Origin of the sequence: Micromonospora sp. NBRC 110038 (assembly GCF_020884815.1) — a bacterium.
GTDB classification, from domain to species: Bacteria; Actinomycetota; Actinomycetes; order Mycobacteriales; family Micromonosporaceae; genus Micromonospora; species Micromonospora haikouensis.
Genome location: NZ_BBOL01000001.1, coordinates 1 through 57385, shown reverse-complemented (window position 1 = coordinate 57385; position 57385 = coordinate 1). Strand labels below are relative to the sequence as shown.

The window sequence follows — 57385 nt, the reverse complement described above, 5'->3', positions numbered from 1 at the left end:
CAAGTACCTGGTCATGGTCAACGAGACCGTCGGCGGCGACTGGCTGGACCCGGACTGGTTCCGGTTCGGCGCGTCCAGCCTGCTCAACGACCTGCTCATGCAGCGCACCAAGCTGACGACCGGCGTCTACTCCGGTCCCGACTACTTCACCCTGGACTGAGCGTGATCTTCGAATACGCCCCTGCGCCCGAGTCGCGCGCGATCGTCGACCTCAGGCCGTCCTACGGCCTGTTCATCGACGGCGAGTTCGTCGCCGGCGAGGATCTCCACAAGACGGTCAACCCGGCCACCGAGGAGGTGCTCGCCGAGGTCGTCTGGGCCGGCGGGGCCGAGGTGGACCGCGCGGTCCGCGCCGCCCGCACCGCGTACGAGAAGGTGTGGGGCCCGATGCCGGGCCGGGACCGGGCCAAGTACCTGTTCCGGATCGCCCGGATCATCCAGGAGCGCTCCCGCGAGCTGGCCGTGCTGGAGTCCCTCGACAACGGCAAGCCGATCCGGGAGTCCCGGGACGTCGACCTGCCGCTGGTCGCCGCGCACTTCTTCTACTACGCGGGCTGGGCCGACAAGCTGTCCCACGCCGGGTTCGGCCCCGACCCGAAGCCGCTGGGCGTGGCCGCGCAGGTCATCCCGTGGAACTTCCCGCTGCTCATGCTGGCGTGGAAGATCGCCCCGGCGCTGGCCGCCGGCAACACGGTGGTGCTCAAGCCGGCGGAGACCACCCCGCTGACCGCGCTGCTGTTCGCCGAGATCTGCCAGCAGGCCGACCTGCCGGCCGGCGTGGTCAACATCGTCACCGGCGCGGGCGACACCGGCCGGGCGCTGGTGGAGCACCCGGGCGTGGACAAGGTCGCGTTCACCGGCTCGACCGAGGTGGGCAAGGCCATCGCCCGGTCGGTCGCGGGCACCCGCAAGAAGGTGACGCTGGAGCTGGGCGGCAAGGCCGCCAACATCGTCTTCGACGACGCCCCGGTCGACCAGGCGGTCGAGGGGATCGTCAACGGCATCTTCTTCAACCAGGGGCACGTGTGCTGCGCCGGGTCGCGGCTGCTGGTGCAGGAGTCGGTCGCCGAGCAGGTGCTGGAGTCGCTGAAGCGCCGGATGGCGCTGCTGCGGGTCGGCGACCCGCTGGACAAGAACACCGACATCGGCGCGATCAACTCGGCCGAGCAGCTCGCCCGCATCCGCGAGCTGTCCGACGCGGGCGCGGCCGAGGGGGCGCAGCGCTGGTCGCCGCCGTGTGAGCTGCCCGAGCGCGGGTTCTGGTTCGCGCCGACGATCTTCACGGGGGTCACCCAGGCGCACCGGGTCGCCCGGGAGGAGATCTTCGGCCCGGTGCTGTCCGTGCTGACGTTCCGCACCCCGGCCGAGGCCGTCGAGAAGGCCAACAACACGCCGTACGGGCTGTCGGCCGGGATCTGGACCGACAAGGGTTCCCGGATCCTGTGGATGGCCGACCGGCTGCGCGCCGGGGTGGTGTGGGCCAACACGTTCAACAAGTTCGACCCGACCTCGCCGTTCGGGGGCTACAAGGAGTCGGGCTACGGTCGCGAGGGCGGCCGGCACGGGCTGGAGGGGTACCTCGATGTCTGAGCGGGTCGCGGTGCGCAAGACGTACAAGCTCTTCATCGGCGGGAAGTTCCCGCGCAGCGAGTCGGGACGGTCGTATCTCGTGCAATCCGCGAACGTGTCGCTGGCCTCCCGCAAGGACGCGCGGGACGCCGTCGTCGCCGCCCGCGCCGCCGTGAAGGGGTGGGCCGGGGCGACCGCGTACAACCGGGGTCAGATCCTCTACCGGGTCGCCGAGATGCTGGAGGGCCGCCGCGAGCAGTTCGTGGCCCTGGGCGTGCCGGGCGACGAGGTCGATGCGGCGATCGACCGCTGGGTCTGGTACGCGGGCTGGTCCGACAAGCTCCCCCAGGTGTACGGCGGCGCGAACCCCGTCGCCGGGCCGTACTTCAACCTGTCGGCGCCCGAGCCGACCGGGGTGGTGGCCGTGGTGGCCCCCGAGTCCCCGGCGCTGCTCGGCCTGGTCAGCGTGATCGCCCCGGCGATCGTCACCGGCAACACGGTGGTGGTGGCCGCCTCCCCGACCCAGCCGCTGGCGGCGGTGACCCTGGCCGAGGTGCTGGCCACCTCCGACCTGCCGGGCGGGGTGGTGAACATCCTCACCGGCGCGCTCACCGAGACCGTGCCGACGCTGGCCGCGCACATGGACGTCAACGCGATCGACCTGACCGGGGTGAGCGACGCCGCGCTCGCCGCCGACCTGGAGGTCAGGGCGGCGGAGAACCTGAAGCGGGTGCTCCGGCCGGCCCCGGCCGACCACGACTGGCACGCCGACCCGGGCGTCACGCGGATGACGACGCTGCTGGAGACGAAGACGGTCTGGCACCCCAAGGGGGTCTAGCGTTCCGGCCTTGGGGTTTTCGGGGGGAGCCCGCCCGCTCCGGGCGGTCAGGCTTGATCCCTCCGCGGGCGGGCTCCCCCCGAAAACCTGACCTCGGCCGAGCCGCGGGTGAGTTCCGGCTCAGGGGCGCTGCCGTGGGAGGGGTCTACTACGGGGGGTAGGATTCATGTCGTGACGCGGTTGGGTGATCTTGAGCGAGCGGTGATGGACGTGCTGTGGGACACCGTCCCGGGCACGTCGGACGGGGTGACCGTGCGCGAGGTCGCCGAGGCCCTCGACGGCCGCGAGCTGGCGTACACGACGGTGATGACCGTGCTGGACCGGCTCGCCGGCAAGGGCATGGTGCGCCGCCAGCGGGAGGGGCGGGCCTGGCGCTACCAGGCCGCGGCCAGCCGCGAGGCGCACATCGCCCAGCTCATGCTCGACGCGTTGGACCTCGGCGGCAGCCGGGACGCCGCGCTGGTGCGCTTCGCCCGGTCGGTGACCGGCACCGAGGCCGAGGTGCTGCGCGCCGCCCTCGGCGCCGAGGCGGACGCCCCGCCGACCGGGCGTACCGGGGCGGAGCCGCTGACCGGCCGGGTCGAGGGACCGCGTGCCGACCTGGCCGGGCGGCCCGCCCTCGCCGACGAGGCGACGGACCGGTAGGGCCGGCGTCATGGCGTACGCCGTGCACTTCGCCGCGACGGTCCTGGCCTGCTACCTGACCGCGCAGGTCCTGGCGGCGTCGACCTGGACGTGGCGGGCCCCCCGGGTGGCGATCGTCTGCTGGCAGGCGGTCGGGCTGGCGCTGGGGCTCTCCGCGATGGGCCTGCCGATGGCGCTCGGCGTGGCCCCGTACGACCGGCCGACCGGGAGCGCGCTGCTCGCCCTCGCCGACGACCTTGCCCACGGCACCCTGCCGGTCGGCGTGGGGGCGGTGCACCTCGGCCTCGTCGGGGTCGGGTTCGGCATCGGGGCGGTGCTGCTCGGCACGACCGTGCGCAGCGTGCACGCCACCGTCCGGGCGCAGCGGCGGCACCGGGACCTGCTCGCCCTGGTGGCCCGGCGGGACCCGGAGGTGCCGGGGGCGCTGGTGCTGGACCATCCGAGCGCGGCGGCGTACTGCCTGCCGGGGGTCAAGCCCCGCGTGGTGGTGAGCGCCGGGGCGCTCAGCATGCTCGACCGGGCCGAGTTGGCGGCGGTGCTGACCCACGAGCGGGCGCACGCCCAGGAGCGCCACGACCTGGTGCTGCTGCCGTTCACCGCGCTGTGCCGGGCGCTGCCCTGGTTCCGGTGGGTACGCGACGCGCACGAGCGGGTCGCCCTGCTGGTCGAGATGCGCGCCGACGACAAGGCCCGCGAGCTGCACGCCGAGGCTCCCCTGGCGGGGGCGCTGCGCCGGTTCGCGGCGGCCGGCCACCGCATCGCCCCGGCCGGCACGCTCGGCCTCGGCGACCGGGACCTGGACGTGCGGGTCCAGCGGCTGCTGGTCGCCGACCGGCCGCCCCGGCTGCTCGGGGCCGCCGCGCTGGCGGTGGCGGCCACCCTGGTCTCACTGCCGGTCTCCCTCTTCCTGAGCTGACTCCTCGCCGCCCGCCGGACTGACGCCCGCCTGCCGGCCTCGCCCGCCCCGGCCCCGCCCCGGCCCCGCCCGACCCGGACCCGGCCTCGCCCTGCCCGGCCCGCGGCCCGACCCTGATCGACTCCAGGTCGGCGACATGGGGGTATCTGGCTCTCGGGATACCCCCATGTCGCCGACATCGCCAGCGCGCGCCCGGCGCGCCGACATCGCCGGCGCGCGCCGGGCGCGGCGGCGCGGATCGGCCCGCGTCCCCCGTTGCCGAACGCCTCCCCTGGTGCCGGATCGCCGACATGCGGGCCGATATGTAGAGAGCCTATGTGTAGGCTCGCTACGACAAGACAGCCTACCCTCGGAGGGCGGTCATGGATCCTCTGCTCCTCGCCCGGCTCCAGTTCGCCACCACCACCTCGCTGCACTTCCTCTTCGTCGTCGTCACGCTCGGGCTGGTCACCCTGCTCGTCGGGCTCCAGACGGCCTGGGCGATCACCGGCAACCCCGCCTACGAGCGGCTGACCCGGTTCTGGGGCCAGCTCTATGTGATCAACTACGTGCTGGGCATCGGCACCGGCCTGCTCATGGAGTTCCAGTTCGGGCTGAACTGGAGCGGCCTGTCGCGCTACGTCGGCAACGTCTTCGGCGCCCCGCTGGCGATCGAGACCCTGGTCGCGTTCTTCCTGGAGTCCACGTTCCTCGGGATGTGGATCTTCGGCTGGCACCGGCTGCGCCGGGGCGTACACCTGGCGCTGCTGTGGGGCGTGGCCCTGACCGCGTACGCCTCCGCGTTCTGGATCATGGTGGCGAACGCCTGGCTCCAGCACCCGGTCGGCTACGAGGTACGCGACGGGGTGGCCCACCTGACCGACTTCGGCGCGCTGCTGACCAACCCCACCCTCGGCCTGGCCTTCGGGCACGTGGTCGCCGCCGCCCTGCTCACCGGCGGGATGCTGATGGCGGCCGTGAGCGCCTGGCACCTCATCCGGCGCACCCCGGACCACGCGCTGTTCCGCGCCTCGCTGCGGATCGGCCTGGTCACCGCGGCCGTCTCGATCAGCCTCGTGCAGGGCTTCGGCTTCGCCCAGTTCGGGCCCGTCGGGCAGGCCCAGCCCACCAAGTTCGGCGGCGGCGCACAGCGCGACGCCCTGGTCGCCGAGTGGGCCGCCCGGTTCGGGCCCGGCGACTACACCCCGCCCGTGCTCGCCGACGTCGGGCTCGGCTTCATGATCCTGATCGGGTTCCTCCTCGGCGGCCTGTGGCTGCTGCTCCCCCTGCTCTGGCGGGACTGGCTCATCCGGCTCCGGTTCCCGCTCTGGCTGGTCCTGCTGGCGCTGCCGCTGCCCTTCGTCGCGGTGATCCTCGGCTGGATCGCCCGCGAGGTGGGCCGCCAGCCCTGGGTCGCGTACGGGCTGCTCTCCACCGAGCGCGCCGTCTCCCCGGTCGCGCCGGGGGTGATGCTCGCCTCGCTGATCGGCTTCACCCTGCTGCTCGGCGGGCTCGCCGTCGCCAACTGGGTGCTGTTCGCCCGGCACGCCGCCCGGGGCGCCGCCGACCCCGCCCTCGGCCGCCGGCCCGGCCCGGCCGCCGACGACCCCCGTCCCGTCCCCGTCCTCGGCTGAGGAGGCCACCCGTGGAACTCGCCTGGTATGCCCTGCTCGGGCTCTTCCTCGCCGGCTACCTCGTGCTCGCCGGCTACGACTACGGCGTCGGCCTGCTGCTGGCCCGAGGCGGGCCGCCGGCCCACCGGCGGGCGGCGCTCACCGCCGTCGGCCCGTTCTTCCTCGGCAACGAGGTCTGGCTGGCGGCGACCGCCGGCATCCTGTTCGGCGCGTTCCCCGCCCTGGAGGGGGAACTGCTGTCCGGCCTCTACCCCGTCGTGGCCGCCGCGCTGGGCGGGACGATCACGGTGACCGTCGGCGTGCAACTGCGCAGCCGCCCGACCGGCGAGCCGACCCGCGCCGCCTGGGACCGGGTGGTGGCCGCCGGGAGCCTGGCCGCCGCGTTCGGCTGGGGCGCGCTGCTCGCCGGGCTGCTCCAGGGCGTACCGCTGGCCGCCGACGGGCACGTCACGGGCGTCGGCCACGTGGCCACCCCGTTCGCGGCCCTCGCCGGGCTGGCGATGGCGGCCCTGATGGCGGCGCACGGTGCGACGTTCCTCACGCTCCGGCTGCCGGCCGAGGCCGCCGCGCCGCTGACCCGTACCGCCCGCCGGCTGGTCGCGGCGGCGCTCGCCGCGGTCGCCCTGGCCGCCGTCGCGGGCCTGCTCTCCGATCGGGTACGCGCCGCGACGCAGCGCCCGCTGCCGGCCGTACTGCTGCCGTTGGTGCTGGTGACGGCGCTGCTGGTGGCCCGGACGGCGCTCGGGCGGCGGCGGCCCGGGGTGGCCTTCGCCGCCACCTCGGCGGCGCTGGCGCTGCCGGTGGTGGGGGTCGGCGCGGCGCTGTGGCCCTACGCGCTGGTCTCCACCGGCGCACCGGGGGCGTCACTGAGCGTGGCGGACGCGGCGGCCAGCGGGCCGACGCTGACGCTGCTGGGTTGGCTGGTGCTGCCGCTCCTGCCGGCCCTACTAGGCTTCCAGGCGATGTGCTGGTGGGTGTTCCGGGGACGGACCGACGGCAGGACACCGGTGTACTGGTGAACCGCCGTCCCTTCGACCCGCGTCTGCTGCGCCGGGTCCCCGCGGCCCGGCGCGACCTCGCCGTGCTCGCGGTCCTCGGCGGGCTCACGGCGCTGCTGGTCGTAGGGCAGGCCACCGCCCTGGCCACGGTGCTGGCCAGCGCGCTCGACGGGCGGCTGGCCCGGCCGGCGCTCGCCGGGTTCCTGGCCGCCGTGGCGGGGCGGGCGCTGGTCGCCTGGGCGCAGGGCACGGTGGCGGCGCGGGCCGCCGCGACGGTCAAGGCGGCGCTGCGGGCCGACCTGCTCGCCGCCGTCGGTCGGCACGGGCCCGGCTGGGTCGCCGGGCAGCGGGCCGGGCAGCTCGCCACGCTGGCCGGGCGCGGGCTGGACGCCCTGGACGCGTACTTCACCGGCTACCTGCCGCAGCTCGTGCTCAGCGTCACCGTGCCGGTGGCCGTGCTGGCCCGGATCACGTTCGCCGACTGGGGCTCGGCCGTCATCATCGCGCTGACCCTGCCGCTGATCCCGGTCTTCGGTGCGCTGCTCGGCTGGCAGGCGCAGGCCGCCACCGAGCGGCAGTGGCGGCGGCTGTCCACGCTGGGCGGGCACTTCCTCGACATGGTCGCCGGGCTGCCCACGCTGCGCGCGTTCGGCCGGGCCCGCAGCCAGGTCGAGGTGGTCCGCCGGATGGCCGACGGGCACCGGGCCGCGACGATGCGGACGCTGCGGATCGCGTTCCTGTCCGCGCTGGTGCTGGAGCTGGTCGCCACGCTGTCGGTGGCGCTGGTCGCGGTGCCAGTCGGCATCCGGCTGCTCGGCGGCGGGATCACGCTCTCCACCGCGCTGCTGGTGCTGCTGCTCACCCCCGAGGCGTACCTCCCGCTGCGGGCCGCCGGCAGCCGGTTCCACGCCAGCATGGAGGGGCTCACCGCGCTGGACGAGGCGCTGACCCTCTCCGCCACCGACCCGACCGTCCCCGCCGTCCCCGCCGGGCCCACGGACGCCGCGACGCCCGCCGGGGCGCGGCCCGCCCCCGACGGGCGCGGCGAGATCCGGTTCGAGGGCGTGACCGTCGCGTACGAGCGGACCGTGGCGCTGCGGGACGTCACGCTGACGATCCGGCCCGGCGAGCGGATCGCCATCGTCGGGCCGAGCGGCGCGGGCAAGAGCACCCTGCTCAACCTGCTGCTCGGCTTCGTCGCCCCGACGTCCGGCCGGGTCACCGTCGGCGGTGTCGACCTGGCCGGCGCGGACCCCGACGGGTGGCGGCGTCAGGTCGCCTGGGTGCCGCAGCGGGCCCACCTCTTCGCCGCCCCGCTCGCCGACAACATCCGGCTCGGCGCACCCGGCACACCCGACGCCGCGCTCGCCGACGCGGTCACCGCCGCCGCGCTGGACGAGGTCGTCGCCGCCCTGCCCGACGGGCTCGACACCGTGCTCGGCGAGCGCGGGCACGGACTGTCCAGCGGCCAGCGGCAGCGGGTCGCGCTGGCGCGGGCGTTCCTGCGGGACGCGCCGGTGGTGCTGCTGGACGAGCCGACCGCGCGCCTGGACACCGCCAGCGAGGCCGGGGTGCTGGCCGCCACCCGCCGGCTCGTCGCCGGGCGGACCGCCCTGCTGGTGGCCCACCGTCCGGCGCTGCTCGCCGACGCCGACCGGATCCTGCGGATCGACGACGGCCGGGTCACCGAGCTGGCCCCCGCCCCGGCGACTCCCGCAGCAGGGGTGGCTGCCGCGTCGGCCGCTCCCGGCTCCGGTGCGGGAGTGGCCACCGCGCCGGCCGGAGAGGAGGGGGCCCGGTGAGCAGCGGGAGCAGCCGGGCTGGCGACGGGAGCGTCCGGGCCGCCGAGCGGACCGTGCTGCGGCTGGCCCGGCCGTACCTGGGCCGGCTGGTCGGCGCGGGGCTGCTCGCCGCCGCCACCGAGTTCGCCGGGCTGGCCCTGATGGCCACCGCCACCTGGCTGCTGATGAGCGCCGCCGGCCGGCCGCCGCTGGACCGGCTCACCGTGGCGATCGTCGCGGTGCGGGCGCTGGCGATCAGCCGAGGCGTGTTCCGCTACACCGAGCGCCTCGCCGGCCACGACGCCGTGCTGCGGATGATCACCGACGTGCGGGCCGGGGTCTTCGCCGCCCTGGCCGCCCGGCGCGACGCCGCCCGGCAACGCACCGGGGACGCCCTGAGCCGGCTCGTGTCCGACGTGGAGGCCGTGCAGGACCTGCTGCTGCGGGTGCTCGTCCCGGGGGCCGCCGCCGCGACGGTCAGCGTGCTGGCCGTGGCCGGGGCCGCCGCCGTGTCGCTGCCCGCCGCCGGGGTGCTGGCGCTGGGCCTGCTCGTCGCCGGGGTGGCCCTGCCGCTCGCGGCCACCGCGCTGACCCGGCACGCCGCCGACCAGGTGGCCCCGCTGCGCGGTGCCCTCGCCACGGACGCCGTGGACCTGACCCACGGCGCGGCCGACCTGGCCGCGTTCGGGGCCACCGGGCACGCGCTGGACGCCGCCGCCGACCGGGCCCGCCGGCTGGCCCGGCTGGAACGGCGGCTCGCCGCGACCGGCTTCGCCGTGGACGCCGCCGGGGTGCTGGTCGCCGGTGCGACCGCCGGCGCGGTGGTGGTCACCGCGCTGCGCGGCGGCGTCGGCGGGGTGCTGGTCGGCGTGCTGGCGGTGGGCTCCCTGGCCGCCGTCGAGGTGGCGCTCGCGCTGGTCGGGGCCGCCCGGCAGCGCACGCAGCTGCGGGCGGGGCTGGTCCGGGTGGCCGCCCTGCTGACCGCTGCGGAGACCGACGCGGCCGTTGCCGACAACGCTGCCGGGGCTGGGGCCGGGGTGGGGGCCGCTCGGGCCGCCGGTGTCGCCGCCGTCGTCCCGGGCTCGCACGACGTGCGCTTCGACGAGGTCACCGTGCGGTACCGGGCCGGTGCCGCCCCGGCCCTCGACCGGTTCACCCTGGACCTGCCGGCCGGTCGCCGGATCGCCGTGGTCGGGCCCAGCGGCGCCGGCAAGAGCACCCTCGCCGCCGTCCTCACCGGCTCGGTGGGCCCGGCGGAGGGCCGGGTCACCCTCGACGGGGTCGACCTGTCGGCGTACCCGGCCGAGGAGCTGCCCCGGGCGGTCGGTGGCCTGCTCGCCGAGGCGTACGTCTTCCACGCCACGGTCCGGGAGAACCTGCTGCTCGGCCGGCCCGCCGCCGACGAGGCGGAGCTGGCCGCCGCGACCCGGGCGGCCGGGCTGCTGGACTGGGTGCACGCCCAGCCGGCCGGCTGGGACACGGTGGTCGGCGAGGAGGGCGGTCAGCTCTCCGGCGGCCAGCGGCAGCGCCTCGCGCTGGCCCGGGCGCTGCTCGCCGCGCCCGGGGTGCTGGTGCTCGACGAGCCGACCGAGGGGCTCGACCCGGCCGCCGCCGACGCGGTGCTCGCCTCGGCGCTGGCGGCGACCCCCGCCGGGCACTCGGTGCTGCTGATCAGCCACCGGCTCAGCGGGCTCGCCGACCTCGACGAGATCGTGGTGCTCGACGCCGGCCGGGTGGTCCAGCGCGGCCGGCACGACGAGTTGGTCGCCGCGCCGGGCTGGTACCGGGACCAGTGGCTGCTCCAGGAGGCGGCCGAGCGCGGGTACCTGGCCCTGACGCCCCACCCCTGAGCCGGCCTCCGGGATTCCCCCGGACGCGCCGCCCGCCGCCGCGTGGCAGGCTCGGTCGCATGGCGCCCGGCGACGACGTACTCGTGGAGGAGCGGCTGCGCGAGCTGGGCGACCGGCTGTACGGCCCGGCGCGGCTGAAGGCCGACCTGCTCACCGAGGCCCGCCACGCGTTGCAGGACGCCGTCGAGGCGTACCGGGACGGGGGTCTGCCGGCGGCGGAGGCCGCGCAGCGGGCGGTGGCCGAGTTCGGCGAGCCGGCCCGGCTCGCCCCGGCGTACCAGGCGGAGCTGGCCACCGGGTCGCTGCGCGGCCTGTCCCTGCGGGTGCTCGCGGTCGCCGGCGTGCTGGTCGTCGCGGGCGACCTGACCTGGCAGGGGTCGAGCTGGAGCGGCGGGCCCGGCCCACCGGTGGCCTACCGCCTGCTGTCGGGCGCGGTGAACGGCATCTGGCTGGGAGCGGCCATTCTGGCGGTGGCGGGGCTGACGGTGGTCGCCGCGTCGGCCCGGTCGGCGCACCCGGCGCTGCCCCGCCTCGCCCGGTTGACCGGCTTGGCGCTCACCGTCGCGCTCGTCCTCGGCGCGGCCAGCGGCGCGGCCCTGTACGGCTGGTCCGTCGGGCTGTGGGAGGCGGCCCGCACCTGGCCACCGATGCTGGTCGGCGCGCTGGCCAGCGGCGCGGGGTTCCTGTGGATCGGCCGGGCGGCCCGGTCCTGGCTGCTCGCGACCCGCCGCCGGCCGGCCGGACCGGCATAGGGTGCGCCCGAGCCGGCTCGCCGGCTCGCCGACCCGCCGACCCGGCGTGGGTCCGGCGCTCCGCCGGAGTCGGCCGCGCCCGGACGCACCACGTCCCACGCACCCACGCACCCACGTTCGTCACTCCCCGCAACGGGCTCGCCCAGCACCACCACGCCCACTTCCCCCTTTGCTCTGCACCCACATACGCAACACCTGACGTAGGGTGACCGCACGTCGACCCGCCCGGCACCGCCGATTCCACATCCGAGCAGCCCAGCCGGGTGTTGCGCGGATGGGTGCAGAGCAAAGGGAAGACGAGTCGTCATGCCGGGCAGGCCGACCGCCACGCGGAGTGACGCACGCTCTCCCGCACCGACGATGACCGCCGCCATGACAGAAAGTGACATGAGTGCGGCGAACCCGAGGGCGGGCCGCAGGCCCGGGACGCGGGCGTAGGGGCCGCCGGCTGGCGCGGGCAGCCGGGCGGGCGCGGACAGCCGGGCGGGGTCAGGCCGGCGCGGGCGGGGTGTCGCCGAGGAACTGGCCGACGGTCGCGCTGAACTCTTGCCAGCCGGCCCGCTCACCGGCGAGGGCCCGACGACCCGAGTCGGTCAGCTCGTAGGTGCGGCGCTCCCGGCCGTTGACGGTGCTCCAGCTGCTGGCCACGTGCCCCGCCCGCTCCAGTCGGCGCAGCGCCGGGTAGATCGTCCCGGTGGGCAGGTCGAGGGCGCCCTCGCTGCGGGCGCGCAGCGCCTCGATGATGGCGTAGCCGTGCAGGGCCCCCCGCTCCAGCACCGCGAGCAGCAGCGCGTCGAGGTGTCCGTGCAGCGCCTGGGCCTTCATAGGTAGCAAGACTACGTGTGGGCCGCGCGGGCCGCCACCGGGGTGCGGGCATCGGCCTCCCGGAGTCGCCCACTAGGGTATGTGCCCAGAGTCACTCGACGGCCGGAGACGCCGCCGGGTGGGCAGCCCGAAGCACACGGAGGTCAGCGTGGCCCGCCAGTCGCCCCAACGGCCCGACGCCGACGAGCCCGAGCTCGACGAGACCGACGGCACCCTCGAAGAGATCGACGAGGACGCCGAGCGCCCGTCGGCGCGCGAAGCCGACCGCGCGCTCTGGGACGAGCTGCGGATCGACCCGGTCGAGATCGCCCTGCCCGCCGGCACCGGCTTCACGCTGCGGGCGTACCGGCCGGCGCGGGAGCTGACCCCGACCGACGTCGCCGAGCGCGACCAGGACGACCCGTTCCTGGCCCGCAGGCAGGCGGTCGAGACCGACGACGAGGACGACGACGAGGTCGTCATCCTCGACGAGGAACTGGCCGCCGAGTTCGCCGAGGCAGAGGCCGAGGAGGCCGAGAAGGCGGACGGGAAGTCCCGCCGCCGCAAGCCGACCGCCGACGCCGACGCGGCTGACGCCGACGCCGACACCGACGCGGACGCGACGGAGGAGTCGGACGCCGACGACGCCGAGGACGAGGCAGACGACGAGGAGGTGCCGGTCTTCCTCAGCCACCGGGGCAAGTTGCTGCTGTTCAAGACGCCGGAGTCCCTCGTCAGCTTCGTCAGGTCCGGCGCGCCCAACGACATGTCTCAACTGGACAGCTGGAATGAACTGTCCGAACGGGTGGAACCGGCCGACATCGTCCCGCTCGACGAGGACACCTACGAGCTCGACCTGGTCGTGGAGAACCTGCGGGGCGGGCACGACACCTGGGACTCGACCCTCCTGATCGAGGCCGGCGAGGTGGCTCGGGACATCGCGTACGCGCTGCGGCTGCCCGCGGTGCTGGACATGCTCTCCGCCGGCTCCAGCCTCGACGACCTGGACGAGGCGCTGCGTGCCACCGCCAACGGCGGGATCGGGGGCTTCCTCGGCCGGCGTCGGCTGAAGAAGATCGGCGCGCAGACGGCGAGTCTCGGGTGGCGCACCATTGTCGGCAAGATCTCTGCAGTCGTGGACTGGCGCGACTGACGCGTTCCAGGGAGCATCAGTCTCTGGCAGAGAAAGACCTCAGTCCCGGGAGGAGGACGACGCCGTGGCGCTCGTGCGCGTGTACTGCGGTCTGGCCTCGGCGGATCCGGCCGACCGACCGGCCTCGGCCGGTTCGACGCTGACGTCCGCTGTGGTCGACGACGCAGGTCGGCTGCTCCATGTCTGCGAGATCGGCGACGACCCGGCCGGCTATGCCCAGCTGGTCGCGCTGCTCGTGGAGCGGTCGGGCGGGCCGAGCGGGGCCGCGATCGCCGCCGACAGCGACGACCACACGGTCACCTCGCTGCTGAGCGCCGCCGGGCGTCCCCTGGCCATCGCGGACGACGACTCCGTCGACGACTTCGCCGAGCGGTTCGCCGACGACGACTCGCTGGAGGAGATGCAGTCCCCGCCGGCCGAGCGGCGGGCGGTCGGGCTGGCCCGGGCTCTCCAGGCCGGCGCGCTGTCGGCGGTCACCCTGCCGGCGCCCCGGGACCTCGCCGGTTACAAGCAGGTCCTCTCGGCGCACGCCGCGCTCGCCAGCGGCCGGCACTCCGCCGCCGTGGCGCTGCGCGAGGTGCTGCGGGAGCTCTACCCCGCCGCCCTGCGCGCGTACCCGGACCCGGCCGAGCCGGTCGCCCTGGCCGTGCTCGACGCCCTGCCGGAACCCGGCATGCTGGGCGGCACGATCGCCCGGGGCCGGGAGGTGTCGGTGGCGGCGGACGCCATCGCCGCCCACCTCGCGGCCGACGGGGTGGCCGACGAAGGCAAGATCAACGATGCGGTGACCGCGCTGCGGGTCGCCATCGCCGAGACCCCCCGCCGCGCGGCGGTGAGCCGGGCGCTCACCTCCGCCGTCGCGGAGACCGTCCGCCAGGCGGTGGCCTCGGTGCGGGCCTGCGATGCGGGCTGCGAGGCCCTGGTCGGCGCGCTCGACGCCCGGGTCACCACCCCCGTGCCAGCGTCTGGCCGCCGGGCCGCCGCCCGCCGGGGGGAGCCGATCGCCGAGCTTCCCGGCTCGGGTCTGCGCGCGCTGCGGCCCACCGAGCCCGAGCCGGTCGCCGGGCGGCGCAGCCGTCCCGAGCCGGTAGCCGGCGGCGGCCTGCCCGCCCAGCCCCGTCCACTCGGCCCGCCACCGGTCGCGCCGGAGCCCGTCGCCCCGCCGCCGGTCGCCCCGCGCCCGGTCGTCCCGGCCGCCTCGGCCACCCCGCCCGTCTCCGGCCCGCCGTCGCCCGACCCGCGCCGCCTGATGGACGGCCCTCCGCCGCCGGAGCCGCGCCGCCTGATGGACGGCCCGCCCGCGTCCGCGCCGGAGCCGCGCCGCCTGATCGACGGCCCGACCAACCGGCCGGTCTCCGCGCCGCCGCCCCCGCCGCCGGGCATCACGCCGATCGCGCCGAGCCAGCGCGAGCGCGGGTCCGTGCCGCCGGCCGAGGCCGGCGAGCCGTTCCGGCCCACGCTGACCACGGCCGCGATCCAGAACGCGCGGGCGGAGCGGCAGCGCACCATCATCCCGCCCCGGCCCAAGACGACGGGCGAGTCCGCGCCACCGCCCACCGGCGGCTTCAGCGCCACCGACCTGAGCGTCCCGGTGCCGGCCCCGCGCCCCGGCCAGGAGGCTGCTCCCCCCGGCTCGCGGGCGAACTGGCCGCTGGTCAACAACCCCGAGGACCCGGCGGACAGCTCCCCGAACAACCCGGTCGTCCGCCCCTTCGAGGAGCGGGCGAAGCGGCAGATCGACGCCCCGACCGAGGTCGTCCCGGCGACCGAGGGCCGGGTCACCCCGCCATGGCTCGCCGACGACCTGCCCCAGGAGCCGCCGATGCTGCGACTGGTCGAGCCGCCGCCGCTGGCCGACCGGGCGCTGCGGGAGGGGTCGGGCCCGACCGGGGACCCGCGTCTGGAGCCCCCGCCGCTGCGGCTGGTCGACCGGGGCGAGGCAGCCCGCGCCGAGCGTCCCGCCCCGGAGCCCCGGCCCGAACGGCCAGCGATGGAGCACCGCTCCCCGCTCGGGCAGCGGGTCCCTGCGGAGCAGCGGCCCACCATGGAGCACCGGTCGGCCCCACCCCAGCCACCGCGTCCCGCCCCCATGGAGCGGCGTACCCCGCCGATCTCCGACGAGGGGGACGGTGACCTGCTGATCTTCGCCGCCGCCAAGTCGGCCTGGTTCGTCGGCCACGGCGACGAGGCCGAGCTGGACTGGTCGAGCACCGCCGACACCGGGTGGCAGGCCGCCGAGCAGGCCGCCCGCCCGGCGGTGGGTGCCGAGACCAAGGCCGGGCTGCCCAAGCGGGTGCCGCAGGCCAACCTGGTGCCGGGCTCGCCCCTGCGCGAGGAGCGTCCCCTGCGGATAGTCCGCGACGCGGCCAGCCTCGCCGAGAACACGACCGGCTACTTCCGGGGCTGGCGTCGCGGGCAGGAGATCGGCGGTTTCGCCGTCGGCGGCCGACCGGGCCGCGAGGCGGCGGGCGGCTGGGACTTCACCCGGGACACCGGCGACCGCGACGACGACCGGGAGTACGAGTACCGCTCCGCCGGCTACCGCTCCTGACCACCGCGCCGGGGCGGCACCGCCGCCCCGGCTTCCCGTCCCGGACACCGGAGCGTCGCAGCCACCGGAGCGTTGCGGCATACGGCCGACACGGCGACGGGAAGCTCCCTGGTGGACTCGGGGACCGCGGAGACCGGACCCGGCCGCAGGCACCCCACGCCGACGGCTACGACTGCCTTGCGGCGGCCTGACGTCCCCTGGGGACGGACAACGTCGAGGGACCCACCCTGTCATTAAGGCGCAGGGCAGCGCGTCCCGGCGCGGGAGCAGGCGACCGCCAGCAACGGCGGCCAGTCGCCACCCGCGCCCGGACAGCAGGACGCGCCCGACGACCCCGGCGGAATGCCGATCGTCGGGCGCGTCCCGTCGTCGATCAGGCCGGCGCGACCGCGCGCGAGCGACGCATCGTGAGCACGTACTCGACCAGCGAGATCAGCACGTGCTTCGTCGACTCCCGGTTACGGGCGTCGCAGGCCACCACCGGCACCTCGTGCGAGATCGCGAGCGCGTCCCGGACGTCCTGCGGGTCGTGGTACTGCATCCCGTCGAAGCAGTTGATGGCCACCAGGTACGGCAGCCGCCGGTGCTCGAAGAAGTCGATGGCCGCGAAGCAGTCGGCCAGCCGCCGGGTGTCGACCAGGACCACCGCGCCGATGGCGCCCCGGACCAGCTCGTCCCACATGAACCAGAACCGGGTCTGGCCGGGGGTGCCGAACAGGTACAGGATCAGGTCCCGGTCGATCGAGATACGGCCGAAGTCCATCGCCACCGTGGTCGTCGTCTTGCCCGGCACCTGCCGGGTGTCGTCGACGCCCACGCCGGCGGAGGTCATGATCGCCTCGGTGGTCAGCGGCGTGATCTCCGAGACCGAGCCGACCAGCGTCGTCTTGCCGACGCCGAAACCACCGGCGATAACGATCTTCGCCGACGTCACGCGCCCGCTCGGGACGGGCGGGCGGTGCGACATGTCAGAGCCTGCGAAGTCCACTCAGCACCCTCTCCAGCAGTTCAGTGCCCACCGCGTCGTCGGAGTCGTCCAGGATGGTCGGCTCGTGGACCGCGACCAGGCCGTCGGTCGCCATGTCGGCGATGAGCACCCTAGCCACGCCGAGCGGGAGCTGCATCCGCGCCGCGATCTCGGCAAGCGACTGCACCCGTCCGTCGCACAGCGCGGCGATGTACTGGTGCTCCCGGCCCTGGCCGCCGTTGGAACCGGCAGCGGCCCGACCACGCACCGTCGTCTCGACGAGTGCCTCCAGCGCGATGTCCAGCCGGGGTCGGGTACGACCGCGGGTCACGGCGTACGGACGGACCAACGCTCCGGTCGGCTCGTCACGATCCATGTCGCCGCTCACCTCCTTCGTCCCCGACACCGGCTGGACCCGGTGGAACCCGTCGTTTCTGTCGTTGCCGCCCCGCCTGACCCACCGGCCAGCGCGCGGGTCAGCCCATCATCCCCACAGCCGTACGCGGCTGCGGGGTCAACGCGTCGCCCACCCGGTCGACCAGGAGGGCCATCTCGTATCCGACCTGCCCGACGTCGCAGCTGCGGGCGGCGAGCACGGCGAAGGACGAGCCGTCCGAGATGGACATCAGGAACAGGAAACCGTTGTCCATCTCGACCACGGTCTGCAGCACCGCGCCGCCCTCGAAGCAGCGGGCCGCCCCCTGCGTGAGGCTGACCAGGCCGGACGCGATCGCGGCGAGCTGGTCGGCCCGGTCACGCGGAAGGTCTCGTGACGACGCGAGGAGCAGACCGTCCGCGGAGACGGCGACCGCGTGCGCGACACCGGGCACCCGGTCGGCGAAGTTGGCCAGCAGCCAACCGAGATCCTGCGTAGTTGTCATCCTTGTTGCTCCTTCTGCCCGCTCCCGGCCACCGGGCCTGAGCCAGACTGCGAGGATTGCTGCCCACCCGAAGCTTCCTCCGGGTTGGTCGGGTTGCCGTCGGGCTGGGTGCGCCCGCGCTGCACGCCTCGATGGTATGCCGAGAGCAGACCGCGGACGCCCTCCGGTGTGCGGCGCTGGACCGACGTGGTGGGCTTCTCCACCCCGCCGGGCACGAGCTGGGCCATCGGCACCCGCTTCGGCAGGCCCTTGCGGGTGGTCTCCGCCACTGGGACCTCGGTCGCCGCCGAGGCGGCCCGCCAGCCGTCGTCCGCGGCCGTCTGCCAGGCGTTGCCCTGCGACGTGGGCCGCCGGCCGGTGAAGGCATCGGCGGGACCGGGGCGACCGCCGCCGTTGGTCGGCGATCCGTTGTCGCGGGGCACTCCTCCGGCCATCGGGGTGTCTGCCATCGGTGCGTTACCTGTCGTCCGGGGTGCTGGTGTCTGGACGGCCCGGCCGGTGACGTCGACCGCGGAGAACTGCTGGGTCACGGCGCTGTTCGCCGAGCTTCCGGCGCCGTTGGTCGCTGCGGGCTGGGTGGGGCCCGCCGCCTCCTCCGCGCCCGAGCGGCGGGTGCGGAACCAGGCCGACTCCAGCTCCCGGAAGATCGGCAGCTCCATCGTCTCGTCCGCGTACCGCTGCTGCCGGGTCTGGGCCTGCGGGGGCGTCGGCCGGGCCGGCGTCGGCGGAGTAGCCGGAGCGCTGGGCACCTCGGTGCGCGGCACCCGGGGCAGCTCCGTGGTCATGTCCAGGGCGGCCGCGAGGCGCTCCGGCACCGGCGGGGTGGCCGGCTCCGGGGCCGCCACCGGAGGCCAGGCCGGGGGTGCCACCGGCGCCTGGGCCGAGGGGACCGGCCTGCTGGGCAGTGGCTGCGCCGAGTACGGCTGACCGGAGACGGGCGTGCCGGCCGGCTGACCGGACACCGGTTGAGCGGAGACGGGCTGACCCGACACCGGTGCCGCCGAGACGGGCTGACCCGACACCGGTGCGGCCGAGACGGGCTGACCCGACACCGGGAAGGCGGAGGCGGGCGGTGCCGAGACCGGCGGAATCGGGGGCGCGGAGACCGGCGGCACCGAAACCGGCGGCGAGGTCCATCCGCGGGCCTCCGGGCTGCTCGGCAGCTGCCGGGGAATCGCCGGCTGCTGGCCGCTGCTGGCCGGGTCACCGTCACCGGGGGCCCGCCGCTGCGGCAGCGGGTCGATCTGCTGCCCGTTGGAGGTGCGGGGGGCCGGGGCGCCGCCTGCGGCACCACCGGCGCCGGTGAGGTCCGACCAGGCCGGCATCGACCGCATGGAACCGGCCGACGCGGGCGTGCCGTGGCCGTTGCGCGAGGCCGGGTCGAAGGAGCGGCCGCCCAGGGTGACCTGGTTGCCCGAGTGCCCCGGCCGCTGGCTGGGCGCGGGGGCGGCGGGGCCGTTGCCGAAGGCCGCGAAGGCGCCCAGGGTCGGGGTGGGCCCGCCCGACTGCGGGCCGGTGAGCTGCGCGGGCGGGGCCGGCAGCGCGCCGGGTTGCTGGACCCGGCCGGAGAGCGCACGGGGCACCAGCACGGTGGTGGGCAGGGTCACGTCGGCGACGGTGCCCCGGTCGTTGCCGGGCCGAAGCTCGACCTTCACCCCGTGCCGGGAGGCCAGGCGGGCGACCACGACCAGACCCATCATCCGGGAGACGGCCACGTCCACCTGCGGCGGCGTGGCGAGGCGCTCGTTGAGCTCGTGGAGCTGCTCGACGCTGATGCCGATGCCCCGGTCCTCGACGTAGAGGCTGGCCCGGTCGCCGACCCGGCGGGCCTCCACCATCACCTGCGAGTCGGGCGGCGAGAAGGCGGTCGCGTTGTCGAACAGCTCGGCGACCAGGTGGACCAGGTCGTTGACCGCGTGCGCGGCGACCTCGATGTCGCGGTCGATCACCCCGAACTCGATGCGGGTGTAGTGCTCGACCTCGGACTGGGCGGCCCGCAGCACGTCGATCAGCGCCGCCGGCTCGCGCTGCACGCGGGTGGAGTCGGCGCCGGCGAGCACCAGCAGGTTCTCGTCGTTACGGCGCATCCGGGTCGCCAGGTGGTCGAGCTGGAACAGCTCGGCCAGCCGGTCCGGGTCCTCCTCGCCGCGCTCCAGCCGGTCGAGGTGGCCGATCAGCCGGTCGACCAGGATCTGCGAGCGGCGGGCCAGGTTGACGAACATTGTCGCGACGGAGGCGCGCAGCGCGGCCTGCTCGGCCGCCGTCCGCACGGCCTCCAGGTGGACCGCGTTGAACGCCTCGGTCACCTGACCGAACTCGTCCTTGCTGCGCACCGGCAGCGGCTCGGCGATCTGGTTGGCCGCCTGGACCGGGGAGAGCTGGCTGGACAGCTGCGGGTCGCGCAGCCGGGCGACGGCCTGGGGCAGGCCGTACTGGGCGATGTTGAGCGCGCCCTGCCGCAGGTCGCGCAGCGACCGGGCCATCGACCGGGCGACGAGGTACGCGAACAGGATGGCCAGCAGCAGCATGCCGAGCAGCAGGCCGGTCTGGAGGAACACCGTGCGCTGCACGTCGGAGCGGAGCGCGTCGGCCTGCTTGACGACGTCGCCGTCCAGCTTGGCCTCGACCGTACGGATCAGCTTGGCGTTGGCGACCATGGCCGCGTCCCACTGGTCCGGCCCGAACGGCGCGTCGGCCATGCTGCCGTTGATGTTGCCGTCGAGCCAGCCGGTGTAGTTCTGCGCCTCGCGCCGGTCGCCGCCCGCGACGGTCTGGTCGTGCAGGTCCGCCTCGGCCTGGCTGGCCACCGCCTTGAAGCTCTGCAGCGCCTGCTGCTGACCGGTGCCGCTGGCGATGTAGTCGGTGCGCAGGATGGGGGTCAGCTCGCGCTGGATGAGCGCCCGGTGCACCACGACCCGGCGGACCGAGAGGTATTCCTTCTCCCGGGCGACGGCGGCCGCGGCGCGCATCCGGTCGCTCAGGTCGTTGTCACCGGCGAGCTGGGTGGCGGAGTCGCGGATGGAGAGCAGGTCGTTGATCAGACCCTCGTACGCCTGCATGGCGTCGATGATCTTGAGCTTGCCGTTGAAGACCTGACTGCGGGTGCCGGGCAGGTCCTTCAGGTTCTGGTCGATGCCGTCGAGCAGGTTCTCCAGGCTGTTCGGCAGGTCCTCGACCTTGGCCCGCTGGCTCAGGTACGGCGCCTTGGCCTGATCGACCCGGCTGTTGACCCGGTTGTACGCCTCCTGGTATTGCGCCTTGGCCTGGTCGCCGTTCGCGCCGAGCAGCAGCACTGCGGAGGTGCGCTCGTCCTGCAGGCTGTTGACCAGGTCGCCCGAGTAGCCCACCAGGTTTGCCAGGTCACCGGAGCGGTTGGCGTTGTTCAGCGTCTCCAGGTTGTCGACGAGGCCACTGGTGCCGACGACGACCGTGGCGATGGTCGGCACGATCATGATGAGACCGAGCTTGGACCAGATCGGCATGTCGCGGAGCCGGCCGGCCGGCCGACGCAGTCGCGACAGGAAGGAACCCGCCGTCTTCGGTCGTTTGCTCACGTCACCGCCCTCGCGATCACAGCGCCCGCGCGTTGCCCCGGGCAACGCCCAGCGACCGACCCGGCGGGTCGGACCTCCGAGATTCCATCACGCCGTGTTCCAAAGAGAAAGCCCAGGCTGGCCGTCGCCGAAGGTGTGATGAGATGTTGATGCAATTTGCTCGCAATCCGTCTGGCCGGAGTGACTGAGAGTAATGAAACACCCCCGTCGCGTCATCCTTCTCGCCGGCCCCTCTGGCTCCGGAAAGTCGTACATAGCCCAACGAACCGGGCTTCCCGTCCTCTGTCTCGACGACTTCTACAAGGACGGTGATGACCCTACGTTGCCGCGCCACGACGGCCTTGTGGACTGGGACTCACCCCGTTCGTGGGACGCCGGGGCGGCCGTGGAAACGATTGCCCGACTGGCCCGCGACGGCAAGGCCGAAGTGCCGGTTTATGCGATCGGCGCGGACCGGCAAGTGGCCACCCGGCCATTCGAGGTGACCGGATCGCCACTTTTCGTCGCCGAAGGGATATTCGCCGCCGAGATCGTCGAGGAATGCCGACGGCAGGGGCTGCTCGCCGGGGCGTACGCGCTGCGCCGGCCGCGCGGCACCACCTTCCTCCGGCGGCTCGCCCGCGACCTGGCCGAGCAGCGCAAGGCCCCCCGGGTGCTGCTGCGGCGCGGCCTGGCCCTGCTGCGGGCGGAGCCGGCGGTGCTGCGCCGCCAGGCGGGGCTCGGCGCCCGTCCGGCCCCCGCCCGTGAGGTGCTGCGCCGGGTGGCCGACCTGCTCGCCGGCCACCCGCACCACCCCTGATCAGCCCAGCAGCTTCGCGTACGCCGGCTTGATCACCTCGTCGATGATGACCAGTCGCTCGTCGAACGGGATGAACGCGCTCTTCATCGCGTTGATCGTGAACCACTGGAGTTCTTTCCAGCCGTAGCCGAAGGCCTCCACCAGCAACGCCATCTCCCGGGACATCGAGGTGCCGCTCATCAGCCGGTTGTCGGTGTTCACCGTGACCCGGAACCGCAGGTCACGCAGCAGCCCGATCGGGTGCTCGGCGATCGACGCCGCCGCGCCGGTCTGCACGTTCGACGAGGGGCACAGCTCCAGCGGGATCCGCTTGTCCCGCACGTACGCGGCCAGCCGGCCCAGCGTCGGCCGGTCGTCGCCGGGGGTGATGTCGTCGACGATCCGCACCCCGTGGCCGAGGCGGTCCGCGCCGCACCACTGGATGGCCTGCCAGATCGACGGCAACCCGAACGCCTCGCCGGCGTGGATGGTGAAGTGGAAGTTCTCCCGCTGGAGGTACTCGAACGCGTCGAGGTGCCGGGTGGGCGGGAAGCCCGCCTCCGCCCCGGCGATGTCGAAGCCCACCACCCCGGCGTCGCGGTGCCGTACGGCCAGCTCGGCGATCTCCTGCGACCGGGCGGCGTGCCGCATCGCGGTGAGCAGGGTGCCCACGCGGATCTGGTGGCCGGCGTCGGCGGCGAGCGCCGTGCCCTCGGCGAACCCGGCGACGACCGCCTCGACCACCTCGTCCAGGGTCAGGTCCCGCTCCAGGTGCTGCTCGGGGGCGAACCGCACCTCCGCGTAGACGACGCCGTCGGCGGCCAGGTCCTGGGCGCACTCCCGGGCCACCCGGCGCAGCGCGGGCGCGGTCTGCATGACGGCCACGGTGTGGGCGAACGTCTCCAGGTAGCGCTCCAGCGAACCGGAGTCCGCCGCCTCGACGAACCAGCGGCCGAGCGCCCCGGGGTCGGTGGTGGGCAACTCGTGGCCGACCTCGGCGGCCAGCTCGACGATCGTCGCCGGCCGCAGGCCGCCGTCGAGGTGGTCGTGCAGCAGCGCCTTGGGAGCCTTGACGATGTCCTCGTATGAGATTGCGACCATGCTGAGACCCTAGTGGCCACCGGACGGGCCGCCGACGCGACCGGCTGGGAGGATGGCGCGGTGATGGACCCCCGCATCGTCGGCCGGCTGCGCTGCCCGGTCTGCGCGGAACCGCTCACCGAGGCCGCCACCGGGACCGCCCGGGCGCTGCGCTGCCCGCGCCGGCACAGCTTCGACGTCGCCCGTCAGGGCTACGTCGACCTGCTCGCCGGCCGGGCCCCGCACGCGGGCGACACCGCCGAGATGGTGGCCGCCCGGGCCGACTTCCTCGCCGCCGGGCACTACGACCCGGTCTCGGCCGCGCTCGCCGCCGCCGCGCTCGCGGCGCTGGGTGCCGCGCCCGTGGCCGACGAGGGGCAGGACGCCCCGGCGGCGGACCCCCCGGCGGCGGACCCTCCGGCGGTCGGCCACCCGGTGATGGACGCCCCGGCGGCTGTTGCCCCCGCCGCGACGGGCCGGTTGGCTGACGCCCCCGCGACAGGCCGCCCGGCGGCTGACGCACCCATCCCGCAGGCCCTTTGCTCTGCACCCACGGGCGCAGCGGTGACGGTGGGTGACCGCTGCGTATGCGGGTGCAGAGCAAAGGGGGCACACGCAGTCGGTCGCCCCGGCCCGCGACACGCCGGGCCCGCAACACCCGGCGGGCCCGCAACGTCCGGCGGGCCCGCAACGTCCGGCGGGCCCGCAACACCCAGCGGAACCGGCCGGGCCGTCGGGGCGTACCCGCTGGTGGTGGACGCCGGGGCGGGCACGGGCCGGCACCTCGCCGCGGTGCTGGCGGCGCTGCCCGACGCCGTGGGCCTGGCCCTGGACGTCTCCAAGCCGGCGCTGCGCCGGGCGGCGCGGGCCCACCCGCGCGCGGCGGCGGCGCTCGCCGACACCTGGCGGCGGCTTCCGCTGGCCGACGGCAGCGTCGCGGTGCTGCTCGACGTCTTCGCCCCGCGCAACGGCGCGGAGTTCCGCCGGGTGCTCCACCCGGCGGGCGTGCTGCTCGTGGTCACCCCGGCCGAGGACCACCTCGCCGAACTGGTCGACGCGCTCGGCCTGCTGAAGGTCGATCCCGACAAGGCGGACCGGGTCGCCGGGAGCCTGGCCGACCACTTCGACCAGGCCGCCGAGAGCGTGCTGCGGGCCCGGCTGGAGCTGACCGCGCCGGAGGTCGCCACGCTGGTCGGGATGGGGCCCAGCGCCCGGCACACGGACCCGGCCGTCCTCGCCGCCCGGATCGCCGCCCTGCCCGAGCCGGTCGGGGTGACCCTCGCGGTCCGGCTCGGCGTATACCGTCCCCGCTGAGCCGGGTGCCGGCCCCGCCGACCGCGGCGCCGCCGCCTCAGGTGGACAGGTCGACCTCTTCCCAGCCCGGCGGTTCGTCGTGGTAGGGCCCGCGCAGGACCACCGCCCACTCCAGCGCCCACCGGCGCTGACCGATCGCGTTGGCGTCGACCAGGCCGGGCCGCGACCGCCCGTCCCGCTCCAGTTCCAGGTACGCCCAGTCGAGGCAGTAGTGCAGGTCGAGCAGGGCCGCCGCGTCGGCCGGGTGCTGGGGCGCGGCCAGGATGCGGGAGCGCCAGTGCGCGAAGGTCTCCCCGCCCGCGATGTGCGGCAGCCGCTCCACCAGCCGCTCGTCGACCGGCAGCGTCGGGTCGAGCTGCTTGGTCAGGCCGAGCACCCAGGCCAGCGAGAACAGCGCGTCGTGGTGCAGCACGAACGACCGGTGGTCGCCCCGGCCGCCCATCACGAACTGCCACTCGGGCGGGGTGACCATGTCGACCAGGTGGGAGTTGAGCAGCCAGCTCATCGCCGCCTGCGCGGGCATGCCGAAGCACCGGGCCAGGATCACGTGCAGCACGGCGATGCGCGCCTCGATCTCCACCGTCGGCCGCAGCTCGATCTCGTCGCCGGGCTCCCACACCAGCGGGAACTGCTCGGGTGGCAGCGGCAGCCCCAGCCGGGACAGCTCGTCCAGGCTGGCGTCACGGACCTCGCGCGGGTCGGGAGCGGGTACGCGCACGGCTCAGACCCCTGTCAGTCGCATCGGCTAAGCGCCGGTCGTCCCCCTGGCCTGGGAGAATAGCGGTTAACGGCGGTCGGCACCACGACAGGTGGGTGCCGGGACGGACGCGGGGACAGGTCAGCCGATCCGCTCGATGACCAGCGGCTTCGCGGCTGGGGCGGTCGGCGAGATGCGTACCGCCCGGGCGGCCTCGGCCAGCGCCGCCGGGATCCGGGCCGCGTGCTCGGCGCGCAGCTCGTACAGCGGCTCGCCGGCCCGCACCGGGTCGCCGGGGCGCTTGTGCAGCACCACCCCCGACGGGACGCTCACCGGGTCCTCCTTGCGGGCGCGGCCCGCGCCGAGCCGCCAGGCGGCCACCCCGATCGCGTACGCGTCGACCGACGCCACGAAGCCGTCGGAGTCGGCGCGGACCACCTCCACCTCGGGTGCGGTGGGCATGGGCGCGTCCGGGTCGCCACCCTGGGCGCGGATCATCGCCCGCCAGGCGTCCATGGCGCGGCCGTCGCGCAGCGCCGCACCGGGGTCGGCGTCGGGCAGCCCCGCCGCGTCGAGCATCTCCCGGGCCAGGGCGAGGGTCAGCTCCACCACGTCGGCGGGCCCGCCGCCGGCCAGCACCTCGACCGACTCGGTGACCTCGACGGCGTTGCCGACGGCCAGCCCGAGCGGGGTGGACATGTCGGTGAGCAGGGCGACCGTCCTGACGCCGTGCGCGCCGCCCAGCTCGACCATCGTGCGGGCCAGCTCGCGGGCGTCGTCGACGGACTTCATGAACGCCCCGGAACCGACCTTCACGTCGAGCACCAGCGCGCCGGTGCCCTCGGCGATCTTCTTGCTCATGATCGAACTGGCGATCAGGGGGATCGCCTCGACGGTGCCGGTGACGTCGCGCAGCGCGTACAGCTTGCGGTCGGCCGGTGCGAGGCCCGCGCCCGCCGCGCAGATGACCGCGCCCACCTCGCGGAGCTGGCGGATGAACTCGTCGTTGCTCAGCGCGGCCCGCCAGCCCGGGATCGACTCCAGCTTGTCCAGCGTGCCGCCGGTGTGGCCGAGCCCGCGCCCGGACAGCTGCGGCACCGCGCCGCCGCACGCCGCGACCAGCGGGGTGAGCGGAAGGGTGATCTTGTCGCCGACGCCGCCGGTGGAGTGCTTGTCGACGGTCGGCCGCTCGACGGCGGAGAGGTCCAGCCGCTCGCCGCTGGCGATCATCGCGGCGGTCCACCGGGCGATCTCCGGCGCGGTCATCCCGCGCAGCAGGATCGCCATGGCCAGCGCCGACATCTGCTCGTCGGCGACCAGGCCCTTCGTGTACGCGTCGACGACCCAGTCGATCTGGGCGTCGCCCAGCACCCCGCCGTCCCGCTTGGCGCGGATGACGTCCACCGCCGTGAAGGCACTCATCAGTCTCAACCACCCCACCGAATCGGGATCTCCTGCGGCGGCTCCCCCTCGCCGGCCCAGAAGATGGTGCCGGTCGCGTCCACCACCACGACGCGCGGGGTGCGGGCGAGCCCCCAGGCGACCGCCTCGGCCGCCTCGTCCCAGCTCGGGCCCTCCTCCAGCACGCCGGTCTCGGCGCCCTCGGTGTCCCCGGCCGACCGCTCCCAGTACGCCGTCCACACCTGCCGCCCCGCCGACAGGTCGGCGTGCACGAAGACGGTGCCCCGCCCCCGCCAGGCGGCCAGCCGGTCCGGCACCACGGGCACCGGCCGTTCGCCGGTCACCGCCTCCAGGTCGGCCACGTCGAACGCGTGCGGCAGCAGCTCCGCCATGGTCAGCGGGCCGTCCTTGGCTTCGATCAGGCAGCGCGGGCCGCCCTGCTCCCAGAGCAGTTGCCGGCACCGGCCGCACGGCATCAGCGGCTCGCCGGTGGCGTCGACGCAGGACAGGGCGACGATCCGGCCGCCGCCGGTGGCGTGCAGCGAGGAGACCACCCCGCACTCGGCGCAGAGCACCACCCCGTACGCGGCGTTCTCCACGTTGCAGCCGACCACGATCCGGCCGTCGTCGACGAGGGCGGCGGCCCCGACGGGGAACTTCGAGTACGGCACGTACGCGTGCCGCATCACCTCGGTGGCGGCGGCCCGCAGGCGCTCCCAGTCGATCTCGGTCATCCCACCATTCTGCCCAATTCACGCCGGTCAGGGGCGGGCAGGGCAGGGGCGACGGCGACCCAGTTCAGCGGACGGCCAGTTCCGCCAGTCGATCCGCGGTCACCTCGGTCAGGTGCGCCGCCGCCGTCGCCACGTCGGCGACCGGTACGTCGGCACCGGGGTCGACGTACACCAGTGCGTCGTTCCTCCGGACCAGGTGAACCTGGTCCTCCCGCTCGGTGCGTACCCAGTGATCCGGGCCCACCGCCCGGCACGACAGCACGGCCGGCGGGCCGCCGGCGGGTCGGTCGCCATAGAGATCGTCGATGGTGGGGCCGCAGTGGGCGGGCGGGCTGAAACCGCCGGGCAGGGGCACCACGACGATCGACAGCGAGGACTCGCCCTTGGCCATCCACACGGAGAGCCTGCGGTCGCTGCGATCGGTGAGTGCGGCGGTGACCCGGTAGCCGTCCACCTCGGCCACCATCAGGGGCACCCCGAGCTGGGCGAACGCCTGCGCCCGCTCGGCTCGCCGCGTCGCCTTGTGCAGGAGGGGAAATGCGGCGGTCGGCACCAGCAACAGCACCGCCGCCGCCCCGGCCTGCACGGCCATCGGCAGCCGGACGACCCCCAGCAGGACGCCCACGGCGAAGCCGGCTGCACCGAGGCAGGCGGCGAGCCAGCCGGGCGGCGGCGTCCAGCGCGGCTGGAACGCCTCGTAGAGCCCGACGGCGCCGGCGGTGGCGATCGCCCCGAGGAGGGCGGCCGGCAGCGCCCGGTCGGCACCGGTCGCCCGCAGCGCGAGCCAGACCAGTGCGGTCACGACCAGCGGCCCGACGAAGATCGTGGGCAGCCGCCAACTGAAGCAGGAACCGATCGTCTCCGGTTCGCAACTCGCGACGAGCAAGGCCTCGGTGTGCCACAGGGAAGTCAGCGCCGCTGCGCCGAGCGCCCCCAGCGCCATGGCGAAGGAGAGCCGCCCGATCAGTCTCATGTGTGCCCTTCCGACCGTGGGGCCCGGCTGCGGAACAGCCGGGCCCCACGAAATGTCACCAGTTGTAGCCGTAGAGACTCATGTAGTTGTTCAGGATACGGGCGTAGGCAAGGTTCCCGTCCCGGTTGGGATGCAGCGTCTCCATGCTGGCGGCCTGCACCGGATCGCCGTCCTCGTCCTCCAGCAGATCAGGCACCACGAAGGCGTTCAGGTACTCGCTCGACGCCGAACAGATGCCGTGCCCGCCGAACTCGCTGCGGGCATCCATCCCGTGGACCTTGTTGGCGGCGTCGGAGGGCAGGATGGCGGCCATCTGGTCGGCGAGGCTGTTGAGGAACGCGGTCTCGTTCGTGGAGAGGCCGACCGGAAAGGCCGGCGGCAGGGTGACGGCGTACTGACAACCGGGCTCGAACAGGTGTGGATACCCCATCACGAAGATCCTGGCGTTGGGAGCCCGGACCCGGACCTGTCGCACCACCTCCCGGACGGAGTCCTTGACGACGCCGTTGATGAGTTCCGTCTGCTTTTCGCCCAGCGGCTTGTTGTCCCCCTCCATCACGTAGTCCGGCGCGCTGCAGTCGACACCGGCCGCGCAGGACATGCCCACCTTGGTGAACCGGGCGTCGTTGCCACCGATCGAGAACATGACCGCCGTGGTGTTGGCGTTGAGGGACCCCTGGTCGATCTGGCTGATCTCGCCGTACTGGCCTTCGACCCGGGTGCCCTGCCACTTCCCGTCGGTGACCAGGTCCGGGCTCATCACGTTGTGGGCCCGGGCGCCGCTGCACGCCACGAACTGCGCGTCGATGGTGACGTTGTGGCCGGCCGCCAGGCTGCCGATGGTGCCGGGCGCGCCCGGGATGGTGGCCTTCTGGGACCAGGCGTTCGGGCTGCGCCGGCACGAGTTGCGGTTGGCGTCGTCGTCGCCGTACTGGTCGCTCACCCGGGTGTAGTCGCCGCTGCCCTCGCCCGAGGAGTACGAGTCGCCCAGCGCGACCACGAAGTGCCGGGGCTTGCTCGGCAACGGCTGGACGGCGATGGCGTCCCAGGCGATGTCCTGCACCCCGGTGCCGTCCAGGGTGAAGTTGCTCAGCTCCACCTTCGGCGTGCCGCTGCCGGTGAAGTCGAAGACGCCCAGGTTGACCCACTTGTTGGCCTCCCACTGGGTGGGGATGGTCCGGTGCTCCGTGGTGCCGTTCGGGCGGCGGACGACGTACCTCGCCTGTCGGGTGTGCGCGCCGTGGTCGGGCAGGTGCACCCACACCCGGGTCCACGCGTTCGTGGGATTGATCGTCCAGGTGCCGGTCACCCGGTAGTTGGGCTCCTCCGCCTGCTTGTAGGTGTGGCTGAACCAGAAGTGGCCGCCGAATCCGGCGCCGATCTGATGGAAGTCAACCTTGCCCGGGGTCACCACGTCGCCGTCGAGCTGGGTGTACGTGGCGAAGTTCAGGTCGAACTCACCACCCCTGGTGAAGTCCGGGGTGCAGCCCTCCGCCCCGAGCGCGACGCTCGTCGTGATGTCGTCGATGATCCGCACACCGCTGGGCAGGCCGTCCACCTTGCAGGTTCCGTCGCCGTTGACCGGCGTGGGGTGGATGTTGTCCCCCGGTTCCGTGTAGGGCCGGGGCTCGACGCTGGTGAACGTGCGGCGCTCGACGCCGCACTCCGAGGCGCAACTGGCCCAGGTGACGGGTCCGTGCCACCAGCACTTCAGGTCGTCGCGCTGACACGCGCCGGCCTTCGTGGTCGGGTAGTCGCCCGGCACCTTCGGCGGCAGCGTCTCGTCGCAGTTGTTGACGTTCGGCTCGCAGAACGTGTATCGGGCGGGCTGCCCGTCCGCCGGCGCACCGAGCGGCCAGGCCGTCTGGTACGTCGGGAGGTACTCCTCCTCCTCGTAGTTGTAGCGGATCAGCGACGTGTAGCCGAAGCCGATCACCCGTTCCGGGTACGACCAGTGGTTGGGATGCTTCGCGTTGTCGTAGCCGATCTCGTCGTCGACGATCAGATGCCCGGACGAGTCGTAGACGTCCAGCGGTGCGGTGAGGAACATCGCCCGGTCCGCCGGGTAGTCGGTGTTGGCGGGGTTGTTCGACCAGCCGACGCCGTACGGGGCCGACGGGCTCTGGGGGTTCTGGGGGTAGAAGCCGGTGTTGTACGCCCAGATGGCGAACCACCAGTTCTCCAGGTACTGCGGGTCACCGTTGTTGGCGATCAGGCCGGCGTTACGGGTCTGGTTCCACTTGTCCTGGAGGATGCGCAGGCCGGCGGCGACGTTGACGGCGTAGTCCGTCGCGACCGCCTTCTGCTTCGTCGCGTCCCAGGTCACCCCGGCGACCACCTGGCCGGTGTCGGACCACTTCATGCCCGACGTGACCTGACCGGCGCCGTAGCCGCAGTCGGTGTGCTCCCAGTCGATCAACTCGTAGTTCGGGTCTTCCAGGTCGAGCCCGTAGTAGCCGAGGCTGGTCAGCGGGTTGCCCACCGAGGCGTCCACGGCGTGGCGGCTGGCCTGCCAGAGGTTCGACTCCTGCGCCAGGATGCCCAGGAAGACCTGTGCGGGCACGTTGCCGCCGCCGGCGAGCGGCAGGGAGGGAAACATCCCCTGCGGCGAGTACGCCGACATGCCGTTGTTGTTCCAGTTGGCCGGCCGCTGGAAGGTCAGCATGCCGCGTACCGCCAGGTCCGCCGCCCATTCCATCTGCCGTACGGTCGGCTGGTAGACCTGGATGGTCGGGTCGTTGCGGGACACCGCGCAGGTGCGGTCCGGGTCGTCCGACACGTTGGGGTAGGCCGTGGCGGCGGTCGCCCGCGAGCCGGAGCCCGGCGACGCCGGTGCCCGACCGCCCAGGGCCGGCGAGAGCCGACGTCCCGCCCCGCTGTCCTCGGGCCGCACGGTGAATGCCAGCGGGCCGCCGTTGGCCGTGCGCCGGGCCGAGACGTCCACCCGGTCCGCCTGACCGCTGTCCGGTCGTTCCGCCGGCCGTCCGGCCGCCTCGCGACCGGTGGTCGCCCGGGACACCACGAGCGCCCCGGTCGTCGACACGTCGCTGTCCGGGAGGCCGTCGATTGCCGACCACCCCGGCGGCAGCTGCTCGGTCATCCGGGCCTCCGCACGCCCGCCGACCGCGAAGACCCGCCCGCCCGCGCCGGCGCGGAGCTTGATCTCACCCTTCGGTGCCGATCCGTGATCGCTGATCCGGCCGGCGGCGAACCGCTTGAACTCGGTCCGTCCATCATGGACGACCTGGAAGGCGACCGCGTCGCGGCCGTCGGCGAGCAGGCGGAACGGGCTGGCCGAAGCGGTTGCCACGGCGGTGGTCTTGCCCTTGGCTCCGATGCGCACCAGGCTCGCGCCCTTGGAGCCGATCAGCTCTTCACCGACGGGCACGGTGGAGGTGACCTGACCGGCGGCCCGGACCGCGCGGATCGCCCGGGTCGGGTGCGCCGCGTCGACGGTGCCGATCCAGGTGTGCGCTGCCCCGCCGGTCGGGGCGGGCATCTCCAGCCGGGAGAGCACGGCCCGCTCGCCGGCACCGCAGCCCGGGTTGTGGTAGGCCAGCGAGACGCGTTCCCGCAGCTTCGTGACCGCGCCGGTGTCCAGGTCGACGACGGCGGCGAAGCCGCCCCGCTGCATGAGGGGCTCCCGGTTGGTGAAGGTCCGGGGGCCGTAGACGACCACGGCGCGGCGGCCGGAGCCGGTGACGCACGCCTGGCCGATCCACTGGTCGGCGTCGAGGCCGGGCTCGGCGAGGGTCGCCGCCGTGCGCCAGGCGTAGGCCTGCGCCTCGTCGGCGACGAGCAGGTGCAGGCCGGTCGCGTCGCTGGAGGTGGTGACGGCGCGGTCCGTGGACCGCCGCCACCCCGCCCCCAAGCGGGCGTCGGGGTCCGGCACCCGGTCGGGGTGGGTCGGCGCGGTGGCCTTCTCCGTGCTGTCGGCGGGGCGGGGCTCGGGCGGCCCGCCGGGGGGCTTGGCGGTCGCGGTGGACGGTGCGGACAGCAACGTGGTGGCGCAGAGCAACGCCGCCAGGGCCGTCAGGGGCCGTTTCATGGTCACCTCACGCAGACGAGGGAATCTGCGCGAAGGGTTGACCATCCCGTCACCGTCGGGTCATCGATACGGCACAGGGCGGAGACGCCCATGCCCGGCGGGGAGGCCGCCGGGCATGGGCAACGGTCAGGTGTCGGCGACCAGGCGTCAGCCCTTGATGTACGGCTTGCCGTCGGCGGCGGGCGCCCGGACCCGGCCGACGAGCCCGGCCACGGCCAGCATGGTCGCCAGGTAGGGCAGCATCGCCAGGAACTGGCTCGGGATGCCGCTGCCGATCGCGCCGAGGTACGTGCCGAGCTGGTCGGCGAAGCCGAAGAAGAGCGCGGCGAGCAGCGCGCCGGTAGGGCTCCACCGGCCGAAGATCAGCGCGGCGAGGGCGATGAAGCCCTTGCCACCGATCATGTTCTTGGTGAACGAGTAGAGCGCGAGCGTGTACGACGCCCCGCCGATCCCGGCCACCACCCCGGCCAGCAGCACGTTGCGGTAGCGCACGCGCAGCACCTTCACGCCGAGGGTGTCGGCGGCGGTCGGGTGCTCGCCGACGGCCCGGGTCCGCAGGCCCCACCGGGTGCGGAACAGCGCGATGTGGATGACCAGCACCAGCAGCAGGCCGAGGTAGAGGAAGAGGTTGCTGCGGAACAGCGCCGGCCCGAGCACCGGGATGTCGGAGAGCAGCGGGATCTCCCAGGTGCCGAACCGGGGCGCGGAGTTGTACTTCTGCGCGTCGGTCTGCATCAGCCGCTCGTAGAGGAAGCCGGTGACGCCGACGGCCAGCAGGTTGAGCACGATGCCCATGACGACCTGGTCGACCAGGTAGCGGATGGCGAACACGGCGAGCAGCAGCGAGATGAACGCGCCGCCGATCGCGGCGGCGACCAGGCCCACCCACACGCTGCCGGAGAGGCTGCCGAACAGGGCGCCGCTGAACGCCCCCATCAGCAGTTGGCCCTCGATGGCGACGTTGACCACGCCGGACCGCTCGCAGAGCACGCCGGCGAGGGCACCGAAGATCAGCGGCAGGGCCAGGATGAACGTGCCCCGCACCATGTTGACCATCGGCATGAAGTTGCGCCCCTCGGGGGCCGCCGAGACCTGCCAGCACAGGAACGACAGCACGAAGGCGACGATGCCGACCCCGAGCAGCGTGGTGAGCCAGCGCTTGGGCACCCCGACGAGCAGGGCCACGCCGCTCGCCGCGGCGATGACGCCGAACAGGATCGCGCCGATCGTGCCGTCGATCTCCAGCGCCGCGCCGCCGTCGGTCTCGCTGAGGGTGAAGCGGGCCTGCTGGTCGGTGGCGAGGGCCCCGAAGACCACCGTCGCGACGACCCCGAGCGCCAGCAGCACCGCACCGATCTTTCGGGTACGGGTCCAGAAGCCCTCGTCGACCTGGGCCACCGCCACGTCCGGGACAGCCATGGTTGACATGCCTTACCAGCCCTTCGCCAGGCTCGTCTGCAACCGGGCGGCGCGGGCGGCCCGGAGCTGGAAGATCGCCTTCACCAGGGCCGGCGCGGCGATGAAGATGACGATCAGCGCCTGGAGCACGGTGACCAGCTCCAGGGAGATGCCCGCGTACCCCTGCATCCGGTTGCCGCCGGCCTGGAGCGCGCCGAACAGCAGCGCGGCCAGCAGCACCCCCCACGGCTTCACCCGGCCCAGCAGGGCCACGAGGATGCCGTCGAACCCGATCTGCGCGATCACCAGCGGGGTGAGCGCGTTGGCCGTGGAGCCGAGCACCATCTGGCTGCCGCCGAGGCCGGCGAGCAGGCCGGCGATGGCCATCATCAGCACGTACGTGCGGGGGACGCTGATGCCGGCGGTGCGTGCGGCGTCCGGGTTGGCCCCCACGGCGCGCAGCTCGAAGCCGAACGTGGAGCGGTTGAGCAGCCAGGCGACGAACCAGGTGGCCAGGACGGCGAGCAGGATGCCGGCGTGCACCCGCAGGTTGTCGCCGAGCAGCCGGGGGAACTGGGCGGAGGAGTCGACGGGCCGGCTGATGGCGTCGGCCCGGTTCGGGTTCTGCACGCCGCTCTGGACGATGATCCAGGAGAGGAAGTACAGCGCGACGTAGTTGAGCATGATCGTGTTGATCACCTCGTGGGCGCCGGTGCGCGCCTTGAGGATGCCCGGGATGAACCCCCAGAGCGCGCCGCCGGCCGCGCCGGCGAGCACGGCGACGAGCAGGTGCAGCACCGGGGGCAGCGGCAGCAGGAAGCCGGCCAGCGCGGCGAGGATGACGCCGATGGTGGCCTGGCCCTGCGCGCCGATGTTGAACAGGCCGCCGCGGAAGGCGAGCGCCACCGACAGGCCGGTGAACACCAGCGGGGCCGTGTAGGTCAGCGTCTCCGAGATGGGGCTGAGCGCGGCGGTGAAGCCGGACGCCTCCGGGTCGAAGATCGCGCCCTTGAACAGGTTCGCGTACGCCTCGCTGACCACTGTCCAGCTGGAGTTCAGCGCGTCGGACGGTCGGGCGGTGATGTAGCCGTAGGTGGCCAGCACGTCCGGGTCCGAGACGATGATCAGCACGGCGCCGACGAGCATCGCCAGCAGCACCGCGAGCACCGTGACGGTCACCGTGTTGGCCGCCCACAGGTTGTCCAGGAACAGCCGGCCCAGGGACGGGCGGGGCTCCTGCGCCGGCCGCTTCGGCGCGGTGGTCGTCGCGACGCGGTCGACGCCGCCGGCCGCCACCTGCGCGGCCTGCGCCTCGGTCGCCGGTTCCTTGTCGGGCGAGCCCGACGCCGGGTTGGGGTTGCTCATGCCTCGTCCTCGCTACCGGGGCCGTCGGGGGCCGGGGTCGCCGCGTCAGGGTCCCGCTGCTGCGCCCCGGGGGCCGGGGTCGCCGCGTCGGGGGTGATGCCGGCCATCAGCAGGCCGATCTCCTCGCGGGGGGTGTCCGGGCCGACGATGCCGATGACCCGGCCGCGGTACATGACCGCGATCCGGTCGGCCAGGCCGATCACCTCGTCCAGTTCGCTGGAGACGACCAGGACGGCGGTGCCCACGTCCCGTTCCCGGATGACCCGGGAGTGGATGAACTCGATGGAGCCGACGTCGACGCCGCGGGTCGGCTGGGCGGCGATGAAGAGCTTCAGCGGCCGGGACAGCTCCCGCGCCACGATCACCTTCTGCTGGTTGCCGCCGGAGAGGGTGCCGACCGGCGCGTCCGCCGAGGGGGTACGGACGTCGAACTGCTCGATCCGTTCCCGCGCCGAGGACGCGATGGCGTCGGGTTGCAGGGACAGGCCCCGGCCGAAGGGCGGCCGGTCGTAGATGTCCAGCACCAGGTTCTCGGCGACGCTGAACTCCTTGACGAGGCCGTCGACGCTGCGGTCCTCGGGGACGTAGCCCACCCCGGCGCGCAGCACCTTCTTCGTCGACCAGCCGTGCACCTGCTCACCGTCGAGGGTGACCGTGCCGGCGAGGACGGGCCGCAGCCCCATGATCGCCTCGATCAGCTCGGTCTGCCCGTTGCCCTGCACGCCGGCCACGCCGAGCACCTCGCCCGCGTGCACGGTCAGGTCGACCCCGTCGACGGCGCGGATCTGCCGGTCGTCGTCGACGACCAGGCCGGCGACCTCCAGGATCGGCTTGCCGGGGGTGGCGGGCTGCTTGTCCACGGTCAGCCGGACGCTGCGGCCCACCATCAGGGCGGCCAGCTCGTCGCGGCTGGCGGTCGGCGAGGCGGTGCCGACGGTCTTGCCGCGCCGGATCACGGTGATCCGGTCGGCGATGGCCTTGACCTCGCCGAGCTTGTGGGTGATGAAGACGATCGACTTGCCGGCGGCCTTGAGCGACCGCATGACCGTGAGCAGTTCCTCGGTCTCCTGCGGGGTGAGCACGGCGGTCGGCTCGTCGAGGATGAGCAGGTCGACGTCCCGGGTGAGGGCCTTGACGATCTCCACCCGCTGCTGGATGCCGACCGGCAGGTCCTCGATCACCGCGTCCGGGTCGACGCGCAGGTTGTAGCGCTGCGAGACCTCGGCGACCTCGCGCCGGGCCCGCCGCCGGTCGAGGAACCCGGCGATGCCGCCCTTGACCTGCTCGGCCCCGAGCATGACGTTCTCGGCCACGGTGAAGACCGGCACCAGCATGAAGTGCTGGTGCACCATGCCGATCCCGGCCGCGATGGCGTCGGACGGGCCCTTCAGCTTCAGCGGCGTGCCGTCGACCAGGATCTCGCCCTCGTCGGGCTGGTAGAGCCCGTAGAGGACGTTCATCAGGGTCGACTTGCCGGCGCCGTTCTCGCCGAGCAGGGCGTGGATCTCTCCAGGCTCCACCGTCAGGTCGATGTGGTCGTTGGCGACCAGATCACCGAACCGCTTGGTGATGCCGCGCAGTTCGAGTCTCAGCGCAACCTCCTGGAGTGCGAGCGATGGTGCAGCGTAGCCGCTGCCGAGCCGCCGGTCACCGGGTCCGCCCGGGCGTCGGGTGGTGCGGACCGGCCGCCCCGACCACGTGGGTGGTGTGCCCGCGTGCGTCGAGGCGGCCGGTCGTCGTGCCTGGGGTCCCGCCGGCCCCGCCGCCGGGAGCGCGGCGGGGTGGCGGGGCGGTCACTTGGCCGGCTGGGCCTTCGAGGTGACCGTGATGGTGCCGGCGGCGATGTCGGCCTTGATCTTCTCGACCTCGGCCTTCAGGTCCGCCGGGACCTTGCTGTCGAACTCGTGGTACGGGGCGATCGACACACCGTTGTTGGCGAGCGTGCCCACGAAGCCGGGGCTGGCCTGGAGCTTCTCCCCGCCGGCGGCCTTGACCACGGCCTCCTTGACGGCGTCGGCGATGTTCTTGACCACGGTGGTCAGCAGCGCCGGGCAGTTCGGGGTGCTCTCGCAGCCGTCGGCGTCGACCCAGATGGCCGAGTACTTGCCGCCGGAGGCCTGCGCCGCCGCGGTGGTGCCGAGGCCCGCGCCGCCGGCGACCGGCATGATGATGTCCGCGCCCTGGGCGACCAGGGTGTCGGAGACCTTCTTGCCCTCGTCCTGCTTGACGAAGTCGTTGGTGAAGGAACCCTTCTGGGTCTCCTTGTTCCAGCCCAGGACCTGGACGTTCTTGCTCTTGGTCTTGTTGTAGTACGCGACGCCGTCGGCGAACCCGTCCATGAAGATCGTCACGGGCGGGATCGGCAGGCCGCCGTAGGTGCCGACCTTGCCGGACTTGGTCATCCCGGCGGCCAGGTAGCCGGCCTGGAACGCGGCCTGGGCGGTGTCGAACTGCATCGGGTAGACGTTCGTCTCCGGCAGCTTCGAGTCGACGATCCCGAACTGCTGGTTGGGGTTCGCCTTCGCGATCTTCGAGGTCGCGTCGCCCATCAGGCCACCGACGGCCAGGATGAAGTCGCACTTCTGGTTGACGTACTGGGTCAGGTTGACCTCGTAGTCCGCCTCGGCCTTCGACGCGACGTACTTGATGTCGATGTTGCTGTTGGCCTTCTGGGCCTCCTGCAGGCCCTTCCAGGCGGAGGTGTTGAACGACTTGTCGTCGATGCCGCCGACGTCGGTCACCATGCAGGCGCTGTACTTCTTGGCGCCTGCGTCGCCCGCGCCGTTGTCGTCCTTGGGGGCCTCACCACACGCGGCGGCGCCCAGCACGAGCCCACCCGCCACGAAGGCGGAGGCGATCCGCATCCCACGCACAGAGCGCAAGACGTCTCCTTCCCATTGCACACCGCTCTGCGCGGTGGCAGCCCTTGAGCCGGCCTGCTTTGTGGCCGCCGGCGTCCCACGTTACGGACGGGAGCGTACGCCCACGCCTACCCACCGGCCGACAATCGTGCACGACTGTTGAGTGCCTGTTACCCCTACGTAACCCTTGGGTGGGGCACATCACTTCTCGTGCCGGTAGTGGACCGGTCGGGCGTCACGAACGTCCGGTTCCCACGGCCTCTCCCCTGGCCAGGGCGTTAGCGCCAGAAGACCGCCACCGCCGCGTTGACCAGGGTCAACCCGACGATCGCGAGGAAGTGGCCGCGGTTGACCGTCTCCCGCTTACGGGAGAAGAAGACCATGACAAAGATCAGCAGCGCGAGCACCAACTTGGTAACAAGTTTGGCGGGGGCCGGTTCGTCGCCGTCGCGCAACGGGGCGGACAGCCCGATTCCGGTCAGCAGGCCGATGACCGACCCCCAGAGCATGGCCGCGTTGATCCGCAGCCGACCGCTGACGTACTGGGCGATCGCGCCGCCGAGCAGCAGCGCGAACCCGATCAGGTGAACGTAGAGGAGTACCAGGCGAAGAGCTTCCATCCGGCCATCCTCCCCTATCAACGACGTCTTGTAGTAGGGGGCCCGCTGGCGGGAACGGCTCAGCCCGCGCCGGGCGCGGCTGCGCCACGTCGGCGGGCCGCCAGCACCAGGGCGAGGCCGGCCAGGGCGTAGCCGGCGAGCACCGCGAGCGACCGGCCGGAGCCGGCCCCGCCGAAGAAGGCGACCGAGCGCAGCAGCGTGCCGCCCGCGCCCAGCGGCAGCCACTGCCCGACCGTCCCCCACGGCTGCGGCAGCAGCTCCGGGGCGGCGGCGACCGCCGAGAGGGGGTTGCCGACCAGGAAGACCAGCAGCGCGCCGAGCCCGACGCCGGGGCGACCGAGCAGGGCGCCGAGGCCCGTCACCGCCCCGGCCACAGCCAGCGCCAACAGGCCGATCGCGCCCGCCTCGGCCAGCGGGTCGCCGCCGAGGATCCCGAGCCAGCCGTGCAGCACCGCCACGCCGGCGAGGCCGGCCAGCGCCGCGTACCCGAGCAGGCCGGCGAGCCGCGCGGCCCGGCCGGGGACCAGCAGGACCAGCAGGGCGCCGGCGAGCATGCCGCTCAGCGCGAGCGGCAGGAACCCGGCGGCGAACCCGGCGCCCCGGGGATCGTCCGGGTCGGCGGGCACGACCTCGGTCACCGGCACGGGCCGGCCGTCGCCGAGCCGCGCGGACGCCTCGGCGAGCAGGGCGGCGACGGTGGGGCTGGCGGCGGGGGCGGTGTGCAGGGAGACGCCGGAGGGGCCGAGGACCCAGGCGGCGTACACCTCGCGGTTGCGCAGCGCCCGGTCGGCCGCCGCGGCGTCGGGCAGCGTGGTCACCGCGAACGCGCCGGGGCCCGCGGCGGCGAGCCGGCCGGCGAGGTCGGCGGCGGCCGGCGCGGGGCCCGCGACGGCGACCGGCAGATCGCGCGGCGCGAGGTGCGTCGCCGGGGCGGCGAACAGGGGTACGAGCAGCGCCTGCACCACCACCGCGAGCGCGGCGAGGCCGAGGGCGAGCAGCAGCGGCGACCGGAGTCGGGCCATCTCCACTCCTTAAAACGAACGTTCGTTCTCTTAAAGACGAGGGTGCGCCCGACGCGGCCGCCACGTCAAGAACGAGCGTTCGTTTTACGCTGAGAGGCGTGCCACGCGTCTCCGACGAACACCTCGCCGCCCGCCGCCAGCAGATCCTCGACGCCGCCCGCCGCTGCTTCCTGCGCGACGGCTTCCACCGCACGTCCATGCAGGACGTGATCGCCGAGGCCGGACTGTCGGTCGGCGCGGTCTACCGCTACTTCCCCAGCAAGAACGACCTGATCACGGCGATCGCCCAGTCGGTGGTCGGCGGCGCGGACCAGGTCTTCGCCGGGCTCACCGCCACCGATCCGCCGCTGCCGCTGGTCGAGGCCCTCGACCGCGCCCTGACCTACGTCGACGGGCAGGCCGGCCCCGACGGCATCCTCCCCCTGGCCCTGCAGGTGTGGAGCGAGGCGCAGCGCGACCCGGCCCTCGCCGAGTTCGTCCGGGCCACGTACGACCGGCTGCGCGGACACTTCGCGGCGCTCGCCGCGCGCGCCCGGGAAACGGGCGAGTTGCCCCCCGACGCCGACCCGGAGGCCGTCGGTGCCGCCCTGTTCGGCCTGATCCCCGGCTACTTCACGCAGAAGATCCTCACCGGCGCACCGGACCGCGCCACCTATCTGGCCGGGATCCACACCCTCCTCCGCCAGTAAGGAAAGGCCCCCTATCAACGCCTACGGCAGAGAAGGGAACCCCTCTCACGCCGAGTGTCGATAGGGGGCCCTTCCTGCCAACTACAGCCGCCAGAGTTGGAAGGTGGGGCCGTCTGCGGGGAGGGTCACCGCGCCGTCGGCGTCCGGGCACAGTGCCGGGGCACCGCCGTAGGCGTTCTCGGCGGCCGGCAGGCCGGCGATCCGGACCGGGGTGCCGGCCGCGCGCCGGGCCAGCACCAGCACGCCGCCGGTGGGCGTCTCGCGGAGGAAGACCAGCGTGTCCGCGTCGACGTGCACCCAGCGCAGGCCGCCGTGGCGCAGCGCCGGCTCGGCCCGGCGCAGCGCGATCAGCCTCCGGTACGCGGCGAGCGTGCCCGCGTCCCAGCTGCCCGGCCGGTGCCACGGCATCGGGGTACGCGAGCCCTCCCCGTTCGCCCCGGTCAGCCCCAGCTCGTCCCCGGCGAAGATCACCGGGGTGCCCGGCATGGTGGCGAGCAGCCCGGCGGCCACCTCCTGCCGGGCGGCGTCGCCGACCACGGTGCGGATCCGGGCCGAGTCGTGCGAGCCGAGCAGCTGCCACGAGTGCACGTACGACCGCCAGGAGACCAGCGACCGGTAGGTGTCCAGGGTGGCCCGCACGGCGTGCGCGTCGCGCCGCCGCACCCCGCCGGGGGTGCCGAGGAAGTTCGGCACGGGCTCGTCGCCGTGGCGCAGCCAGGACCAGACGGGGTCGGTGAAGCCGACGTAGTTCATCGTGCCGTGCCAGCCGTCGCGGTCCAGGTCGCCGGTGTGGTCGTGGCCGTGCTCGGCGAGCACCAGCCCGTCGGCCCTGGTTTCGGCCACCACCTCGCGCAGCAGCCGCGCCACCTCGTGGGTGTACGCGTCCGCGCCGCGCCGCCCGGTCATGTTCGCCACGTCGACCCGCCACCCGTCGAGCGAGTATGGCGGGCGCAGCCAGCGGCGCAGCAGCGAGTCCTCGGCGATGGCGAAGCGGCGGCGCAGCTCCGCGCTGCCCCAGTTGAGCTTCGGCAGCGACTTCACCCCGTTCCACGACTCGTAGTCCCCGGTCACGGCGTCGAAGTAGTACAGCTCCCGTTCGGGGGCGGTCACGTCGGAGACGGCGGCGGTGAACCAGTGGTGGGCGTCGCCGGTGTGGTTGCTGGTGATGTCGCCGAGCAGCCGCCAGCCCCGGGCGTGTACCGCGTCGGCGAGCCGGGCCAGCGCGGCGTCGCCGCCGAGCAGCGGGTCGACGGTGTCGAAGCTGGCCGCGTCGTAGCGGTGGTTGGAGCGGGCCGGGAAGATCGGGGTGAGGTAGACGGTGTTGACGCCGAGCCGGTCGAGGTGGTCGAGCCGCTCGGCGATGCCGTCGAGGTCGCCGCCGTAGAACTGGCGGGGGGTCTGCGGGCCGCGCCCGATCACGGGGGTGTCCCAGTCGCAGGGGACGGCCCAGTCCGGGGCGGTCCGGCCGTCGGCGGCGGCGGAGCGGGCGAACCGGTCGGGGAAGATCTGGTAGATCACCGCGTCGCGGGCCCAGGCCGGCGGCGGGGCGTGGCTGACCAGCTTGAAGTCGCCGTGGTCGGGCACGTCGTGGTCGGCGAGGCCGGCGGCGGTGAGCCAGCGGTAGTCGCCACGGGCGTCGGTGAGCAGGAACCGGTAGTTGCTGACCGGGTTGCGTACCTCGACGTCGGCGCGCCACCAGACGTCGGAGCCGGTGCGGCGGTCGACGGTGGCCTCGGCGAAGCGCGGCTCGCCGTCGGGGGTGCTGCGCACGTGCACGGAGCGCACGTCGACCCCGACGGGGACCCGGACGAAGACGGGGACGGTCTGCCCGAGGGCGGGTTCCTGCTCGGGGACGTAGGCGGCGGAGCCGTCGTGGTGCGGGCCCGGGGAGACGGTGCGGCCCGGGGCGGCGGTGCGGCGCTGGGACATGGTGCGGCCTTTCGGGTCGGGTCGACGGGGAGTGGGCGGGCACCCGCCGCGGTCGGTCACCCGACCGCGGCGGTCCGCCCGGAAACCGCTCCGGTGTACGTCGACACGACGCCCTTGCCGCAGCGTGAGCCGAGGAGGCTCAGCCCTTGACCGCTCCGGCGGTGAGGCCGGAGACGATGTACCGCTGGAGGAGCTGGAAGACCAGCACGGTGGGGACGGCGGTGAGCAGGGTGCCCGCCGCGAACATCCCGAAGTTGTTGTTGCGCTCACCGGCGACCAGGCCGAACATGCCGACGGCGAGGGTCTTCGACTCGGTGTCGGTCAGGAACACGTTGGCGATCATGAACTCGTTGATCGTGCCGATGAAGGACAGCAGGGCGGTCACCGCCAGGATCGGCGCCACCAGCGGCAGCATGATCCGGAAGAAGACCTGGGCGTGCGACGCGCCGTCCATCGTGGCCGACTCGTCCAGTTCCCGGGGCAGCGTGTCGAAGAAGCCCTTCATCAGCCAGGTGTTCACGCCGAGCGCGCCGCCCATGTAGAGCAGGAACAGGCCCCACGGGGTGTTGAAGCCGATCGCCGGCCACAGGTCGGTGACCGTGGTGAAGATCAGGAAGATCGCCACGATCGCCAGGAACTGCGGGAACATCTGGATCAGCAGCAGGGTGAGCAGCCCGACCCGGCGGCCGGCGAAGCGCATCCGGGAGAACGCGTACGCCGCCAGCGAGGACAGGAAGATGGACACGAAGCTGGCCAGCCCGGCGATCAGCAGCGAGTTGACGAACCAGTGCCCGAACGCCGTGTCGGCGAACAGGTTGGCGAAGTTCTCGCCCGACACCCCGCCGGTCGGCACGAGGGAGGTCGACGAGAGGGTGCCGAGCGGGTTGAGCGCGGCCGAGAGCACGAACAGGATCGGGAAGAGGCTGAACGCCACGGCCAGCACCCCGACGACGTGCCGCCAGCCGACCTGGGCCAGCCAGCGGTTGCGCCGCCGGCCGGCGGCGGTGCGGTCGACGGCGGGGGTGTGCGCGTAGGTGGTCACGAGTAGACCTCCTCCTGCTTGCGGGTGTTGCGGAAGCTGATCGCCGACACCGTCGCCACGATCGCGAAGATGAAGATCGACACCGCCGCCGCCATGCCGAACTCCGCGCCCTGCGCGCCGAAGGCCAGCCGGTACGTGTAGGTGATCAGCAGGTCGGTCGCCCCGTTGCGCGGGTTGTCCGCCGGGAACGGGCCGCCCTCGGTGGTCAGCCAGATCGCGTTGATGTTGTTGAAGTTGTACGCGAACGACGCGATCAGCAGCGGCGACAGCGCGACGAGCAGCAGCGGCAGGGTGACCGCGCGGAACGACTGCCAGGGCGACGCGCCGTCGACGGAGGTGGCCTCGGTCAGCTCCTTGGGGATGGCCTGGAGCGCGCCGGTGGCGACCAGGAACATGTACGGGTAGCCCAGCCAGAGCTGCACCAGCAGCACCGCCGCCCGCGCCGACCAGTCCTGGCCGAACCAGTCGACGCCGAGGCCGAACAGGTTGTTGATCAGCCCGAAGTCGGTGTTGAACATGTCCCGCCAGACCAGCAGCATCGCGAACGACGGCATGGCGTACGGGAGGATCAGCAGCACCCGGTAGAGGTTGGTGCCGCGCATCCGGGGCGAGTGCAGGGCCAGCGCGATGGCCATGCCAAGCAGGAACGTGAACCCGGTGGAGCCGATCGCGAAGGCGAAGTTCCACAGCAGGGTGCCGAAGAACGGCCCGGAGATGTTCGGGTCGGTGAGGACCCGGGAGAAGTTCTCCAGCCCGACGTTGACCTGCCAGCCCTGCGCGAGGCGCTCGCCGTCGGCGGCGACGAACGACCCGGTCGCCTCGTCGGCGGTCCACCGCTTGCCGCTCTCGCTGTCGGTGACGCAGTCGCACCCGGCGTCGTACGCCCGGATGGCCCGGCCCTCGTAGGCGCGGGACAGGCCGGAGGAGCGCAGCGCGCCCCCGGCGGTGGGCACCACCAGGTCGGTGATCTCCTGGCTGCGGGCGCTGGCCTGGCCGAAGTTGAGCACGGTGTAGCCGTCGGCGGCGGTGACCTTGCCGCCGGAGCCGACGGTGACGTCGGCGGCGTCGAGCCGGCGCAGCCCGTCGGCGTCCCCGGCGGAGACGGCGCCGGTGGCCGGATCGGTGACCAGGAAGACCAGCGCGCCGGTGGCAGGGTCGCCCGCGGTGGCGACCGACAGGGCGTACTCGGTGGAGCCGGGGACCTGCTTCACCGAGGAGCTCTGGATCGCGACGACGGCGTCGTCCTTGCTGCCCCGGTGGCCGTCGCCGAAGTTCGTGAAGGCGGTGCTGGCGGTGTAGAGCACCGGGAAGACCTGGAAGGCGATCAGGAAGAGCGTGCCGGGGACCAGGTACTTGGCGGGGATGTGCCGGGGGGTGAGGTAGAGGTAGAACAGGCCGGCGGTGGTGGCCGCGAGCAGGGCCAGCCCGACCCACTTCTCGGCCTCGACGAGCGGGAAGGCCGCCCAGAGCGCGATCCCGGCCACGAGGCCGAGCAGGATCACCTTGACGACGAGGCCGGTCGCGGTGACCGGCGCGTGGTGCCGCGCGGTGCGGGCGGTGCGCGGGAGCCCGGGGCCGACGGGCCCCCGGCCCGAGGTCCGCGTGGACCCCGGGCCGGACAGCTTCGTGCTCATTACTTGATCTGGCCGGAGATCGTCTTGCCGGCCGCGGTGATCGTCTTGGCCGGGTCGGCGCCGCCGATGATCGCGGCCTCGGCCTTGCCGAACGGGTCCCAGATCGCGGCCATGGCCGGGATCGCAGGGAGCACCTGGCCGTTCTTGCCGGCCTCGGTGAACTTGGCCAGGTCCGGGTCGCTGCCCTTGACCTGGTCGAGCGCGGCGGTCAGGGCCGGCGGGCGCGGCTCGGCGTTGTACAGGGCCACGGCCAGTTCCGGCTTGGTGGTGTAGTTCGCCACGAACTCCTGGGCCAGGGCCTTGTTCTTGCCCTTGGCGGCCACGTAGAACGCCTGGACGCCCACGAACGGCTGCGCCTCCTTGCCGCCGGCGAAGCCGGGGACCGGGGAGATGTCGTAGGAGATGTTGGCCTTCTTGGCGTCGGCGATGGCCCACGGCCCGGAGACCAGGAAGGCGCACTTCTTGCCGGTGAAGGTGGCGATCGAGTTCTCGGGGGTGATGGAGCGCTTGAGCGCGCCCTCGCCCTTCTCGCCGAGCTTCGCGATCTTCTGGAACGCGGCGATCGACTCCGGCTTGCCCACGCCCAGGTCCTTCGGGTCGTAGTCGCCGTTGGCGGCGGTGCCGAAGAGGTAGCCGCCGGCCGAGGTGTACAGCGGGTAGATGTGGTAGGCGTCGCCGTTCTGGCCGGACTGGAGGCAGAGGATCTCGCTGGCCTTCTTGTCGGCCTTGAGCTTCTTGCCGGCGGCGACCAGGTCCTCGATCGTCTTCGGGGCCTCCGGGGCCAGCTCGGTGTTGCGGATCAGCGCCAGGTTCTCCATGGCGTACGGCACGCCGTAGAGCTGGCCGTTGAAGGTGACGGCCTTGACGGCGGTCTCGTTGAAGCCGCTCTTCTGGTCGGCGGCGAGCTGCACCGGGTCGATGGCGCCGTTCTGGACCAGGTTGCCGATCCAGTCGTGCGCGCCGACCACGACGTCGGGGCCGCTGCCCTGCTGGGAGGCGGTGACGAAGTTGGTCTGCAGGTCCTTCGAGACGGCCTGGACCTCGACGGTCACGCCGTTCTCCTGGCCGAACTTCTCGGCGAACGGCTTCAGGGCGGCGGTCCGCTTGTCGTCGGCCCAGATCACCAGCTTCCCGCCGGTGGCGCCGGCGGACTCCTTCGCGGCCGGCGCGCTGCTGTCGTCGTCGCTGCCACCGCAGCCGGAGGCGGCCAGCGCCAGGCCGAGGACGGCGACCACACCCGCGGTACGGATGCGCATCGGTACTCCTGTCGTCATGGCGATCCGCCGGGGGAAGGGCGGCCCGCCAGTGGGAACCTCTGTAAGTTCTTTCCTACCGGCGCGGGGATGCTGCGCCGCTGCTCTCGCGTGTTGCCGGGACGTTAGCAAGATGTTGCGGATGATGGAAGGGCTTGCAGAAAGGTACGCAAGAACTTGCCCGTGAGCTAAAGTGCCGCCATGCGCGCTCGACTGTCCGACATCGCCCAACAGGCCGAAGTCAGCGAGGCCACGGTGTCGCGGGTGCTCAACGACCGCCCCGGCGTGGCCCCGGAGACCCGGCAGGCCGTCCTGACCGCCCTCGACGTCCTCGGCTACGAGCGCCCGGCCCGGCTGCGCAAGCGCAGCGCCGGCCTCGTCGGCCTGGTGGTGCCGGAGCTGGACAACCCGATCTTCCCCGCGTTCGCCCAGGTGATCGAGTCGACCCTGGCGCAGAGCGGCTTCACCCCGGTGCTGTGCACCCAGACCCCGGGCGGCGTCACCGAGGACGAGTACGTCGAGATGCTGCTCGACCGCCAGGTCTCCGGAATCGTCTTCGTCTCCGGGCTGCACGCCGACACCGCCGCCAACCACGACCGGTACCGCGCGCTGATCGCCCGGCCGCTGCCCGTCGTCATGATCAACGGGTACGTTCCCGGGATCGCCGCGCCCTTCGTCTCCTGCGACGACCGGGAGGCGACCGAGCTGGCCGTCGCCCACCTGGTCGCTCTCGGGCACCGGCGGATCGGGCTGATCACCGGCCCGGACCGGTTCGTCCCCGTGCAGCGCCGGGTGGCCGGCTGGCGGGCCGCCATGGGGCGCCTGGCGGGCCTGCCCGAGGCCGAGCTGGCCGAGCTGGCCGAGCTGACCCTGTTCGGCGTGGAGGGCGGCGAGGCCGCCGCGGGGCGGCTGCTGGAGCGCGGGGTGACCGGCGTGGTGTGCGGCTCCGACCTGATGGCCCTCGGCGCGATCCGGGCCGCCCGGCAGCGCGGCCTGTCCGTCCCCGGCGACCTGTCCGTGGTGGGGTACGACGACTCGCCGCTGATGGCCTTCACCGACCCGCCGCTGACGACGATGCGCCAGCCGGTGGCTGCCATGGCGGTGGCCGCCGTGCGGGCCCTGGTCGACGAGATCAACGGGCACGCCGCCCCGCACTCGGAGTACCTGTTCCGGCCCGAGCTGGTGGTGCGCGGCTCCACGGCGGTCGTCCGGCAGCCGGCCGCCCGGCAGCCCGCCGCCGCTCTCGCGAGGAGCGCCGGCTGACCGCCGTCATTTCTTGCGCAAAGCCTGCTTGACTCTTGCAGGCGTGGGGCGGCATTCTGCTCTGACCACCCGGTGGCACACCGCCGTGCCACGCACCCCACGCCGTCCCGCGCCACAGAACGGGGATCGCCACCCATGACCGCCAGCACCCCCACGCCGCTGACCTCCGACGACGACTGGTGGCGCTCCGCGGTCGTCTACCAGGTCTACGTCCGCAGCTTCGCCGACTCCAACGGCGACGGCGTCGGCGATCTCCAGGGCATCCGCGAGCGGCTGCCGTACCTGCGCGACCTCGGGGTCGACGCGCTCTGGCTGACCCCCTTCTACACCTCGCCGATGGTCGACGGCGGCTACGACGTGGCCGACTACCGCGACGTCGACCCGATGTTCGGCACCCTCGCCGACTTCGACGCCATGATCACCGACGCGCACGCGCTCGGCCTGCGGATCATCGTCGACATCGTGCCCAACCACACCTCCAGCGCGCACCCGTGGTTCGTCGCCGCGCTCGCCGCCGCCCCCGGCTCCCCGGAGCGGGCCCGCTACCTGTTCGCCGAGGGCCGGGGCGAGCACGGCGAGCTGCCGCCCAACGACTGGGAGAGCATCTTCGGCGGGCCGGCCTGGACCCGGGTGCCCGACGGCCAGTGGTACCTGCACCTGTTCGACCCGGCCCAGCCCGACCTCAACTGGCGGCACCCCGAGGTGCGCGCCGAGTTCGAAGACGTCCTGCGCTTCTGGCTCGACCGGGGCGTCGACGGGTTCCGCATCGACGTGGCCCACGGCATGATCAAGGCCGAGGGGCTGCCCGACGTCGGCTTCAACTCGATGACCGGCGGCCGACGCCAGTCCGAGCTGCTCGGCAAGGGCCGGCTGCCGTACTTCGACCAGGACGAGGTGCACGAGATCTACCGGGCCTGGCGGCCGATTCTGGACAGCTACCCCGGCGGCCGGATGGCCGTGGCCGAGGCGTGGGCCGAGACGCCGCAGCGGCTCGCCCGCTACATCGGGCCCGACGAGCTGCACCAGGCGTTCAGCTTCGACTTCCTCGACGCCACCTGGTCGGCCGACTCGTTCCGCAAGGTGATCGACACCGCGCTGGCCGAGGCGACCATCGTCGGCGCGCCGACCACCTGGGTGCTGTCCAACCACGACAAGCAGCGGCACGTCACCCGCTACGGCGACGGCGAGGTCGGCCTGCGCCGGGCCCGCGCCGCCAGCCTGCTGATGCTGGCCCTGCCCGGCTGCGCCTACCTCTACCAGGGCGAGGAGCTGGGCCTGCCGGAGGTGCTCGACCTGCCCGACGAGCTACGCCAGGACCCGTCGTTCCTGCGCACCGGCGAGAGCAGGGACGGCTGCCGGGTGCCGATCCCGTGGAGCGGCGAGCTGGCCCCGTACGGCTTCGGGCCGGCCGGCAGCGAGCTGAGCTGGCTGCCGGCCCCCGCCACCTGGGCAGCCCTCTCGGTCGCCGCCCAGGCCGGCACGCCCGGCTCGACCCTCGAGCTCTACCGCGCGGCGCTGCGGGCCCGGCGCGCCCACCCGGCGCTCGCCCGCGACGCCGACGGCGTGACCTGGCTGGAGACGACCGGCCCCGGCGTGCTGGCGTTCCGCCGCACCGGCGGCGGCGCGGAGCTGACCTGCGTGGTCAACCTCAGCGACGCGCCGGTGCAGATCGACGGGTACGGCCAGCCGGTCGTGGCCAGCGCGGAGCTGACCGGGCAGGGCACCGGGCACGTCCTGCCGGTCGACGCCGCCGCGTGGTTCGAACGGCGCTGAGCCGGGTACAGCCCGCAGTGGACCCCTGGTCGTCCGTCGTGCCCCGCGCCGACGGGCGGCCGGGCAGCCGACCCCTTGTGGTGGGGGGTGAAGGTGGCGCCGGCGCCCCGTGGAGTTCCGCTCCACGGGGCGCCGACGTCCGTCCGGGACGGCGCGCGGGGTGTCCCCGATCACCGTCCACCCGGGAAGTTTCGGGGCCCCGGGCGACTTCCTGCATCCAGAAGCGCCAATCGCAGGGACAGGAGCCGGGACAATGGACACCGCATTCGACGCCGTCACCGTCGGCCGCCACACCCTCCGCAACCGGGTGGTCATGGCGCCCATGACGCGCAGCCGGGCGCACGGGCCCGGGGCCGTCCCCACGGAGCTGATGGCCACCTACTACGCCCAGCGCGCCAGTGCCGGGCTGATCGTCACGGAGGGCGTGCAACCCTCGGCGGTCGGCCAGGGCTACCTGAACACCCCCGGCCTGCACACCGCCGAGCAGGTCGCCGGCTGGCGGCGGGTGACCGACGCGGTGCACGAGCGGGGCGGCGTGATCTTCGCGCAGCTCATGCACGTCGGGCGGATCGCCCACCCGGACAACACCGCCCACGGCTCCGCGCCGGTCGGCGCGTCCGCCGTGCCGGCGGCCGGGACGATCGTCACCCCCACCGGCCCGCAGGAGTTCCCGACCCCGCAGCCGCTGGACGCCGAGGGCGTCCGGGCCACCGTCGCGGACTTCGTCGCGGCGGCCCGCAACGCCGTCGACGCGGGCTTCGACGGGGTGGAGCTGCACGGGGCGAACGGTTACCTGCTGCACCAGTTCCTCTCCACCAACGCCAACCGGCGCGACGACGAGTACGGCGGCGACCCGACCGGCCGCATCCGGCTCGTCGTCGAGGTGGCCACCGCCGTGGCGGAGGCGATCGGCGCCGACCGGGTCGGGCTGCGGATCTCGCCGGCCAACCCGTACAACGACATCGCCGAGGACGACCACCGCGAGACGTACCTGGCCCTGGTCGACGCGCTGAACCCCCTCGGGCTGGCGTACCTGCACGTGGCCGAGGGGGCGGACACCGAGTTCACGCCCGTGCTGCGCGAGCGGTGGGCCGGGGCGCTGATGCTCAACCCGTACACCCCGGGGGCCTGGACCGGGCCGGAGGCGCTGAAGCTGGTCGAGCGCGGCGACGCCGACCTGGTCTCGTACGGAGCGCTGTTCCTCGCCAACCCCGACCTGCCCCGGCGGCTGGCCGGGGGCGGCCCGTTCAACACCCCCGACTACACGACCGCGTACGGCGGCGGGCACGAGGGCTACACCGACTACCCGGCGCTGCCCGACCAGGGCTGACCCGGCACCCGGGCGCGTCCCCGACCAACGGGGGCGCGCCCGCGACCGGCGCGGGCAGAATCGCCGCATGGCGTATCTGTTCCTGGTGCTCGCGATCGCGTCCGAGGTGGTCGGGACGAGCCTGCTCAAGGCGACGCACGGGTTCACCCGGCTGTGGCCGACGCTCGGGCTGGCGGTGGCGTACCTGGCGGCGTTCGGGCTGCTCTCGCTCGCGGTGCGGGAGATCCCGGTCGGCGTGGCGTACGCGATGTGGTCCGGGCTGGGCACGGCGGCGATCGTCGCGGTCGGGGCGGCCTTCCTCGGCGAGCCGCTCAGCGTGACGAAGGTCGTCGGCGTGGCGCTCGTCATCGCCGGGGTGGTCGTGCTCAACCTGGGCGGGACGCACTGAGCGGCGGGCCGCCGGATCCGGCGGCCGACGATCAGCGGCTCAGCGGGCGGATCGGCACGGCGAGGCCGACGGTCAGCTCCCCTTCTCGGTGAGCAGCTTGGCGATGCGGGCGAAGCCGGCGCGCAGCTCGGCCTCGGCGGGCGCGGGGCGGGGCCCGGCCGGCTCCCCGGCCGCCTCGGCGGCGGCCTCCAGCTCGTCGTCGATGACGTCGTCGAAGTCGCCGTAGAGGTCGGACGCCTCGATCCGGGCCGCCTCGTCGGAGGCGGCGATGCGGGCGGCGGCGATCTCGCCACGGATCTCGTCGGGCGACAGGGCGGGCACCAGGGGCTCCACCACGGCCATGAGCTGCTCCTCGGCCACCACCGACTCGGCGAGGGCCAGCGCGTGCGGGCGCTCGTAGGGGCCGCAGACCACCGGCTCCCACTCGTCGGCGTCGTCGAGCGGGCCGAACGTGATGATCCACGGCAGGCCGAGCATCGGCGAGTCGTCCGGCAGGTCCAACGTCACGAGTGCGCCCACGCGCTCATCATGGCCGGTCCTCACATTCACGTGTGAGGCATTTGCCCGAATTAGCCGGGTGGTTGCGCCGGTCATCCCGCCCCGCCGGGCGTGCCCGGACCGGTGTCGACGTCGGCACCGGCGTCGAGGTCGGCCGGCGCCGCCCCCTCGGCCAGGTCCACCACCCGGCCGTACGGGCTGGTCGCGGCCAGCGCCGCGCCGAACAGGACGAGCTGGTTGAGCAGGTAGAGATAGAGCAGCAGGCCGACCGCGCCGGCCACCACCGTGTACGCCGGGTTCCGCTCGGTGCGCACCACGTAGAACCGCCCGACCGTGTTCAGCAGGGTGATGCCCACCGCCACGGCGAACACCACCGGGCGCAGCCGGCGGCGGCTCATCCGCAGCCGGGGCACCGCCACCAGCAGGGCGGCGGCCAGCACCGCGTTGACCAGCACGCTGAGTACGGCGCTGATCACGGTCAGCCCCACCGAGCCCGTGCTGCGCAGCAGGAAGCGCAGCAGCGACTCCAGCGCGTCCACGGCGGCCACCGACAGGCCGAGCAGGACGAACACCCCCACCAGCACAGCCAGGTCGACCAGCCGGCGCACCACCAGGTTGCCGGGCTGCTGGTTGAGCCCGTACATCAGCCGCTGCGACGAGCGGATCGCCTCCACCCAGCCGATCCCGGTGAAGACCAGGATGACCAGGCCCACCACCCCGACCGTGTTGCTGCTCTGGGCGATCTGCGCCGGGTCGAGGAAGGGCAGGTTCTCCTTGAGGAAGCCGGCCGCCGCGTCGCTGACCTCGTCGTTGTCCTCCAGGATCGCCCCGAAGATCGAGTACGCGACCAGGGCCAGCGCGAAGACCGCGAAGAAGCCGTAGTAGGCGATCGCCGCCGCCAGCCGCCCGCCGAGCACCTCCGCGTAGAGGTTGCCGGCCCGCCACAGGTGGTCGAAGGTCCGCGACCGGCGGCGCGCCGCGCTCACCCGCCGGTCGATGCCGGCCTCGATCCGCCCGAAGACCTCCACGCCGTCATCCTCGCCGATCCGCCGCCCGCACGGGAGAGCGTCGCCGGCTCAGGACACGCCCAGCAGGAAGTCCCGGCGCGGCTGCCACCGGGTCTGACCGCTGTGCGAGAAGAGCGTGAACGAGTCGACCTCGAACATCGCCGAGAAGTCGGCCAGGTCCTCGTACGCCCGGTCCAGCGCCTCCGGCGCGACGTCCTGCGCCACCGTGACGTGCGGGTGGTAGGGGAAGCGGGTCTCCCGGTGCAGCTCGGGGGCCGAGTTGATGGCGGCGGCGAGCAGCTCGCACTCGCTGATCCCGGCGGCCACCGCCACGAACACCACCTGCGTCACCGGGCGGAACGTGCCGGTGCCCCGCAGGTGCAGGGTGAACGGCAGGTGCGTGGCGGCCACCCCGGCGAGGTGCCGCTCGACCGCCGGCAGCGCCGCCGTCGGAATCTCGGTGGGCCCGAGCAGCGTCACGTGCGCGGGCACCACGAGGGGGTCGCCGGCCTCGACCCGCCGCCGGGTGAGCATGCCGCCCCACGGCTCCGGGATGTCCACCGCGATCCCGATCTGGATGGTGTCGCCGGCCTGCGGCATCCCGTCCCTGCGATCCACGCTCCGCGCCACCCCTCCGGCCACCGACCCGCCCGTCTCCACCCGTACCCGTCGCGCCGGGCGGTCAGCCGAGGCGGACCGGCGGGAGGAACCCGACCCGCTCGTACGTCTCGTGCAGCGTCGCCGAGGCGACCGCGCGGGCCTTCTCCGCGCCGGCCGCGAGCAGCTTGTCGAGCTGCGCCGGGTCGTCGAGGTAGGCCCGGGTGCGCTCCTGGATCGGCGTGACGAACTCCCGGACCACCTCGCCCAGGTCCTTCTTCAGGTCGCCGTAGCCCCGGCCCGCGTACGCGGCGACCAGGTCGTCGATGCTGCGGCCGGTCAGCGCGGAGTAGATGGTGAGCAGGTTGGACACGCCCGGCTTGGTCTCGCTGTCGAAGACGATCTCCCGGCCGGTGTCGGTGACCGCGGAGCGGATCTTCTTGGCCGAGCGGGCCGGGTCCTCCAACAGGTCGATGATGCCGCTCGGCGAGGACGACGACTTCGACATCTTGGCCGTCGGGTCCTGCAGGTCGGTGATCTTCGCGGTGTCCTTGACGATGTGCGGCGCGGGCACGACGAACGTCTTGCCGAACTGCGAGTTGAACCGCTGCGCCAGGTCGCGGGACAGCTCCAGGTGCTGCCGCTGGTCCTCGCCCACCGGGACGGCGTGCGCCTGGTAGAGCAGGATGTCGGCGGCCTGGAGGATCGGGTACGTGAACAGGCCGACGCTGGAGCGGTCGCTGCCCTGCTTCTGCGACTTGTCCTTGAACTGGGTCATCCGGCTGGCCTCGCCGAAGCCGGTGATGCAGCCCAGCACCCAGGCCAGCTGCGGGTGCTCGGGCACCTGCGACTGGACGAACAGCGTGCTGCGCTCCGGGTCCAGGCCGACGGCGAAGAGCTGCGCGGCGGCCACCCGGGTGCGCTGCCGCAGCACCTTGGGGTCGTGCCCGGCCGTGATGGCGTGCAGGTCGACCACGCAGTAGAACGCGTCGTGGGTGTCCTGCAACGCCACCCAGTGCCGCACCGCGCCCAGGTAGTTGCCGAGGTGGAACGAGTCGGCCGTCGGCTGGATGCCGGAGAACACGCGGGGGCGGGCGGGTACGTCGGACATGCCGGCATTCTGTCAGCAACCCCCGGCGTACGTCATGACGGGCCGGCGGGTCGGCTCTCCGCCGCCGCCAGCGGGCCGGTGACCTCGCGCCGCGGCTCGGGCAGGCGCACCACGGAGACCGCGAGCCGGGACACCCGCCGGCCCTCCAGCGCGAGCACCCGCAGCAGCCACCCGCCGGGCGGGTCGTCCGGGTCCCGGTCCCCGCCGTCCGCCGCCGGCGGGGCCACCGGCACCTCGTCCCCCACCACCGGCAGCCGGCCCAGCGCGGCCATCACGTACCCGCCGGCCGTCTCGTAGGGGCCGGCGGCCAGCCGCACGCCGGTGCGCTCGGCGAAGTCGGCGAGGTTGAGCCGGCCGTCGACCACGGTGGGCAGGCCGGTCGGCTCCGGCTCCGGGTCGCCGTCGTGCTCGTCGTGGATCTCGCCGACCAGCTCCTCGATCAGGTCCTCGCAGGTGACGATGCCGGCGGTGCCGCCGTACTCGTCGACCACCACCGCCAAGTGGTGGCCCTCGCGGCGCATCTCGGTCAGCGCGGCCAGCACCCGCTTGCTGCCGGGCAGCCGCTTGACCTCCCGGGCCAGCTCTCCGACGGTGGTGCCCGGGTCGAGGTCGGGGCGCAGCAGCACGTCGCGCAGGTGCACGAAGCCGACCACGTCGTCCTGGGTGCCGTCGACGACCGGGTACCGGCGGTGCGTCTCGGCCCGGACCAGCCGCTCCGCCTCGGCGACGGTCATCCCGACCGACAGGAACACGACCTCGGTGCGGGGCATCATCACCTCGCGGACCAGGCTCGCCCCGGCGGCCAGCACCTCGTCGATGATCCGCCGCTCGTCGGCGTCGAGGACGGTGCTGGCGGCGACCAGGTCGCGCAGCTCGGCCTCGCTGATCCGCTCCCGGCCGGCGGCGGGGCTGGCCCCGAGCAGGTCGGTGACCAGCCGGGTCGCGCCGTCGGCGGCCCGCACCACCAGCCGGGCGACGGCACGGGCCAGCGGGCCCGGTTCGCGTCGGACCCGCCCCGCCGGCCGCCGGCGGAGCCCGGGACCACCCGCTTCCCGCATGACAACTCATCGTAGGGCCCGCAACGGTTCGGCACAGGTCGTCCACCCGGAGTGACGGTGTGCGTATCTGTTCAGTCATGAAAGATTGTGATGGAATGGCGGTGCGGCGACGCGGAGCGCGGCCACAGCCGGCCGCCGTAGGGTGAGCGCGAACGGCCGCGGCGAGGCGCGGCCAGGCAGGAGGACCCCGACGTGAAACTGCTCGTCACCGGCGGCGCCGGCTACATCGGCAGCGTGGTGACCCGGATGCTGCTCGACGCCGGCCACGAGGTGGTCGTCCTCGACGACCTGCGCACCGGGCACCGCGAGGCGCTCGCCCCGGACGCCACCTGGGTCGACGCGCCGATCCACGAGGCGGCCCGGGTGCTCACCCCCGAGGCGGGCTTCGACGGGGTGCTGCACTTCGCCGCCCTCATCGCCGCCGGCGAGTCCATGGTCCGCCCGGAGCTGTACTGGCAGAACAACACCGTCGGCTCGCTCGCCCTGATCGACGCCGTCCGGGCCGCCCGGGTCCCCCGGATGGTCTTCTCCTCCACCGCCGCCGTCTACGGCAACCCGACCGAGCTGCCCATCCCGGAGACCGCCGTCAAGGCCCCCACCAACACGTACGGGGCCACCAAGCTGGCCGTGGACATGGCGCTCACCTCCGAGGCGATCGGGCACGACCTGGCCGCCGTGTCCCTGCGCTACTTCAACGTCGCCGGGGCGTACCTGCGCGGCGACGTCGCCATCGGCGAGCGGCACGACCCGGAGACCCACCTCATCCCGATCGCCCTCGACGTCGCCGCCGGCCGGCGGGAGAAGCTCCAACTCTTCGGCGACGACTACCCCACCGTCGACGGCACCTGCGTGCGCGACTACATCCACGTCGAGGACCTGGCCCGCGCCCACCTGCTGGCGCTCACCGCCGCCGTGCCCGGCCGGCACCGCGTCTACAACCTGGGCAACGGCGCCGGGTTCACCAACCGGCAGGTCGTCGACGTGGTCCGCGAGGTCACCGGCCGGCCGCTGCCGGTCGAGGTGGCCCCGCGCCGCGAGGGCGACCCGGCCGAGCTGGTCGCCTCCTCCGCCCTGGCCCGCGAGGAGCTGGGCTGGACGCCCGAGAAGCCGACCCTGCACGACATGGTCGGCGACGCCTGGGCCTTCTACCGCACCCACATCCTGGAGCGTCCGTGACCGACCCCGCGCACCCCTCGTCCTCACCGGCCGACGCCGCCGCCCCCGCGTCGGCCGGTGAGGTCGTCTCTCCCGCGCCGGCCGGGGACGTCGCCGACCGGGCCGCCGCCGGCTTCCGCCAGCGCTACGGCGCACCCGCCGCCGGCCGCTGGGCGGCACCCGGGCGGGTCAACCTGATCGGCGAGCACACCGACTACAACGACGGCTTCGTGCTGCCGTTCGCGCTGCCGCTGCGTACCGTCGTCGGCGCCGCCCCCGACGACGGCGGCCGCTGGACGGTCTGGTCGGAACTCACCGGCGACCAGGTCGGGTTCGGCGCCGACGAGGTGGCCGCCCCCGGCCGGGTCGCCGGCTGGGCCGCGTACGTCGCCGGGGTGGTGTGGGCGCTGCGCGAGGCCGGCCACCGGGTGCCCGGGGCGCGGCTGGCCATCGCCTCCGACGTGCCGCTCGGCTCCGGGCTGTCGTCGTCGGCCGCGCTGGAGGCCGCCGTGCTGGCCGCCCTCGTCGACCTCGGCGGGCTGGACCTGCCGGCCGAGGGGCGGCCCCGGCTCGCCCAGCGGGCCGAGAACGCCTACGTCGGCGCGCCCACCGGGATCATGGACCAGTCCGCGGCGATCCGCTGCCGCGCCGGCCACGCCCTCTTCCTCGACTGCCGCACCGAGGCCGTCGAGCACATCCCGTTCGACCTGGCCGCCGCCGGGCTGGCCGTGCTGGTGATCGACAGCCGGGCCCCGCACCGGCACGCCGACGGCGAGTACGCCTCCCGCCGCGCCGCCTGCGAGAAGGCCGCCGGGCTGCTCGGGGTGCCCGCCCTGCGCGACGTGGCCGCCGCCGACCTCGACGACGCCCTCGCCCGGCTCGACGACGACGAGACCCGACGCCGCGTCCGGCACGTCGTCACCGAGGACCAGCGGGTGCTCGACGCCGTGGCGCTGCTGCGCGCCGGCCGGGTACGCGACATCGGGCCGCTGCTGACCGCCTCCCACGCGTCGATGCGCGACGACTTCGAGATCACCGTGCCGGAGGTCGACACGGCGGTCGAGGCGGCCCTCGCCGCCGGGGCGTACGGGGCCCGGATGACCGGCGGCGGCTTCGGCGGCTGCGTCCTCGCCCTGGTCGACGCCGACCGCGCCGACGCGGTGGCCGACGCCGTCACGACCCGGTACGCCGAGCGCGGCTTCCGCGCCCCCGGCTTCCACCTGGCCACCCCCGCCCCGGGCGCCCACCGCCTGTAAGGAGGGGCCCTGTTAACCACGCTGGGCGTCCACCGCGCACCGGTGGACGCCCGCAGGGGTTTCGCATGGCGGCGCAGAAGGTCAGGCGGCCTCGACGATCATGCCCGCGCCGACGGTACGGTTGGTGGCCTCGTCGATGATCACGAAACCGCCGGTGGTGCGGTTGCGGCGGTACTCGTCCGCCAGCAGCGGGATCGTCGTGCGCAGCCGCACCCGGCCGATCTCGTTGAGTTTGAGTT

47 protein-coding genes and 3 pseudogenes (1 of these 50 cut by a window edge) are annotated in these 57385 nt (G+C 73.8%); 23 read left to right on the top strand and 27 right to left on the bottom strand.

Annotated features, from left to right (window positions below; translation table 11 throughout):
- From deoC to LPU61_RS00195, 10 genes are all read left to right on the top strand, one after another.
- Window positions 1–160 carry the 3' portion of a deoxyribose-phosphate aldolase gene (gene deoC / locus LPU61_RS00240; RefSeq protein WP_091279031.1) on the top strand. The gene continues 800 nt to the left of window position 1, outside the view, so only the last 160 of its 960 coding nucleotides appear in the window; its start codon lies off the left edge, out of view; the stop codon is at window positions 158–160.
- Between the two features lie 5 nt (window positions 161–165).
- Window positions 166–1590: an aldehyde dehydrogenase family protein gene (locus LPU61_RS00235; RefSeq protein ID WP_229404539.1), complete on the top strand. Its 1425-nt coding sequence runs from the start codon at window positions 166–168 to the stop codon at window positions 1588–1590.
- Window positions 1583–2407, top strand: a complete 825-nt coding sequence (locus tag LPU61_RS00230; RefSeq protein WP_043961844.1) for an aldehyde dehydrogenase family protein — start codon at window positions 1583–1585, stop codon at window positions 2405–2407. Before LPU61_RS00235 ends, LPU61_RS00230 begins: the two co-directional genes overlap by 8 nt.
- 171 nt (window positions 2408–2578) lie before the next feature.
- The gene (locus LPU61_RS00225) at window positions 2579–3052 is read left to right on the top strand and encodes a BlaI/MecI/CopY family transcriptional regulator (protein WP_229403736.1); all 474 of its coding nucleotides are present in this window, start codon (window positions 2579–2581) and stop codon (window positions 3050–3052) included.
- 10 nt (window positions 3053–3062) lie between these two features.
- On the top strand, window positions 3063–3968 hold the full coding sequence (locus tag LPU61_RS00220; protein ID WP_043961842.1) for a M56 family metallopeptidase: 906 nt from the start codon (window positions 3063–3065) through the stop codon (window positions 3966–3968).
- A 362-nt stretch (window positions 3969–4330) separates the two neighbouring features.
- Window positions 4331–5581, top strand: coding sequence for a cytochrome ubiquinol oxidase subunit I (locus tag LPU61_RS00215; RefSeq protein WP_229403735.1), 1251 nt, complete (start codon window positions 4331–4333; stop codon window positions 5579–5581).
- An 11-nt stretch (window positions 5582–5592) separates the two neighbouring features.
- Entirely contained in the window at window positions 5593–6600 is a 1008-nt protein-coding gene (locus LPU61_RS00210; RefSeq protein WP_229403734.1) for a cytochrome d ubiquinol oxidase subunit II, read from the top strand.
- Window positions 6597–8381: a thiol reductant ABC exporter subunit CydD gene (cydD, locus tag LPU61_RS00205; protein WP_229403733.1), complete on the top strand. Its 1785-nt coding sequence runs from the start codon at window positions 6597–6599 to the stop codon at window positions 8379–8381. The genes LPU61_RS00210 and cydD overlap by 4 nt, the downstream gene beginning before the upstream one ends.
- Entirely contained in the window at window positions 8378–10210 is a 1833-nt protein-coding gene (cydC, locus tag LPU61_RS00200) for a thiol reductant ABC exporter subunit CydC (RefSeq protein WP_308102526.1), read from the top strand. Before cydD ends, cydC begins: the two co-directional genes overlap by 4 nt.
- Window positions 10211–10269: 59 nt before the next feature.
- Window positions 10270–10962 carry a permease prefix domain 1-containing protein gene (locus LPU61_RS00195; RefSeq protein WP_043961838.1) on the top strand — a complete coding sequence of 231 codons (693 nt, stop codon included), beginning with the start codon at window positions 10270–10272 and terminating at the stop codon, window positions 10960–10962.
- Between the two features lie 489 nt (window positions 10963–11451).
- On the opposite strand, the gene LPU61_RS00190 is transcribed toward LPU61_RS00195, so the two are convergent.
- Window positions 11452–11787 carry a PadR family transcriptional regulator gene (locus LPU61_RS00190; RefSeq protein WP_043961837.1) on the bottom strand — a complete coding sequence of 112 codons (336 nt, stop codon included), beginning with the start codon at window positions 11785–11787 and terminating at the stop codon, window positions 11452–11454.
- Between the two features lie 118 nt (window positions 11788–11905).
- Between LPU61_RS00190 and LPU61_RS00185 the strand changes: the two genes are divergently transcribed.
- Together LPU61_RS00185 and LPU61_RS00180 are read left to right on the top strand one after the other, a co-directional pair.
- On the top strand, window positions 11906–12919 hold the full coding sequence (locus tag LPU61_RS00185; protein WP_043961836.1) for a hypothetical protein: 1014 nt from the start codon (window positions 11906–11908) through the stop codon (window positions 12917–12919).
- Between the two features lie 64 nt (window positions 12920–12983).
- Window positions 12984–15470 (top strand): transposase, encoded by a 2487-nt coding sequence (locus tag LPU61_RS00180; protein ID WP_229403732.1) that lies wholly within the window; start codon window positions 12984–12986, stop codon window positions 15468–15470.
- A gap of 373 nt (window positions 15471–15843) precedes the next feature.
- Here LPU61_RS00180 and LPU61_RS00175 read toward each other — a convergent pair whose 3' ends face one another.
- The 4 genes from LPU61_RS00175 to LPU61_RS00160 form a co-directional block, all read right to left on the bottom strand.
- Window positions 15844–16437: an ATP/GTP-binding protein gene (locus tag LPU61_RS00175; protein ID WP_043961834.1), complete on the bottom strand. Its 594-nt coding sequence runs from the start codon at window positions 16435–16437 to the stop codon at window positions 15844–15846.
- A 1-nt stretch (window position 16438) separates the two neighbouring features.
- Entirely contained in the window at window positions 16439–16813 is a 375-nt protein-coding gene (locus LPU61_RS00170) for a DUF742 domain-containing protein (protein WP_043963940.1), read from the bottom strand.
- Window positions 16814–16913: 100 nt separating this feature from the next.
- A complete protein-coding gene (locus tag LPU61_RS00165) occupies window positions 16914–17318 on the bottom strand; it encodes a roadblock/LC7 domain-containing protein (RefSeq protein ID WP_013283992.1) in 405 nt (134 codons plus the stop codon).
- Window positions 17315–20872 carry a sensor histidine kinase gene (locus LPU61_RS00160; RefSeq protein ID WP_043961833.1) on the bottom strand — a complete coding sequence of 1186 codons (3558 nt, stop codon included), beginning with the start codon at window positions 20870–20872 and terminating at the stop codon, window positions 17315–17317. Before LPU61_RS00160 ends, LPU61_RS00165 begins: the two co-directional genes overlap by 4 nt.
- A 460-nt stretch (window positions 20873–21332) precedes the next feature.
- On the opposite strand from LPU61_RS00160, the gene LPU61_RS00155 reads away from it, so the two are divergent.
- Window positions 21333–21671 (top strand): hypothetical protein, encoded by a 339-nt coding sequence (locus tag LPU61_RS00155; RefSeq protein ID WP_228987028.1) that lies wholly within the window; start codon window positions 21333–21335, stop codon window positions 21669–21671.
- Here LPU61_RS00155 and LPU61_RS00150 read toward each other — a convergent pair whose 3' ends face one another.
- Window positions 21672–22751, bottom strand: coding sequence for an adenosine deaminase (locus tag LPU61_RS00150; RefSeq protein WP_043961831.1), 1080 nt, complete (start codon window positions 22749–22751; stop codon window positions 21672–21674). It lies immediately after the preceding gene.
- 63 nt (window positions 22752–22814) lie between these two features.
- On the opposite strand from LPU61_RS00150, the pseudogene LPU61_RS31785 reads away from it, so the two are divergent.
- From LPU61_RS31785 to LPU61_RS31690, 3 genes and pseudogenes are all read left to right on the top strand, one after another.
- Window positions 22815–22946: pseudogene (locus LPU61_RS31785) on the top strand (putative RNA methyltransferase); the annotation flags it as partial.
- Between the two features lie 30 nt (window positions 22947–22976).
- A pseudogene (locus tag LPU61_RS31780) lies at window positions 22977–23081 on the top strand (23S rRNA methyltransferase); the annotation flags it as partial.
- A gap of 87 nt (window positions 23082–23168) precedes the next feature.
- Window positions 23169–24044, top strand: a complete 876-nt coding sequence (locus LPU61_RS31690; RefSeq protein WP_374199609.1) for a 23S rRNA methyltransferase — start codon at window positions 23169–23171, stop codon at window positions 24042–24044.
- Window positions 24045–24081: 37 nt separating this feature from the next.
- Here the strand turns inward: LPU61_RS31690 and LPU61_RS00140 are convergent, their stop codons facing one another.
- The 11 genes from LPU61_RS00140 to LPU61_RS00090 all read right to left on the bottom strand — a co-directional run bounded on the left by LPU61_RS00140 (window position 24082) and on the right by LPU61_RS00090 (window position 39163).
- On the bottom strand, window positions 24082–24762 hold the full coding sequence (locus LPU61_RS00140; protein WP_091279005.1) for a DUF4272 domain-containing protein: 681 nt from the start codon (window positions 24760–24762) through the stop codon (window positions 24082–24084).
- A 120-nt stretch (window positions 24763–24882) separates the two neighbouring features.
- Window positions 24883–26163 carry a thymidine phosphorylase gene (locus LPU61_RS00135; protein ID WP_043961829.1) on the bottom strand — a complete coding sequence of 427 codons (1281 nt, stop codon included), beginning with the start codon at window positions 26161–26163 and terminating at the stop codon, window positions 24883–24885.
- 5 nt (window positions 26164–26168) lie between these two features.
- The gene (locus LPU61_RS00130) at window positions 26169–26876 is read right to left on the bottom strand and encodes a cytidine deaminase (RefSeq protein ID WP_043961828.1); all 708 of its coding nucleotides are present in this window, start codon (window positions 26874–26876) and stop codon (window positions 26169–26171) included.
- Window positions 26877–26940: 64 nt separating this feature from the next.
- Window positions 26941–27849, bottom strand: a complete 909-nt coding sequence (locus tag LPU61_RS00125) for a hypothetical protein (protein WP_229403731.1) — start codon at window positions 27847–27849, stop codon at window positions 26941–26943.
- 55 nt (window positions 27850–27904) lie between these two features.
- Window positions 27905–31897, bottom strand: coding sequence for an SGNH/GDSL hydrolase family protein (locus tag LPU61_RS00120; RefSeq protein WP_229403730.1), 3993 nt, complete (start codon window positions 31895–31897; stop codon window positions 27905–27907).
- A gap of 147 nt (window positions 31898–32044) precedes the next feature.
- A complete protein-coding gene (locus LPU61_RS00115) occupies window positions 32045–33325 on the bottom strand; it encodes an ABC transporter permease (RefSeq protein ID WP_229403729.1) in 1281 nt (426 codons plus the stop codon).
- 3 nt (window positions 33326–33328) lie between these two features.
- Window positions 33329–34660: an ABC transporter permease gene (locus LPU61_RS00110; RefSeq protein ID WP_229403728.1), complete on the bottom strand. Its 1332-nt coding sequence runs from the start codon at window positions 34658–34660 to the stop codon at window positions 33329–33331.
- Window positions 34657–36192, bottom strand: a complete 1536-nt coding sequence (locus LPU61_RS00105; RefSeq protein WP_308102550.1) for an ABC transporter ATP-binding protein — start codon at window positions 36190–36192, stop codon at window positions 34657–34659. Before LPU61_RS00105 ends, LPU61_RS00110 begins: the two co-directional genes overlap by 4 nt.
- Window positions 36193–36453: 261 nt before the next feature.
- Window positions 36454–37524, bottom strand: a complete 1071-nt coding sequence (locus LPU61_RS00100; RefSeq protein ID WP_077936076.1) for a BMP family protein — start codon at window positions 37522–37524, stop codon at window positions 36454–36456.
- Window positions 37525–37799: 275 nt separating this feature from the next.
- Entirely contained in the window at window positions 37800–38141 is a 342-nt protein-coding gene (locus LPU61_RS00095; protein WP_043961820.1) for a hypothetical protein, read from the bottom strand.
- Between the two features lie 59 nt (window positions 38142–38200).
- Window positions 38201–39163 (bottom strand): hypothetical protein, encoded by a 963-nt coding sequence (locus LPU61_RS00090; RefSeq protein WP_229403727.1) that lies wholly within the window; start codon window positions 39161–39163, stop codon window positions 38201–38203.
- A gap of 98 nt (window positions 39164–39261) precedes the next feature.
- On the opposite strand from LPU61_RS00090, the gene LPU61_RS00085 reads away from it, so the two are divergent.
- Window positions 39262–39852, top strand: a complete 591-nt coding sequence (locus LPU61_RS00085) for a TetR/AcrR family transcriptional regulator (RefSeq protein WP_229403726.1) — start codon at window positions 39262–39264, stop codon at window positions 39850–39852.
- Between the two features lie 81 nt (window positions 39853–39933).
- Here the strand turns inward: LPU61_RS00085 and LPU61_RS00080 are convergent, their stop codons facing one another.
- From LPU61_RS00080 to LPU61_RS00065, 4 genes are all read right to left on the bottom strand, one after another.
- Complete coding sequence (locus LPU61_RS00080) at window positions 39934–41781, bottom strand: glycoside hydrolase family 13 protein (protein WP_229403725.1); 1848 nt, start codon at window positions 41779–41781, stop codon at window positions 39934–39936.
- A gap of 139 nt (window positions 41782–41920) precedes the next feature.
- Entirely contained in the window at window positions 41921–42823 is a 903-nt protein-coding gene (locus tag LPU61_RS00075) for a sugar ABC transporter permease (protein WP_043961817.1), read from the bottom strand.
- On the bottom strand, window positions 42820–44457 hold the full coding sequence (locus LPU61_RS00070; protein WP_229403724.1) for an ABC transporter permease subunit: 1638 nt from the start codon (window positions 44455–44457) through the stop codon (window positions 42820–42822). The genes LPU61_RS00075 and LPU61_RS00070 overlap by 4 nt, the downstream gene beginning before the upstream one ends.
- Window positions 44457–45713, bottom strand: coding sequence for a maltose ABC transporter substrate-binding protein (locus tag LPU61_RS00065; RefSeq protein WP_043961815.1), 1257 nt, complete (start codon window positions 45711–45713; stop codon window positions 44457–44459). Before LPU61_RS00065 ends, LPU61_RS00070 begins: the two co-directional genes overlap by 1 nt.
- Before the next feature lie 198 nt (window positions 45714–45911).
- Between LPU61_RS00065 and LPU61_RS00060 the strand changes: the two genes are divergently transcribed.
- From LPU61_RS00060 to LPU61_RS00045, 4 genes are all read left to right on the top strand, one after another.
- Window positions 45912–46973 carry a LacI family DNA-binding transcriptional regulator gene (locus LPU61_RS00060; RefSeq protein ID WP_043961814.1) on the top strand — a complete coding sequence of 354 codons (1062 nt, stop codon included), beginning with the start codon at window positions 45912–45914 and terminating at the stop codon, window positions 46971–46973.
- A gap of 135 nt (window positions 46974–47108) precedes the next feature.
- Complete coding sequence (locus tag LPU61_RS00055) at window positions 47109–48746, top strand: glycoside hydrolase family 13 protein (RefSeq protein WP_229403723.1); 1638 nt, start codon at window positions 47109–47111, stop codon at window positions 48744–48746.
- A gap of 253 nt (window positions 48747–48999) precedes the next feature.
- Window positions 49000–50076: an alkene reductase gene (locus LPU61_RS00050; protein ID WP_229403722.1), complete on the top strand. Its 1077-nt coding sequence runs from the start codon at window positions 49000–49002 to the stop codon at window positions 50074–50076.
- Between the two features lie 67 nt (window positions 50077–50143).
- Window positions 50144–50464, top strand: a complete 321-nt coding sequence (locus LPU61_RS00045) for a multidrug efflux SMR transporter (RefSeq protein ID WP_077936069.1) — start codon at window positions 50144–50146, stop codon at window positions 50462–50464.
- 72 nt (window positions 50465–50536) lie between these two features.
- Here the strand turns inward: LPU61_RS00045 and LPU61_RS00040 are convergent, their stop codons facing one another.
- The 5 genes from LPU61_RS00040 to LPU61_RS00020 all read right to left on the bottom strand — a co-directional run bounded on the left by LPU61_RS00040 (window position 50537) and on the right by LPU61_RS00020 (window position 54735).
- Window positions 50537–50983: a hypothetical protein gene (locus LPU61_RS00040; RefSeq protein ID WP_043961810.1), complete on the bottom strand. Its 447-nt coding sequence runs from the start codon at window positions 50981–50983 to the stop codon at window positions 50537–50539.
- Between the two features lie 71 nt (window positions 50984–51054).
- Complete coding sequence (locus LPU61_RS00035) at window positions 51055–51990, bottom strand: YhjD/YihY/BrkB family envelope integrity protein (protein WP_229403721.1); 936 nt, start codon at window positions 51988–51990, stop codon at window positions 51055–51057.
- A gap of 48 nt (window positions 51991–52038) precedes the next feature.
- Complete coding sequence (locus LPU61_RS00030) at window positions 52039–52569, bottom strand: 2'-5' RNA ligase family protein (protein ID WP_043961808.1); 531 nt, start codon at window positions 52567–52569, stop codon at window positions 52039–52041.
- Between the two features lie 82 nt (window positions 52570–52651).
- Window positions 52652–53677 (bottom strand): tryptophan--tRNA ligase, encoded by a 1026-nt coding sequence (gene trpS / locus LPU61_RS00025; protein WP_091278959.1) that lies wholly within the window; start codon window positions 53675–53677, stop codon window positions 52652–52654.
- 32 nt (window positions 53678–53709) lie between these two features.
- Window positions 53710–54735: a hemolysin family protein gene (locus tag LPU61_RS00020; protein WP_043961806.1), complete on the bottom strand. Its 1026-nt coding sequence runs from the start codon at window positions 54733–54735 to the stop codon at window positions 53710–53712.
- Between the two features lie 192 nt (window positions 54736–54927).
- On the opposite strand from LPU61_RS00020, the gene galE reads away from it, so the two are divergent.
- Together galE and galK are read left to right on the top strand one after the other, a co-directional pair.
- Window positions 54928–55911, top strand: coding sequence for a UDP-glucose 4-epimerase GalE (gene galE, locus LPU61_RS00015; RefSeq protein WP_043961805.1), 984 nt, complete (start codon window positions 54928–54930; stop codon window positions 55909–55911).
- Window positions 55908–57146 carry a galactokinase gene (gene galK / locus LPU61_RS00010; protein WP_229403720.1) on the top strand — a complete coding sequence of 413 codons (1239 nt, stop codon included), beginning with the start codon at window positions 55908–55910 and terminating at the stop codon, window positions 57144–57146. The genes galE and galK overlap by 4 nt, the downstream gene beginning before the upstream one ends.
- An 81-nt stretch (window positions 57147–57227) precedes the next feature.
- Here galK and LPU61_RS00005 read toward each other — a convergent pair.
- Window positions 57228–57385: pseudogene (locus LPU61_RS00005) on the bottom strand (sulfate adenylyltransferase); the annotation flags it as partial.

Excerpts from the sequence above, each read along its gene's own strand:
- LPU61_RS00110 (WP_229403728.1), bottom strand. The coding sequence starts at position 34,660 with ATGAGCAACCCCAACCCGGCGTCGGGCTCGCCCGACAAGGAACCGGCG.
- LPU61_RS00060 (WP_043961814.1), top strand. The coding sequence starts at position 45,912 with ATGCGCGCTCGACTGTCCGACATCGCCCAACAGGCCGAAGTCAGCGAG.
- LPU61_RS00080 (WP_229403725.1), bottom strand. The coding sequence starts at position 41,781 with ATGTCCCAGCGCCGCACCGCCGCCCCGGGCCGCACCGTCTCCCCGGGC.
- LPU61_RS00090 (WP_229403727.1), bottom strand. The coding sequence starts at position 39,163 with ATGGCCCGACTCCGGTCGCCGCTGCTGCTCGCCCTCGGCCTCGCCGCG.
- LPU61_RS00220 (WP_043961842.1), top strand. The coding sequence starts at position 3,063 with ATGGCGTACGCCGTGCACTTCGCCGCGACGGTCCTGGCCTGCTACCTG.
- LPU61_RS00065 (WP_043961815.1), bottom strand. The coding sequence starts at position 45,713 with ATGCGCATCCGTACCGCGGGTGTGGTCGCCGTCCTCGGCCTGGCGCTG.
- LPU61_RS00165 (WP_013283992.1), bottom strand. The coding sequence starts at position 17,318 with ATGACAACTACGCAGGATCTCGGTTGGCTGCTGGCCAACTTCGCCGAC.
- LPU61_RS00150 (WP_043961831.1), bottom strand. The coding sequence starts at position 22,751 with ATGGTCGCAATCTCATACGAGGACATCGTCAAGGCTCCCAAGGCGCTG.
- trpS (WP_091278959.1), bottom strand. The coding sequence starts at position 53,677 with ATGTCCGACGTACCCGCCCGCCCCCGCGTGTTCTCCGGCATCCAGCCG.
- LPU61_RS31690 (WP_374199609.1), top strand. The coding sequence starts at position 23,169 with ATGGACGCCCCGGCGGCTGTTGCCCCCGCCGCGACGGGCCGGTTGGCT.
- LPU61_RS00115 (WP_229403729.1), bottom strand. The coding sequence starts at position 33,325 with ATGTCAACCATGGCTGTCCCGGACGTGGCGGTGGCCCAGGTCGACGAG.
- LPU61_RS00020 (WP_043961806.1), bottom strand. The coding sequence starts at position 54,735 with ATGCGGGAAGCGGGTGGTCCCGGGCTCCGCCGGCGGCCGGCGGGGCGG.
- LPU61_RS00175 (WP_043961834.1), bottom strand. The coding sequence starts at position 16,437 with ATGTCGCACCGCCCGCCCGTCCCGAGCGGGCGCGTGACGTCGGCGAAG.
- LPU61_RS00070 (WP_229403724.1), bottom strand. The coding sequence starts at position 44,457 with ATGAGCACGAAGCTGTCCGGCCCGGGGTCCACGCGGACCTCGGGCCGG.
- LPU61_RS00215 (WP_229403735.1), top strand. The coding sequence starts at position 4,331 with ATGGATCCTCTGCTCCTCGCCCGGCTCCAGTTCGCCACCACCACCTCG.
- LPU61_RS00095 (WP_043961820.1), bottom strand. The coding sequence starts at position 38,141 with ATGGAAGCTCTTCGCCTGGTACTCCTCTACGTTCACCTGATCGGGTTC.
- LPU61_RS00120 (WP_229403730.1), bottom strand. The coding sequence starts at position 31,897 with ATGAAACGGCCCCTGACGGCCCTGGCGGCGTTGCTCTGCGCCACCACG.
- LPU61_RS00030 (WP_043961808.1), bottom strand. The coding sequence starts at position 52,569 with ATGCCGCAGGCCGGCGACACCATCCAGATCGGGATCGCGGTGGACATC.
- LPU61_RS00195 (WP_043961838.1), top strand. The coding sequence starts at position 10,270 with ATGGCGCCCGGCGACGACGTACTCGTGGAGGAGCGGCTGCGCGAGCTG.
- LPU61_RS00135 (WP_043961829.1), bottom strand. The coding sequence starts at position 26,163 with ATGAGTGCCTTCACGGCGGTGGACGTCATCCGCGCCAAGCGGGACGGC.
- LPU61_RS00190 (WP_043961837.1), bottom strand. The coding sequence starts at position 11,787 with ATGAAGGCCCAGGCGCTGCACGGACACCTCGACGCGCTGCTGCTCGCG.
- LPU61_RS00045 (WP_077936069.1), top strand. The coding sequence starts at position 50,144 with ATGGCGTATCTGTTCCTGGTGCTCGCGATCGCGTCCGAGGTGGTCGGG.
- LPU61_RS00125 (WP_229403731.1), bottom strand. The coding sequence starts at position 27,849 with ATGAGACTGATCGGGCGGCTCTCCTTCGCCATGGCGCTGGGGGCGCTC.
- LPU61_RS00100 (WP_077936076.1), bottom strand. The coding sequence starts at position 37,524 with ATGCGGATCGCCTCCGCCTTCGTGGCGGGTGGGCTCGTGCTGGGCGCC.
- LPU61_RS00130 (WP_043961828.1), bottom strand. The coding sequence starts at position 26,876 with ATGACCGAGATCGACTGGGAGCGCCTGCGGGCCGCCGCCACCGAGGTG.
- LPU61_RS00055 (WP_229403723.1), top strand. The coding sequence starts at position 47,109 with ATGACCGCCAGCACCCCCACGCCGCTGACCTCCGACGACGACTGGTGG.
- LPU61_RS00170 (WP_043963940.1), bottom strand. The coding sequence starts at position 16,813 with ATGGATCGTGACGAGCCGACCGGAGCGTTGGTCCGTCCGTACGCCGTG.
- LPU61_RS00050 (WP_229403722.1), top strand. The coding sequence starts at position 49,000 with ATGGACACCGCATTCGACGCCGTCACCGTCGGCCGCCACACCCTCCGC.
- LPU61_RS00230 (WP_043961844.1), top strand. The coding sequence starts at position 1,583 with ATGTCTGAGCGGGTCGCGGTGCGCAAGACGTACAAGCTCTTCATCGGC.